The 57671-nt window shown below is 45.3% G+C and carries 54 protein-coding genes and 1 tRNA gene (1 of these 55 running past the window's edge); 30 read left to right on the top strand and 25 right to left on the bottom strand.

The features are described from left to right. Positions 1-755, bottom strand: partial view of a glutamate-5-semialdehyde dehydrogenase gene (locus QT992_RS00770; RefSeq protein ID WP_333314919.1) — the 5' portion only. 529 nt of this gene lie to the left of the window's left edge; 755 of the gene's 1284 nt are visible here — the first part of the coding sequence; it begins with the start codon at positions 753-755; the stop codon falls past the left edge of the window. Positions 756-974: 219 nt separating this feature from the next. On the opposite strand from QT992_RS00770, the gene QT992_RS00765 reads away from it, so the two are divergent. The 7 genes from QT992_RS00765 (at position 975) to QT992_RS00735 (ending at position 9881) form a co-directional block, all read left to right on the top strand. After that, complete coding sequence (locus QT992_RS00765) at positions 975-2699, top strand: zinc metalloprotease HtpX (protein WP_333337176.1); 1725 nt, start codon at positions 975-977, stop codon at positions 2697-2699. A 265-nt stretch (positions 2700-2964) separates the two neighbouring features. Beyond that, positions 2965-3945 carry an SMP-30/gluconolactonase/LRE family protein gene (locus QT992_RS00760; RefSeq protein WP_333376325.1) on the top strand — a complete coding sequence of 327 codons (981 nt, stop codon included), beginning with the start codon at positions 2965-2967 and terminating at the stop codon, positions 3943-3945. Between the two features lie 159 nt (positions 3946-4104). Continuing rightward, on the top strand, positions 4105-5832 hold the full coding sequence (locus QT992_RS00755) for a hypothetical protein (RefSeq protein ID WP_333337172.1): 1728 nt from the start codon (positions 4105-4107) through the stop codon (positions 5830-5832). Between the two features lie 298 nt (positions 5833-6130). Next, positions 6131-6727, top strand: coding sequence for a Uma2 family endonuclease (locus tag QT992_RS00750; protein WP_333337170.1), 597 nt, complete (start codon positions 6131-6133; stop codon positions 6725-6727). A 452-nt stretch (positions 6728-7179) separates the two neighbouring features. Next, positions 7180-8643, top strand: a complete 1464-nt coding sequence (locus tag QT992_RS00745) for a DUF1565 domain-containing protein (protein ID WP_333314933.1) — start codon at positions 7180-7182, stop codon at positions 8641-8643. A gap of 209 nt (positions 8644-8852) precedes the next feature. Then, positions 8853-9188, top strand: a complete 336-nt coding sequence (gene psb28 / locus QT992_RS00740) for a photosystem II reaction center protein Psb28 (protein ID WP_333314934.1) — start codon at positions 8853-8855, stop codon at positions 9186-9188. Between the two features lie 186 nt (positions 9189-9374). Then, positions 9375-9881: a MogA/MoaB family molybdenum cofactor biosynthesis protein gene (locus QT992_RS00735; protein WP_333314936.1), complete on the top strand. Its 507-nt coding sequence runs from the start codon at positions 9375-9377 to the stop codon at positions 9879-9881. A gap of 123 nt (positions 9882-10004) precedes the next feature. Here QT992_RS00735 and QT992_RS00730 read toward each other — a convergent pair whose 3' ends face one another. From QT992_RS00730 to QT992_RS00720, 3 genes are all read right to left on the bottom strand, one after another. Continuing rightward, positions 10005-10787, bottom strand: coding sequence for a hypothetical protein (locus QT992_RS00730; RefSeq protein ID WP_333337168.1), 783 nt, complete (start codon positions 10785-10787; stop codon positions 10005-10007). 475 nt (positions 10788-11262) lie between these two features. Continuing rightward, entirely contained in the window at positions 11263-11502 is a 240-nt protein-coding gene (locus QT992_RS00725) for a hypothetical protein (RefSeq protein WP_333314939.1), read from the bottom strand. Further along, positions 11486-11710: a DUF433 domain-containing protein gene (locus QT992_RS00720; protein WP_190662860.1), complete on the bottom strand. Its 225-nt coding sequence runs from the start codon at positions 11708-11710 to the stop codon at positions 11486-11488. Before QT992_RS00720 ends, QT992_RS00725 begins: the two co-directional genes overlap by 17 nt. Before the next feature lie 279 nt (positions 11711-11989). Between QT992_RS00720 and QT992_RS00715 the strand changes: the two genes are divergently transcribed. Beyond that, complete coding sequence (locus QT992_RS00715; RefSeq protein ID WP_333314940.1) at positions 11990-13342, top strand: cytochrome P450; 1353 nt, start codon at positions 11990-11992, stop codon at positions 13340-13342. A 37-nt stretch (positions 13343-13379) separates the two neighbouring features. Here QT992_RS00715 and QT992_RS00710 read toward each other — a convergent pair whose 3' ends face one another. After that, positions 13380-13703, bottom strand: coding sequence for a hypothetical protein (locus QT992_RS00710; protein WP_333314941.1), 324 nt, complete (start codon positions 13701-13703; stop codon positions 13380-13382). 339 nt (positions 13704-14042) lie between these two features. Between QT992_RS00710 and QT992_RS00705 the strand changes: the two genes are divergently transcribed. Further along, on the top strand, positions 14043-14321 hold the full coding sequence (locus QT992_RS00705; RefSeq protein ID WP_333337165.1) for a type II toxin-antitoxin system RelE/ParE family toxin: 279 nt from the start codon (positions 14043-14045) through the stop codon (positions 14319-14321). Between the two features lie 49 nt (positions 14322-14370). Beyond that, positions 14371-14682 (top strand): HigA family addiction module antitoxin, encoded by a 312-nt coding sequence (locus QT992_RS00700; protein ID WP_333314944.1) that lies wholly within the window; start codon positions 14371-14373, stop codon positions 14680-14682. Between the two features lie 254 nt (positions 14683-14936). Here the strand turns inward: QT992_RS00700 and QT992_RS00695 are convergent, their stop codons facing one another. After that, positions 14937-15878, bottom strand: a complete 942-nt coding sequence (locus QT992_RS00695) for a class I SAM-dependent methyltransferase (protein WP_333337163.1) — start codon at positions 15876-15878, stop codon at positions 14937-14939. 332 nt (positions 15879-16210) lie between these two features. On the opposite strand from QT992_RS00695, the gene QT992_RS00690 reads away from it, so the two are divergent. Together QT992_RS00690 and QT992_RS00685 are read left to right on the top strand one after the other, a co-directional pair. Beyond that, complete coding sequence (locus tag QT992_RS00690; RefSeq protein WP_333337161.1) at positions 16211-17113, top strand: hypothetical protein; 903 nt, start codon at positions 16211-16213, stop codon at positions 17111-17113. 426 nt (positions 17114-17539) lie between these two features. After that, on the top strand, positions 17540-18484 hold the full coding sequence (locus QT992_RS00685) for a glutathione S-transferase C-terminal domain-containing protein (RefSeq protein ID WP_333337196.1): 945 nt from the start codon (positions 17540-17542) through the stop codon (positions 18482-18484). Between the two features lie 22 nt (positions 18485-18506). Here the strand turns inward: QT992_RS00685 and QT992_RS00680 are convergent, their stop codons facing one another. Continuing rightward, positions 18507-19157, bottom strand: coding sequence for a Uma2 family endonuclease (locus QT992_RS00680; protein ID WP_333337159.1), 651 nt, complete (start codon positions 19155-19157; stop codon positions 18507-18509). 434 nt (positions 19158-19591) lie between these two features. On the opposite strand from QT992_RS00680, the gene QT992_RS00675 reads away from it, so the two are divergent. Further along, entirely contained in the window at positions 19592-19906 is a 315-nt protein-coding gene (locus QT992_RS00675) for a hypothetical protein (protein WP_333337157.1), read from the top strand. 191 nt (positions 19907-20097) lie between these two features. Here the strand turns inward: QT992_RS00675 and QT992_RS00670 are convergent, their stop codons facing one another. Together QT992_RS00670 and thyD are read right to left on the bottom strand one after the other, a co-directional pair. Further along, a complete protein-coding gene (locus QT992_RS00670; RefSeq protein ID WP_333337155.1) occupies positions 20098-21153 on the bottom strand; it encodes a nucleotidyl transferase AbiEii/AbiGii toxin family protein in 1056 nt (351 codons plus the stop codon). A 348-nt stretch (positions 21154-21501) separates the two neighbouring features. Further along, positions 21502-22428 carry a thylakoid membrane protein ThyD gene (gene thyD, locus QT992_RS00665; RefSeq protein ID WP_333342548.1) on the bottom strand — a complete coding sequence of 309 codons (927 nt, stop codon included), beginning with the start codon at positions 22426-22428 and terminating at the stop codon, positions 21502-21504. 148 nt (positions 22429-22576) lie between these two features. Between thyD and QT992_RS00660 the strand changes: the two genes are divergently transcribed. Continuing rightward, on the top strand, positions 22577-24208 hold the full coding sequence (locus tag QT992_RS00660; protein WP_333342550.1) for a DUF3352 domain-containing protein: 1632 nt from the start codon (positions 22577-22579) through the stop codon (positions 24206-24208). A 164-nt stretch (positions 24209-24372) separates the two neighbouring features. Here QT992_RS00660 and QT992_RS00655 read toward each other — a convergent pair whose 3' ends face one another. From QT992_RS00655 to QT992_RS00645, 3 genes are all read right to left on the bottom strand, one after another. Continuing rightward, positions 24373-24570 (bottom strand): hypothetical protein, encoded by a 198-nt coding sequence (locus QT992_RS00655; RefSeq protein WP_332984883.1) that lies wholly within the window; start codon positions 24568-24570, stop codon positions 24373-24375. Positions 24571-24762: 192 nt separating this feature from the next. Beyond that, positions 24763-25179 (bottom strand): tetratricopeptide repeat protein, encoded by a 417-nt coding sequence (locus tag QT992_RS00650; RefSeq protein WP_333314961.1) that lies wholly within the window; start codon positions 25177-25179, stop codon positions 24763-24765. A gap of 125 nt (positions 25180-25304) precedes the next feature. Next, positions 25305-25658 carry a HesB/IscA family protein gene (locus QT992_RS00645; RefSeq protein ID WP_006632680.1) on the bottom strand — a complete coding sequence of 118 codons (354 nt, stop codon included), beginning with the start codon at positions 25656-25658 and terminating at the stop codon, positions 25305-25307. A gap of 588 nt (positions 25659-26246) precedes the next feature. Between QT992_RS00645 and QT992_RS00640 the strand changes: the two genes are divergently transcribed. The 11 genes from QT992_RS00640 to QT992_RS00590 all read left to right on the top strand — a co-directional run bounded on the left by QT992_RS00640 (position 26247) and on the right by QT992_RS00590 (position 39254). Continuing rightward, the gene (locus QT992_RS00640; protein WP_333342553.1) at positions 26247-27896 is read left to right on the top strand and encodes a DUF6930 domain-containing protein; all 1650 of its coding nucleotides are present in this window, start codon (positions 26247-26249) and stop codon (positions 27894-27896) included. A gap of 109 nt (positions 27897-28005) precedes the next feature. Continuing rightward, a complete protein-coding gene (locus tag QT992_RS00635; protein ID WP_333342556.1) occupies positions 28006-28266 on the top strand; it encodes a hypothetical protein in 261 nt (86 codons plus the stop codon). Continuing rightward, positions 28256-28627 (top strand): type II toxin-antitoxin system PemK/MazF family toxin, encoded by a 372-nt coding sequence (locus QT992_RS00630; RefSeq protein ID WP_333342559.1) that lies wholly within the window; start codon positions 28256-28258, stop codon positions 28625-28627. The genes QT992_RS00635 and QT992_RS00630 overlap by 11 nt, the downstream gene beginning before the upstream one ends. A gap of 60 nt (positions 28628-28687) precedes the next feature. After that, on the top strand, positions 28688-30124 hold the full coding sequence (gene zds / locus QT992_RS00625) for a 9,9'-di-cis-zeta-carotene desaturase (RefSeq protein WP_333342561.1): 1437 nt from the start codon (positions 28688-28690) through the stop codon (positions 30122-30124). 212 nt (positions 30125-30336) lie between these two features. Beyond that, a complete protein-coding gene (locus tag QT992_RS00620; RefSeq protein ID WP_015175311.1) occupies positions 30337-30783 on the top strand; it encodes an SRPBCC family protein in 447 nt (148 codons plus the stop codon). A 106-nt stretch (positions 30784-30889) separates the two neighbouring features. After that, entirely contained in the window at positions 30890-32929 is a 2040-nt protein-coding gene (locus tag QT992_RS00615; protein WP_333376323.1) for a serine/threonine-protein kinase, read from the top strand. Between the two features lie 87 nt (positions 32930-33016). Next, positions 33017-33090: transfer RNA gene (locus QT992_RS00610), tRNA-Val, on the top strand. A gap of 350 nt (positions 33091-33440) precedes the next feature. Then, a complete protein-coding gene (locus tag QT992_RS00605; protein ID WP_333376321.1) occupies positions 33441-34673 on the top strand; it encodes a DNA cytosine methyltransferase in 1233 nt (410 codons plus the stop codon). A gap of 19 nt (positions 34674-34692) precedes the next feature. After that, the gene (locus QT992_RS00600) at positions 34693-37038 is read left to right on the top strand and encodes an ATP-binding protein (protein ID WP_333376319.1); all 2346 of its coding nucleotides are present in this window, start codon (positions 34693-34695) and stop codon (positions 37036-37038) included. Next, positions 37031-38707, top strand: coding sequence for a DEAD/DEAH box helicase (locus QT992_RS00595; RefSeq protein ID WP_333376317.1), 1677 nt, complete (start codon positions 37031-37033; stop codon positions 38705-38707). Before QT992_RS00600 ends, QT992_RS00595 begins: the two co-directional genes overlap by 8 nt. 16 nt (positions 38708-38723) lie before the next feature. Further along, positions 38724-39254, top strand: coding sequence for a hypothetical protein (locus QT992_RS00590; protein WP_333376315.1), 531 nt, complete (start codon positions 38724-38726; stop codon positions 39252-39254). A 285-nt stretch (positions 39255-39539) separates the two neighbouring features. Here the strand turns inward: QT992_RS00590 and QT992_RS00585 are convergent, their stop codons facing one another. The 4 genes from QT992_RS00585 to QT992_RS00570 all read right to left on the bottom strand — a co-directional run bounded on the left by QT992_RS00585 (position 39540) and on the right by QT992_RS00570 (position 41827). Continuing rightward, positions 39540-39995, bottom strand: coding sequence for a DUF7689 domain-containing protein (locus tag QT992_RS00585; protein ID WP_190732398.1), 456 nt, complete (start codon positions 39993-39995; stop codon positions 39540-39542). Continuing rightward, positions 39985-40221 (bottom strand): hypothetical protein, encoded by a 237-nt coding sequence (locus tag QT992_RS00580; RefSeq protein ID WP_333376311.1) that lies wholly within the window; start codon positions 40219-40221, stop codon positions 39985-39987. The genes QT992_RS00585 and QT992_RS00580 overlap by 11 nt, the downstream gene beginning before the upstream one ends. 438 nt (positions 40222-40659) lie before the next feature. After that, positions 40660-40821, bottom strand: a complete 162-nt coding sequence (locus QT992_RS00575; protein ID WP_333055576.1) for a hypothetical protein — start codon at positions 40819-40821, stop codon at positions 40660-40662. 7 nt (positions 40822-40828) lie between these two features. Continuing rightward, positions 40829-41827, bottom strand: coding sequence for a hypothetical protein (locus tag QT992_RS00570; RefSeq protein ID WP_333376309.1), 999 nt, complete (start codon positions 41825-41827; stop codon positions 40829-40831). A gap of 360 nt (positions 41828-42187) precedes the next feature. Between QT992_RS00570 and QT992_RS00565 the strand changes: the two genes are divergently transcribed. Beyond that, positions 42188-42469, top strand: coding sequence for a helix-turn-helix transcriptional regulator (locus QT992_RS00565; RefSeq protein ID WP_333245535.1), 282 nt, complete (start codon positions 42188-42190; stop codon positions 42467-42469). A 234-nt stretch (positions 42470-42703) separates the two neighbouring features. After that, on the top strand, positions 42704-42973 hold the full coding sequence (locus QT992_RS00560) for a helix-turn-helix transcriptional regulator (protein WP_015176288.1): 270 nt from the start codon (positions 42704-42706) through the stop codon (positions 42971-42973). A gap of 123 nt (positions 42974-43096) precedes the next feature. Here QT992_RS00560 and QT992_RS00555 read toward each other — a convergent pair whose 3' ends face one another. The 3 genes from QT992_RS00555 to QT992_RS00545 all read right to left on the bottom strand — a co-directional run bounded on the left by QT992_RS00555 (position 43097) and on the right by QT992_RS00545 (position 44370). Then, positions 43097-43336 carry a hypothetical protein gene (locus QT992_RS00555; RefSeq protein ID WP_333201435.1) on the bottom strand — a complete coding sequence of 80 codons (240 nt, stop codon included), beginning with the start codon at positions 43334-43336 and terminating at the stop codon, positions 43097-43099. A gap of 71 nt (positions 43337-43407) precedes the next feature. Beyond that, a complete protein-coding gene (arfB, locus tag QT992_RS00550) occupies positions 43408-43821 on the bottom strand; it encodes an alternative ribosome rescue aminoacyl-tRNA hydrolase ArfB (RefSeq protein WP_333315056.1) in 414 nt (137 codons plus the stop codon). 72 nt (positions 43822-43893) lie between these two features. Continuing rightward, positions 43894-44370 (bottom strand): restriction endonuclease, encoded by a 477-nt coding sequence (locus QT992_RS00545; RefSeq protein WP_333315057.1) that lies wholly within the window; start codon positions 44368-44370, stop codon positions 43894-43896. Between the two features lie 406 nt (positions 44371-44776). Between QT992_RS00545 and QT992_RS00540 the strand changes: the two genes are divergently transcribed. Then, positions 44777-45031, top strand: coding sequence for a hypothetical protein (locus QT992_RS00540; protein ID WP_333315058.1), 255 nt, complete (start codon positions 44777-44779; stop codon positions 45029-45031). A gap of 34 nt (positions 45032-45065) precedes the next feature. Here QT992_RS00540 and gnd read toward each other — a convergent pair whose 3' ends face one another. Further along, positions 45066-46520 carry a decarboxylating NADP(+)-dependent phosphogluconate dehydrogenase gene (gene gnd / locus QT992_RS00535; RefSeq protein ID WP_333376306.1) on the bottom strand — a complete coding sequence of 485 codons (1455 nt, stop codon included), beginning with the start codon at positions 46518-46520 and terminating at the stop codon, positions 45066-45068. 293 nt (positions 46521-46813) lie between these two features. Here gnd and QT992_RS00530 point away from each other — a divergent pair, with 293 nt between their 5' ends. Then, positions 46814-47236, top strand: a complete 423-nt coding sequence (locus QT992_RS00530) for a hypothetical protein (RefSeq protein ID WP_333376304.1) — start codon at positions 46814-46816, stop codon at positions 47234-47236. A gap of 213 nt (positions 47237-47449) precedes the next feature. Here the strand turns inward: QT992_RS00530 and QT992_RS00525 are convergent, their stop codons facing one another. The 5 genes from QT992_RS00525 to QT992_RS00505 form a co-directional block, all read right to left on the bottom strand. Continuing rightward, the gene (locus QT992_RS00525) at positions 47450-48046 is read right to left on the bottom strand and encodes a Uma2 family endonuclease (RefSeq protein WP_333340373.1); all 597 of its coding nucleotides are present in this window, start codon (positions 48044-48046) and stop codon (positions 47450-47452) included. Between the two features lie 606 nt (positions 48047-48652). Then, a complete protein-coding gene (locus QT992_RS00520; RefSeq protein WP_333340376.1) occupies positions 48653-50518 on the bottom strand; it encodes an ABC transporter ATP-binding protein in 1866 nt (621 codons plus the stop codon). A 55-nt stretch (positions 50519-50573) separates the two neighbouring features. Beyond that, positions 50574-53399: a BPTD_3080 family restriction endonuclease gene (locus tag QT992_RS00515; RefSeq protein ID WP_333340378.1), complete on the bottom strand. Its 2826-nt coding sequence runs from the start codon at positions 53397-53399 to the stop codon at positions 50574-50576. 318 nt (positions 53400-53717) lie between these two features. Beyond that, on the bottom strand, positions 53718-54323 hold the full coding sequence (locus QT992_RS00510) for a Uma2 family endonuclease (RefSeq protein ID WP_333340380.1): 606 nt from the start codon (positions 54321-54323) through the stop codon (positions 53718-53720). Between the two features lie 95 nt (positions 54324-54418). After that, positions 54419-57040: a site-specific DNA-methyltransferase gene (locus tag QT992_RS00505; RefSeq protein ID WP_333340382.1), complete on the bottom strand. Its 2622-nt coding sequence runs from the start codon at positions 57038-57040 to the stop codon at positions 54419-54421. A gap of 273 nt (positions 57041-57313) precedes the next feature. Between QT992_RS00505 and QT992_RS00500 the strand changes: the two genes are divergently transcribed. Further along, entirely contained in the window at positions 57314-57517 is a 204-nt protein-coding gene (locus QT992_RS00500) for a hypothetical protein (protein WP_333315070.1), read from the top strand. Positions 57518-57671: the final 154 nt, after the last annotated feature.

Below are 57671 nucleotides of genomic sequence, written 5' to 3'. Positions count from 1 at the left end.
CAGGCGGCTGGATACTGGGTTTTTGCATCTACAGAAATCTCTACTGCTTTCTGAATATCCGCCGCTTTGTCTGCGTACAAATGACAAATTCCGTCGGCGTGTCCCAACACGGGAATTCGGGTATTTTCCTGCACGAACCGCACGAAGGAATTAGAACCTCTGGGAATAATTAAATCTACATATTCATCCATTTTTAGCAGTTCGATTGTTTCTTCCCGCGTGGTTAGCAACTGCACGACTTCTGGATTAACAGGAGTTTCTGCTAATGCTTGATGTATCACTTTTGTCAATATTTCGCAGGAACGGACTGCCTCTTTGCCACCTTTGAGAATGACGCCATTTCCCGATTTGATTGCCAAGGATACTATCTGAATTAACGCCTCTGGGCGCGCTTCAAAAATAATGCCTAAAACGCCCAAAGGACAGGTGATGCGCTTCAGAATTAATCCTGTATCCAATTCGCGGTGAATTTGCACGACACCTACGGGATCTGGGAGTTTGGCAACGTCGCGCACGCCCGCGATCGCACTTTTCAACTTGCTTTCATCTAACTTTAGGCGATCGTACAGCGGTTTCGCAATTCCATCCGCCTCAGCCGCCTTGCAGTCAGCCGCATTCGCCGCCACAATATCCGGCGCAGCAGCTTCTAAAGCTTTCGCAATAGCCTCAATAGCTTGATTTTTGGCCTCAGCGGACAAAACTGCCAATTTTCTAGCAGATACGCGCGTTTTTTGGGCAATTTCAATAATAGACATGGCAGTAACTTTTAAATAGTTTTGGGTTTAGGGTTTTGAGTTTTGAATTGAATCCGCACAAATAATTTTCGGGGCGGTTTTCAGTCTTAACAATTCTAGAGGAAATTCTATATTTTTGTTGAGACCCCTGACAGCAATCCCCATTAACAGGTTAAAACAGTGAAGTATAGATAAAATCCCACGGTCATTTCCATTTGTCAATAACCTTTGGAGAGTATTATGTCATCTCAGGCCCCTTTACGCAAGGCAGGGCGATCGCCCAAAGCAGGCATTAAACTGATACAGAAAACTGGCCCAAATCTTGTTTTAGCTTCCGGCGTCACCATTACCATGCTGTTTGGTATGGTGTTAGCGCTATCCTTAGCCTCTGTTTTGATTCTCAACAGTCCCGATCCAGTCGCTGGATTGGCGATCGCACTTCCCATAACTCTGATTTTTAACATTGCTGCTTTTTTCCTATCGCCTTACTTGATGGACTTAACCCAAAATTGGCTATACCATACTCGCTGGGTTTCCCTAGCAGAAATTGAAAGCCTAAGTCCAGAAACAGCTAAAGTTATTAAGAAGGTTTGCAAGCAGAAAAAACTCTCTTGTCCGCGTTTAGGAATTATCGACGACCAAAACCCTACTGCTTTTACTTACGGTTCATTTCCCAACAGCGCTCGCTTAGTCGTCAGTCAAGGTCTTTTCACCTATTTAGACGACGATGAAATTGCCACTGTTTACGCCCACGAACTCGGTCACATCGTCCACTGGGACTTTGCAGTAATGACTTTAGCTTCGACTTTGGTGCAGATTACTTATTTAATTTACACTACAACTCAAAGAATGGGTCGAAGTGGTGGCAGCAAAGCTAAAGATGCGGCGGGTACTGTAGCTGCTGTTGCTTATTTATTTTACATTTTTGGCACTTATTTATTGCTGTATTTGTCGCGGACGCGAGAATATTTTGCCGACCATTTTGCTGCCGAAACTACTGGCAACCCCAATGCTTTGTCTCGCGCTTTGGTAAAAATTGCTTACGGTATTTTGGAAGAAGGACAAAGGGCAACAGAACCCAGCAGCTTATTAGAAGGAACTCGCGCTTTAGGCATTTACGATGCCAAAGCCGCCACATCTACTGGCACTGCTTACAGGATTTCTTCGGAACCAGAAAAGATTGGGCGAGTGTTTTTGTGGGATATGTTTAATCCGTGGGGTTGGTGGATGGAGTTGAACTCTACTCACCCGCTGACTGGTAAACGAGTTCGCGCTTTGAGCACTTATGCCGAACAATTAGGCTTGGATATCGAGTTTGACATGGGCCGGATTGTCGGCGAAGGCAACGATTTGAGCAAGCGGAGATTGTACGGCAATTTTGTGTTCGATTTGCTGCTGTACAGTGCAGAAACTCTGGGCTTAGCGGTGGGTTTTGCGATCGGCATTGCGCTGTCTGCTGTAAACCCGATGATGATGGTTGCTTGTCCTTTAATCGGTTTGGGTACGGGAATTTTGCTCAAGACTTTGGTGATGTTCCCCAATTACGAACAAGCCGAACATTTGGATGTTTTAACCTTAATGTCTGATCCTTATGCAAGTCCTTTGCGGGGTCAACCGGCCCAACTGCAAGGCGAATTAATTGGTCGCGGCGATGCGGGTTATACCTTCGGTTCCGATTTGAAATTGCAAGATAGAACGGGAATGATTTATCTGCGATATGCTTCTCGTTTTGGGCCAATTGGTAATTTTCTGTTTGGCATGAAACGGGTTGAAAGTTTGATTGGGATGGATGTTAGGACTTTGGGTTGGTTCCGCCGGGGTGTTGCACCTTGGATGGATTTGATTCAGCTTGAAAGCGATAGCGGTACGGTGGTTAACAGTTATCACCGCTTCTGGTCTGTTGTGATGGGTATAGGGGCGATCGCGATCGGTATTGCGGCGCTATTTGTTTCATTCCCAGCTTAACAGTTGACAGGTGAAACCTTTTAAGTTAAATATAATTAAGCTCGATTATTCGAGCTTCTTTTTTTTGTTAGATACGGTACTATCGAATTTAATACCGCTCTGAATTATCTTTTTTTTATCAAAATAGTGAGTTGACGAACCGCTTTCGACGTGTTAGTGAAGCGGCGCGATAGCGCTCTTGTAGACAAGAAAGAAAAAAGGAAGAAGTAAAGAACGAGATAGGTAATCTTATGGTGGGACGGAAGTAATTCAGTTATGAGCAAACATGACAATCAAAATTGCTACAATTAGTTTGTTGTTGATAGTATTAAGTTTAGCAGTCAGCAACCCTAGCCAAAAAGTCAGGGGTAACTTAACAAAGTTGACCGCCCAAACGGAAAACAGGGACAAAAAAAATACCATGCAAAGTATTCTCGATGACAGCGCCCCATTAGAAAAACTAGCTGGCAATTTCCAATTTATAGAAGGCCCGATTTGGCATCCAGACGGATTTTTGCTGTTCAGCGATATTCCCGCCAATATTATCTATAAATTTGGCTCAAATCAGGAAGTGGAGGTATTTCGCCGCCCTTCGGGAAAAGCCAACGGGAATACTTTAGACAAAGAAAACCGCTTACTTACTGCCGAACACGAAAATCGCCGCGTATCCCGCACAGAAAAGGACGGCCAAGTTATCACATTGGCGGATAGATACGAGGGCAAGCGGCTCAACAGTCCGAACGATTTGGTGGTTAAATCCGACGGCAGCATTTATTTTACCGATCCCTCCTACGGTGTTAGTAAAGAGCAGGAAGAATTGGGCTTTTACGGTGTTTACCGACTGGCACCAGACGGGAAATTAACTCTGCTGGTTAAGGATTTGGTGCTGCCGAACGGCATCGCTTTTTCACCCGACGAGCAAAAACTTTATGTCAACAATTCGGAAGCGGGATACATTGCAGTTTTCGATGTAAAACCGGACGGAACTGTTACAAATGAGCAGCTTTTTGCGGAGTTAAAAGATACCAGTCAAGGCGGAGTTCCCGACGGTTTAAAAGTTGATGTAGAGGGGAATGTTTACAGCACCGGGCCGGGGGGAGTGTGGATTTTATCGCCGGATGGTAAGCTTTTGGGCAAGATTTCTGTGCCTGAGACGGCGACTAATTTGGCTTGGGGAGAAAGCGATCGCAAAACGCTTTATATTACGGGAAGTACAAGTCTGTATCGGATTCGCCTTAAAATTGCCGGTGTGCGGGCTGGAAAATAATCTAAAATAGGGCGAAGTTGAAAATAAAGCGGTTTGTCGTGAGGACTTTATTCCTTACGGCAAACACTTTTTATGAGGGGTAATTGACCGGGCATAATATAATCCTACTTGTCAAAATCAGTCATTCCCAATTCTCAAATCTAAAATCTAAAATCTCAAATGGTATTAATAGCTCGGTTGCACAAATTTCTGACTGCTACAGTCGATCGCACATCGCGATCGCACACAATATTTTGGTTGACTCTAAGCTTGACATTTGCCGCAGTTTATGCTATTTTAGGACTCAAGCAAGCCTTTAGCGCCGAGTATATGGTGCAAGACGATGCGAGGCAGCACGTTTTCTGGATGGTGCGGTTTGTCGATCCTGAATTATTCCCCAACGATTTCATTGCTAATTACTTTCAATCAGTCGCCCCCGCAGGATACAGCACGCTCTACAAATTAGCCGCAACAATTGGCATTCACCCGCTATTTTTTCACAAAATATTGCCGCTATTTCTCGGCTTAATCTCCACTTATTACTGTTTTGGCCTTTGCCTAGAAATGCTGCCAGTGCCGATGACTGGATTTATTGCATCTTTGCTGTTAAATCAGCATATGTGGATGACCGATGATTTGGCTTCCGCAACGGCAAGAGCTTTTATATATCCGATATTCCTGGCTCTTTTATATTATTTATCGCGCAGTTCGTTGCTGCCTTGTTTAGGGGCGATCGCCCTGATTGGACTATTCTATCCTCCTTACGCCTTGGTTGCTGCCGGAATTTTAGTTTTGCGCCTGCTATGCTGGAAAAACGGCGGTTTGCGCTTGTCGGGCGATCGAACAAATTACCTATTTTGCACTACAGGTTTGGGAGTAATCTTTTTAGTAATGCTGCCCTATGCCTTAGATAACTCTGAATTTGGCCCAACTTATACCGCAGCAGAAGCGAAGCAAATGGCCGAATTTGCCCCCAACGGCAGAAATGCTTTTTTTCGTCCAAATCCCAAAGATTATTGGTTGACAGGGCGGGGTAGCGGGATGTTTCCCAAGTCGCTGTTTACGCCTGTAACTCACTGTGTCGGATTGTTATTTCCGCTACTGCTGTTTTTGCGATCGGCTTTTCCCTTAGCAAATCAGATTCAAAGCAAAATTTGGCTTTTGCTTCAGCTATTTTTAGCATCCTCGGCGATGTTTTTGGCGGCTCACGCTACCCTTTTTAAACTGTATCAACCTGGTCGTTATACAGCCTACAGCTTGCGATTCATTGTTGTTTTAATAACTGCGATATCCCTCACTTTAATTATCGATGGAGTCGGTCATTGGGCATCAAAAAACGCAACAACATTTGATGTAAAAAATCTAGTTGCACTAATTACGACAGCGACAATCGCTATCGCCGTAGTTCTTTATCCCTGCTCAGTCAAAAAATTTCCCACAGTCGGGTATGTAGAAGGTAAAATGCCGGCTTTGTACAAATTTTTTGAGCAACAACCTAAAGATATCCTGATTGCTTCAATCGCGGCCGAGACTGACCATTTGCCAACATTTAGTCAGCGTTCCGTTCTGGTGGCAAAGGAATATGCAGTGCCTTATCAGAAAGGCTACTACAGCAAATATCAGCAGCGACTTAACGATTTAATTCGCGCTCAATACACTCCCGATCGAGCTGTCTTGCAAAATTTTATTAATCAATATGGAGTGGATTTTTGGATGCTCGATCGCCATGCTTTGACTCTTCAGTATATAAAGGATGATGGCTGGCTAAATCAATTTGATTCTACACCGGAGGCGAGCCTTTCTCTAGAACAAGGGAAAATTCCCGCCTTAGCTTCAGCAATGACGAGTTGTGCTGTTTTTCAGAATCCAATTGTAGTGGTTTTGGATGCGTCTTGTATTGTGAAATAGGCGGGGAGTTAAGGGGAGGCAGATCCTTGGGATATGTGTTCTTAGGAAGAGTCTGGGAACTAGAAAGAACTGTTCGGATTCTGAAGCTACAATTGCTGCATGGATCTTCTGTAGGAGCGATCGCACAATGCGTTATAACTCACATCTTGCACCATTCTCGCTTAACAGGCTTTCCGGCCTGTTCCACAAAGAGTGAATTTTCTTGTGGAACAGGCAGAAAAGCCTGTTCCTAAACAAATAATTGAGAATGGTGCAACATCTCAGTTATAATGCCAATAAGAGATAATGGTGCGGGTCAATGACACAAGTTCTCGATCGCGAAATTCTCGATGGGCGAGTGGTGCTCAACGGCACTTGGGAGCAATTCAAGTTAATCCAGAAGGTTTCGGAAAATTCTCCTGGCATAAAGTTGTCTTTTTTTGCAGGGGCGATCGAGATTCTGATGCCGGGATTCCAACACGAAAATTTTTCGGAAATCATTGGTTACTTAGTGACCACTTTTCTGCTGCAACAAGGTATTAAGTTTTACCCTTCTGGTTCAATGACGCAGGAGAAGACAGGAGAAGCTTCAACTCAAGCAGACAAATCGTTTTGTTTGGGAGAACCTAAGTTGATTCCCGATTTGTCGATCGAGGTGGTTTATACTAGCGGTGGACTGAGCAAGTTGCCAAAATATCGAGCTTTGGGCGTGCCTGAAATCTGGTTTTGGGAAGATGGTACGCTGCGGCTGTATCATCTCCGGGAAGATGGCTACGAGCAAGTAATTCAGAGTCAACTGTCAGGATTGGAAACGCTGGATATCGATTTGCTAAGACGCTGCATTTTAATGGGTGAAACTGATTTGGCTGAAGCGGTTAAGGTTTTTGGGCAGGGAATCTCGATCGATCGTACATGATATCATGTCCGATCGATTGACCATAATATCCCGGCCGGAGCGGGTTTTTGAGATTGTCAATTATTGGCAGATATTGTTGGTGAACCCGCCCCTACCTGATTTTGGGCGAAGCGAAGCGGAGGGAATCTACCGGACATAATATGACAGCAAAACGTTCGATTTTCCGGTGGAGGCGATCGAAATTTTAGTGGTTTTGGCAACATCTGGAAAAAATATAATCCCCAGATCCAGGACTTCTTAAATAAGTCTGGTTCTGCTGTTGCTGGGAACGAGAAATACAGTCTTTTGTAGGGGCAATCCCCCTGCGGTTGCAACTCCTAATTGGTAATGTTGCGGATAACGTGCAATTAAATAATCTCCGCAATCAAAGGTGAATATAGATCCGGGGTCAAGTTCGCAGACAATGAAAATTGCACAAAAGCTCGATCGCCAATTATCTCTTTAACAAAAACATGACAACACTTTACGTCAACCCGCAAACAGGCAGCGATTCGGCAGCCGGCAGCCAAGGGGCCCCATTCAAAACTATAGCCCGCGCGATCGTCGCCCGCGCTGCATCGGGAACTACGATTCAGTTATCACCGGGAACTTACAGCGCTGCTAGCGGCGAAAAATTCCCCTTGGAAATTCCATCGGGAGTAAAAGTTATTGGCAATGAAACTAACAAAGGTAGAGGCATTCTGATTCAAGGAAGTGGCAAATTTGTCAGTCCCACCGCTGCAAGCCAAAATATCACGATACTACTAGCAACTAATTCCCAATTGCGCGGAGTAACTGTCACTAATCTTGATAGTCGTGGCACGGGAGTCTGGATTGAGTCAACTTCTCCGACTGTGGCTAACTGCACTTTCACGCTTTGCAAGCGCGAAGGCGTTTTTGCCACGGGCACTGCTAATCCTGCGATTCTCGACAACATATTTCGGGAAAACTCAGCCGCTGGCGTAATTACGGCGGGGAGTGCTAAGGGAGAAATACGGCGCAATATTTTTCAAAAGACGGGTTTCGGCATCTCTCTGCAAGCTCAGTCGGCTCCTTTGATTGCTGACAACCAAATTTTGGAAAATCGCTCCGGTATAGTTTTATCAGGGGAATCTAAGCCGATTTTACGCAAGAATCGCATTGAAAAAAATACGGAAGACGGTTTGACTGCGGTGGGGAAGTCGCTGCCAGATATTGGTACTGCTCAAGATTTGGGCGGCAATATTTTTCAGAATAACGGTGAATTAGACTTGCAAAACGCGACTGAGGTTAAGATTTCGGCGGTGGGAAATCAGCTCAATTCTTCGCGGGTGAAAGGTTTATTTGATTTGGGCAATGTGACGCCAACTCCGACTCCTGGGGGGGTAAAGTTCAGCGACATCAGCACGCACTGGGCTAAGGATTTTATCGATCGCTTGGCAAAGATGAATATTGTTAGCGGGTTTCCCAACGGCACTTTTCAACCTTACGAGATTGTAACTAGAGCTCAGTATGCGGCTATGTTGGCGAAGGCGTTTGAATTGGTGCCCCGCCGTGAGGCGACGGTTTTTAAGGATGTGGCGGCGGATTTTTGGGCCAAAGGAGCGATCGCCCAAGCTAATCGAGCGGGCTTTTTGGTGGGATATCCAGACAGCACGTTTCGCCCGGAGCAGAATTTGACTAGAGTTCAGGCGATCGTATCTTTGGTAAACGGCTTGCAGTTGGGCGGCGGCAACCCCAATTCTTTGAGCGTTTATGTCGATCGATCTCAGATTCCCAGTTTTGCCACCGACGAGATAGCAACCGCCACAGAGCGCAAAATCGTGGTCAACTATCCCGCGCGCGAAAAGCTTTCCCCCGCCCACGACATCACCCGCGGCGAGATATCCGCCCTCATCTACCAAACTCTGGTAGCCACAAAGCGAGCCGAGCCAATTAACTCTCCCTACATCGTCTAAGGCAATTGGGAGACAAGGGAGAGGAGAACTTGGGGTACAAAAAACCAACCTATCTCCCCTCGCCCTTGTCTCCGATTCCCTCACTCTGGCTCACACTCACCCACTCTCGCCCAATCCCACTCTCCCAAGTCTTGATTTGCGAGTACCCGAATCGTTTTATGATTGAACATTAAGAAATTAAGCAATCCTTAAGGTTCCACTGTCAGATTATGGCTAAAATTCAATTTTCTCGGGGTATAGACGAAGATGCTGTGCCCGAAGTGCGCCTAACCCGTTCTAAAAGCGGAGAGCAAGGCACTGCCAGGTTTACCTTTGAAAATCCCAAAGCTCTCAGCAGCACCAGTACCGAAGACATTACTGGAATGTACATGATCGACGACGAAGGCGAACTCCTCACTCGCGAAGTTAATGCTAAGTTCATCAACGGTCAGCCTGCGGGTTTGGAAGCTCTTTATATAATGAAAAGTTCCGCAGAATGGGATCGATTTATGCGTTTCATGGAACGCTACTCGGAAGCAAACGGCTTAGGATTTAGCAAGGCATAATTGATGGGGAATAGGGCATGGGGCCTGGGGCATGGGATATGGGGTATTGGTTATTGGTTATTAGTTATTTGATAATGAATAACTAATAACCAATAAATCACAACTAACTAATGACTTCTTCCCTGTTCCCTTTTCCTGATTTCCTCTTCCTTCTTGCTTCTTACTTTTTCCTTCAACATCTGTTATATGACGCAAATTCCTCACCCCGACTTATCTAAAATAACCGTAAATTGCGCTATCATTACTGTTAGCGACACGCGCTCGGCTGAAACAGACAATAGCGGCTTGTTAACGAAGAAGCTGCTAAAAGATGCGGGTCACTCTGTGGTAGCTTACACTGTTATTAAAGATGATGCGGCAAAAATTGTATTGCAAATGCAGGCTTTTTCCCAGCGTGAAGATGTGGATGCAATCATTTTTAACGGCGGCACGGGCATCGCTCCCCGAGATACGACTTACGATGTGATGGAGAGTTTGCTAGACAGGATTTTACCGGGATTTGGGGAGATATTTCGGTTTTTGAGCTATCAAGAAATTGGTTCGAGGGCGATCGCCTCTCGCGCAGTTGCAGGCGTGTATCAAGGCAAGTTAGTCTTTTCTCTTCCGGGCTCTAGCAATGGCGTGAAACTAGCTGTGGAAAAGCTAATTTTACCCGAATTAGTTCACTTGGTGACGCAGTTGCGCGGAGGGTGAGGGGTTAAGGTGCCGATTTATACAGATCCAATCGGTTCCTTGCTATTTAGATCGCGACAAATCCAATCTAGCCAGCGTGTCCCTAACCTGTTACATATCTGGCTAAGTGAGGATTATTAAGGATTAACTTTCTAGCCTTTGGCTCCTTCGCCTCCATTCTATCTCATTCATGAATGAGTTAATCGCACCTATTACTTCCTGACCTCCATCGTTCTGGAATGTTTGTTGGTAATAACCAAGTATTTTCGCACCTATTACTCCCGGATCTCCATCGCTCTGCAATATTTGTTGGTAATAACCAAGTATAAATGGACGGCGGTTGGTAAACAACAGACGGATCTTCCGGTAGTTATTACGTCGATAGCGGGAGTCACCACCATAAATTCCAAATTTGTCAGAAAGTATTCCTAAATGCCCGTAAACGGGACTATCGGCTCCTCTAAGTTGATTTAAAAGGGATAATTGCGAACGAAATCTTCCTAAGTAGATAATGCTCACTGTATTAGCTTTGACATCTAGTTCTAAGTAGGTAGACCCCTGGGAGAAAACCATGCTAATTCCTAATATAAACAACAATAATCCCAAAGGTAGAAGGAAGAACATAAAAAAATTAGTGGCACTCTCATAGGATGCGTAGATATCGAGCTTCCATATTTTCTCGCCATTATTCAATTTAGCTAAACCCTGGTTAATGGATTGGATATTTTGAATGTTATTGGATGTCCGTTCCAGTACCATCCAAGGTTTTGAACTCGTGAGGACAATGGTTTCGCCGTTCGGTGTCTGAGAGGCTATCGCCTTTTTAGTATTGGGAATTTTAATAGTCTTTCCAGAGATAAATCCAGGAATTACATACTCGCAATTTACAGCTTGCTGCTGTTGCTGACAGGTAAGAGTTCGAGGCAATCGAGCTTCCCAAATTATCGTGACAAATAATAAATTTAGGCAACTAACAAAGCCACAGTACATCAACATAAACAGCCAAAAGAATAATCCTGGATCTCGATGAATAACCAAGATATCAGGGTTACGTTTGTGAATCGTAAACTTTCCTAAAATATTCATGATTTGAAGAAAATTCCGAAATGGATATCCAAACTTCTTGATATTGCCGTGCTAATTTATTGCTAAACATCTCATCAACCGTCTCAAGGTATTGTAGCCTGGGTTGGTCGGCATATGATATACCGTAACGGTCTTGGTTTTGCCGATCGACTAATTCTGCATCAGGGTCTTTGTAGATTGTACCGCAGTTGCGGTCTCATACACTTTTAAGCATCATCGACATTGTTTGGAGACAACAGACGAAAAAACCGCTGCACAAAGACTGCAATTGACCTGGAAAAATGCTGAAATCATTCGTGATGAGCAAGCCACCCAATCATTGCGTGACCTGATTTTCAATAACGACTGCAACTGCAGCTTGCTGCAAGTTTTGCTGATAGCGCAAATTTTGATTTGTGGTGAGCAGAATCGTGAATATCTCTTGACTCATAAGCAGCAGCAATTCACCGTTCTCTTTTCCTGACCATCCCATCTCATCAACAACTGTGCGTATCTCGGAATCAGCAAGTTCACGCTTTAAAGGTCGTGGGGCAAATTCATCAAGCAGGATTCGCATAGGCTGTCAGCATTTCCTTGGCTAATTCAAGAGCTGCAATTGTCTGTTCCCTACTGACACTAGGGAAATGGTCTAGAAATACCTCTAATGAATCACCAGCCTCAAGATAATCAAGTAGGGTTCTCATTGGCACGCGAGTCCCAACAAAAACAGGGGTTCCCCCCAGAATATCGGGGTCGCTATGAACAACACGGGATGTTAATGTCATAACAAATTCAGCCAACTGGCTAACAGCTTTGACAACAATTGTATCCCAAAGTCATTTGATTTTCGCGAGCATAATGCCAAACAAACGATCGCTAGCATCCATTTTATCTAAAACTACAACTTTTAGCAGTTTAGGCTGGGAAGCTAGCCATACAATCTGCGATCGATCTCGATAGCATTACTATTTCTGCTACTTGCCTTCGCAATCGATCGCAGATAAATTTCAGGGTGCAAGGCCGATCGATATACACTAGAAATATTGTGTATCGCCAGTTTTTCAATGACGCTGCCTACCGGATCTCGTTCTCCTGCTTTGTTCCAAACGCTTTCGCTGGTAGCTGACCCGATCGCATTTTTCGATCGCAACTCTGCCAAATACGGCGATACATTTACCGCCCGCGTGTTGGGGCCCTCTTCGCCCCCCGTGGTGTTTCTGGGCAGTCCAGAAGCCATTCAGGCGGTGTTTACGACGTTAGCCGATGCCTTTGAGTTTGGCAAAGTGACCAACGTATTTCGCCCGCTGGTGGGAAATGAATCCCTAATTATGAATGAAGGGCCGCGGCATCTGCGACAGCGACAGCTATTAATGCCCGCGCTGCATCGGGAACAGTTGCACAGTCAAGGGCATTTGATTGTTGATTTGACGAAAAAGCAGACGATCGACTGGAAAGCCCCAGATGCGATCGCAGTCCGCCAAGAAATGTCAGAAATTTCGCTGCAAGTAATCTTGCAAGTCGTGTTTGGATTAGTGCCGGGAGAGCGCTACGAACGGCTGAAACAATTGCTCAGCAAGCTTTTAGAGGCGATTACCTCTGAACTGTACTCGATACAATTTTTCTTTGAACCGTTGCAGCAAAATTTGGGCTCTTGGAGTCCGTGGGGGCAGTTTTTGCAGCAGATGGCGCAGATTGACTCGCTGATTTATGCGGAAATTGCCGAGAGGCGATCGCAATCTCTCGATTCGTCTCGCACGGATATTCTGTCGGTGTTGATGATGGCCCGCGACGACACCGGCGAATCCCTCGGCGATCGAGAATTGCGCGATCAGTTGATGACGCTGTTGTTGTTGGGACATGAAACGACTGGATCGGCGTTGACTTGGGCGTTTTACTGGCTGCATCAGTTTCCCGAATGCCTTGCTAGGTTGCGGAAGGAATTGGATGAATTAGGCGAAAATCCCGATCCGATCGCACTTTCGCAGTCGCCCTACTTAACTGCAGTCTGCAAGGAAGCGCTGCGGGTTTATCCAATTGCCTTAATTTCGCAGCCGCGCAAGGTGAAACGGACGATCGAACTCGAAGGCTATACATATCAACCGGGAACGATTTTAATCCCCTGTGTCTATTTGGCCCACCGTCGGCCTGAAACCTACGAAAATCCGGCCGGGTTCAATCCCGATCGCTTTTTAGATCGCAAGTTTTCCGCCTCTGAATTTTTACCGTTTGGAGGCGGGAGTCGAAGCTGCATCGGGATGGCGTTATCGATGTTTGAAATGAAGCTGGTTTTAGCAACGGTGCTGTCTTCCCGTGAGTTTGTATCGAATCTCGATCGGCCAATTCGTCCGGCGCGCCGGGGAATCACCTTTGTGCCGCCCGATCGGTTTCGATTAACGGTTGTGGGCGATCGGCGTTAGATTCATTGCAGTAAAACGCCGTGTCAAGCAAGATATGTTATTCGATGAAAATCCCAGCAACTTTGTCTCCATTCATCGTCATGTGTGCCACAAATTCATCTCCACCATCTTCAAAACTCAGCTTCCACAAATAAATCGGAGAATTACCTTGTTTTATCTCACCAAAATAAGTAATTGAGTATCCCTTTTGCAGGCGTGAAGCGAGCTGCTCGCTAACATCGTCAAACATTTGTTGTGTAATGCTCGCTTTGTAGCCTGCATCACCGACTGTAGTAAAAAGCTCGTAATTCTTCGATGCAGTGGCATCCAGGATAACCTGCAAACAATCGATGACGTTTTGAGAGGGGGCTGTCGGGTTCATGAAGATGTCCTTCTTTTAGGATTTTATTAAAATGTTCTAGCTCAGACTGCTGTCTAACTGTGTTAATTGTACCCCTAGTGCGATCGAATCCAGTTTTGGAGCGTCATTGACCGCCAACACCATCCGCTTAGCTCAGCCGCTACGATCGCTTTTTCGTTCTCCCAGATCCAGCCCTGTTAGTAGATTGGAGCGATTTTTGCTTTTGCAATCATTTTAGGCTTGACATCTGTAACCTCATAGGTTACATTAGTAAAGTAATCTCAAAAATTACAAAAAGTTTTAATTAATATATAAGTGCTATGAACTGGATATTCAGCCTTGATTGAAGGATTATTTCACATGATACAAACTTTTAAAAATAAAGCATTAAAAAAATTATTGATGGAAGGTAATGCAAAAGGAATTCCTAAAGAACTTGAAAAAAGGACAAGAAAAAGACTTGAAGCAATAGATACAGCAATAATTATAGATGATATTAGAATACCAGGCTATGATTTACACGAGCTTAAAGGTGATAGAGAGGGAACTTGGTCAATAAAGGTATCAGGTAACTGGCGTATAACTTTTACATTTCAGGATAACAACGCATACGATATAGATCTCGAAGATTATCACTAGCCCATAAAACAAAATCTAAAAATTTAACTTAAACCGTAAGGAAAGTTGCATGAAAGACCTACAAAACATTATTCAAGGGAGGAAAGTCAGACCAGTACATCCGGGCGAGGTCCTTGCGGATGTGCTTGAAGATATTGAAATGACTCAAACCAGGTTTGCTGAGATACTAGGTGTATCCCGCCGCAGTGTCAACGAAATTGTTTTAGGTCAAAGACCAATTACAGTAGATATGGCAATTCGGATTGGGAAAGCGTTAGGGAATGGCCCTCAACTTTGGCTGAATCTTCAGCAAAAAGTTGATATTTGGGATGCAGTGCAAAAACACAGTGAAGAGTACGACAAAGTATCTACGGTGGCATAGTATCCAGCGGTGCGTCAGCTCGGAAAACCTCTTCAAATCGAAATAATCAATGTCTGACGCACTCTACAACTTGATTTAACTGGCATCGAAATAATAACTTCCCGAGTGTCGCCCGATCGTCCTAGCTCGCGATAAAGGTTCGCCAACAGAGACGATCGCACCCTGGGTATAATTCCAAGCTAACCCGATTTGATATCATTTAGAACCAACCACATTTGATATCATTAACCCCTAACAGTTTCCGAACACCAACCTTAACTAATTATTGCCTCAGCAACAATAGTCCGGTGTCGCACTGTATTGCAAGTGATTGTCGGCTGTGCAAAACCCGAATCAACTAAAGCTTGCTCAATATCCAACCCAAAATACTGATCCAAATAAGGCTCCGTACTCTTGAGCAAAGTCAAAATATAAGGAGGCATTTTGGCATACACTTCCGACTGAGGATTCATATCCATAATTGTCAAATGTCCGCCAACACGCAGCAAACGTCTCGCTTCCCGGAAAATTTCTTGAGTAGCTTTCTGCGGCAATTCGTGACAAACTAAACAAATAGAAACTAAATCAAAAGCAGCCGCCGGCAAACCAGTAGATTCAGCAGCAGCGTGAACCCAAGTCGGAGATTTTTGATTTAAAGATTCAGATTCTCGCTGTTGGGAACGGTATTTAGCAACTGCTAAAAAATAAGGCGACAACTCCACCCCAGTCATCTTCGCTTCCGGGTAAACCTCCCCAAGGGCAAAGGTACTCATTCCCACACTGCATCCCAAATCCACAATATCTCGCGGTGAAGAAGCAATCTGAGATTTGATGACTTCGTGATAGCTGGCGCGGAGTTTTGCATCGCCTTCTGCACCTGCTTCCGGCCAAATTGTGGCGTGAACTGTACGGGCGGCAACTTCAACTTCTGTAGCAGCTTCCCAACTCATATTACCTTTTTCATAAGCGTGGAATGAAGTTAGATAATATTTCGGGTAAACAAGATCGGAATTTTGGACGCTGAGCAATTCTGCATCCCAATTCCTGGACAAAAGTGCTTGCGATTCTTGTCGCCAATGCACTCCGATTTTTTCTCCTCTTTTTATCATCATTTCCCGCGCTTGGTGCTTGGCTAGATTAGCCAAAGGCTTGATGGAAAGGACGGCATTTACTAAACGCGAGGCTAATCCCGGACTTTTGTTAACTGCAACCGTCATGTTTTATGTTTTTCTATTTTGCGCCAATTATTATAACACAGTGCGACGATTTCGAGGTGTCACTATAATGAAACTTAACTTTGTGCTGGCGTGTGAAATGCAAATGTTTTGTGGTAAAGACTTTTTTTTTAATGAACCGCAGAGGGCGCAGAGAACGCAGAGTTAGAGAAGAGAGAAAAGCTCAGAGGATTGCAAAACTGGATCTTGTCGTGTAATATTTATTTGTGCTTACCTACTTAGTTCTGGGAAATTTATCTGGAATCTGGAATCGGATTTCCCGAAGTTGGAGTAATTGGAAGAACACTTTAAATCGGGCTATTCAGGAGTTTGTGATGAGCAAATCTATTGTGGAATTGGTTGACAATTTGCCGTCTGGTGGCGTCACTGTGATGATGCTCAAATCCCTCGATTTTGTGGTTCCGGGGGAGTGGCATAATTTAACGGGTTTTGATAATACTATTCAAGCGGTGACAGGGGAAACAAAGCGCAAATTAGTTGAGAAAATTCGCGATCGCGCGATCGAGCTTTACGCTAACCCCAACGAGCCATATCAAGGCGTAGTCAGGCTTTACCAGTTAGCAGACAGCGCCGACAGTGCATTAGGTGCAACGGCTATGGCGAATAAAATCGGCGAAAACATCGGCTTTCTTTCCTTTCTCAACCGCCTCACTCCCAAAGCTGACACAACTCAAACGATCGACTTGTGCGTCAAAGTGGCGATCGAGCTAATAGCCTACGGCAAACTTAACAATATTTCCCTTAACAATGTGGGAAGCTTTGGTAATTATTTATCTCATTACAAAGACGAATCTCTGATGCGGATGGCTGCTTTAGTGTGTGCTGACGGTTTAATTCCCCTCGGCCCGGACTTCATTAGAGTAGCACAAAATACCATAGGCGGATTGAATCCTTCAACCTTGCAGCAAAACTCAACCTTCCAAAATATCAGCAACCTAATTCCCGGCGCAAATAATGCAGCCAAATTTGGATTCGTGACAACAACTTTCGCCTCAGCCCAAGGTTGGATGAACAACTTAGTACAGTCTCGCGGCTTAACTCCCGCCATAGTTTTAGGCAATCTCAAGCAATACATTGATATTACCGATGACAAATTGGATTATGTGGCGGCGTTTTTAGACATGACTACCAATTATTACGAACATACGGGAATTCAGACGGTTGCTCGCCGATTGATCGATCGAGCTTATGCTGAAATAGCCTCTGGCAGAGACTAGAAAACTCGTCGCTCATCATTCTCAAGAACAGGCAAGATGCCTGTTCCACAAAAATTAAATTTTATTGTGGGGAGTAGGGGTTGGGCTTCTAGCCCGCCCTGAAGGGCATTATTGCAAATGATCCAAGATATAAAGGGAACAAACCTCGTCGCTCATCATTTTAAAGAACAGGCATCTTGCCTGTTATACAAAAATTAAATTTATTGTGAGCCGTTGCTCCTAGCCCGCCCGGAAGGCGGGAGTGCATTATTAATTGCTGAAACCATTGCTTAGTTTGCCTTCTTCCTTCTTCCTTCTTCCTTCTTCCTTCGGCTGTGAGTTAAAATAAGCAGATTATGTTAGCAAACCTCTTTTAATCGCATTGTGAAAAACAAATCGCTTCCTTCATCGGTAACAGTCAAGCTAGGCAAATTTGTCTGGACATCAATGTGGCAATTAATGATGTCAAAACTAGCGCCGCCCGATCGCACGGGAGCATACATTCGCCCCAGCAGCAGTTTCCGCAACTTTGTCAGCACTGCACCAGACAACCCTCACGGGCCCGCCACGGCACGATATCGCCTCTTCGTGGGTAAAGGGTGCCCTTGGGCGCACCGCACTCTGGTGACGAGGGCGCTCAAAGGGCTTGAGGATGCGATATCGGTGTCTATTGTCTATCCCTCTGAAGGGGGAATGTGGGTGATGGAGTCGGAGACTTTTGGCTGCAACACGATGCCGGAACTTTACCAGTTGGCTTTACCGGGCTATCAGGGGCGGTGTACGGTGCCGGTGCTGTGGGATGACTCGAAAAAGACGATCGTCAATAACGAGAGTTCGGAAATTATTGTGATGCTAAACTCGGAGTTTAACGAGTTTGCTAGCAATCCTCAAATGGATCTTTATCCTCTGGATTTGCGATCGCAAATTGACGAGTGGAATGAGAAGATTTACCAATCGGTGAATAACGGCGTTTATCGCTGCGGTTTCGCGCAATCTCAAGCTGCTTATGACTCGGCTTGTAGTGAATTGTTTGCTGTTTTAGACGAGATCGATCGATCGCTCTTGAGGAGTCGTTACCTGTGTGGCGATCGGGTGACATTAGCAGACGTGCGGCTTTTTACTACTCTATTCCGTTTTGATGCCGTTTACTACAGCTTGTTCAAATGCAATGTGCGGCGCATTCAAGATTACGAGCATTTGGGAGCTTATCTGCGCGATTTGTACCAGTTACCGGGAGTTGCGGGCACTTGCGATTTGGAGGCTGTGAAGCGCGATTATTACGGCAATTTGTTCCCGCTGAATCCCGGCTGCATTATCCCGGCTGGGCCCGATCCGGCGAGTTTGCTCAAAGCTCACGATCGAGAAAAAGTCCCAAACAAACCCGGTGTTTGAACAGGTTGGCGCGGACTCGATCTTATTCTTGAATGTCACTTGTTGGCTGGTTTACTTCTTCGTCTTCAACTTCAAAATTAATTCGTGCGTAAATCTCTCTCAGCGGCATTTGAAATTCTACGGATTCTAGGGTTAATACAGATTCGTCTGAATCATATTCTGTTAATACCCATTTGCCATTAGAATTTTTAGCAAATTGTTCAATGTGATAGCTGTATTGGTCAATTAAAATGTATTCGCGAAATTCCGAGATTGATCGATAGGCGAGAAATTTACCACCGCGATCGTAGTCTTTGGTTGAATTGGATAAAACCTCGACGATTAGCAGAGGATTGGTGACAATTGTTTTGTTACTTCCTTGATAGACTGGTTCTCCTTGAATGACGATGATATCGGGATAGACGTAGCGGCGAGTTTGCGGTATCCACAGGCGCACATCATTGATAAATGTCTCGTAATCTTGACCATTCACCGTCAAGGGGAATTTTTTGTAAAAGTTCCCAGCGATTTTGTTGTGGTTTGCTGTTCCGCCTGTCATTGGTACTATCTCCCCATCATGGTATTCACTTTTGTCGATCGCACTTTCTTCTAATGCGAGATATTCCTCTGGCGTGTAGTAGCGTTTTTCGGTTTGTGGTTGCTTTTCGATTGCTGGTTTTTCTTGGGTTTGCATAGTCATTCCCTTCGGCTCTCAAGTGATTTTATGATAACATGAAATATTTGAGTAACAGAAACCAGGGGAGTCAGAAACCGGGTTTCTTAGCAAAATCTCGATGAGGATGCAAAAATCCCTCTTTACCTCGTTACCAGGCAGAGCCTGGTAACGCATATCCAGAGGCTCCGCCTCGCCCTAACCCACCCACCAACCCTCAATAGCCCCAATGGGAAGAAGTAGATACAAAGTAATATATTCCGACAACCAACCGCACTTTGTCACCTGTACAATTATCAACTGGATTCCTGTATTCTGTCAAGCAGAAATAGCACAAATAGTCTTAGATTCCTTAAGTTTTATGCAACGGGAGAAGCGTTTAGCCTTACACGGTTACGTGAAACGTGGAAAATCACTTGCACTTAATCGTAACTTCTTCTGAATTGTCAACGGAAATGAGAAATTTTAAATCATTTACAGCTCGCTCCATAATTGACTTGCTTGAAAAAAATCAAGTTACCAACATCCTCGATCAACTCGCATTCTATAAAAAGCTACACAAAAAAGACCAAAAATATCAGCTATGGCAAGAAGGGTTCCACCCGCAAGCTATTTTGGATGAGGCAATGCTGTTGCAAAAATTGGAGTATATCCACAATAATCCTGTTAGGCGTGGCTATGTTGACGATCCGGGTTGTTGGAGATATTCTAGTTATCGAAATTATATGGGTCAGGATGGATTGTTGCCAGTTGATTTGATTGATTTTTGAGTCGGATGATTTGCTTGGAGGAGCGAGGCAGAGCCTCTGGATATGCGTTACCAGGCAGAGCCTGGTAACGAGGGGAAGGAGGGGAACGAGGGGAAAAAGAAGGGAAAAGAGCGAGGTAGAGCCTCGGGAAATGCGTTACCAGGCAGAGCCTGTTAACGAGGAGAGCAATACCAAATCTAGCATCTAAGCATCTAATCTTCAAGCTTACTTGGGAACGAGGAAATAGTCTCGGTAAATGTCCTGACTGTTATTTCCCCGCCTAAATCCTGAGCTAGTAAATCGATACCGTCAATAACTTTATTGGGCTCTGCAATACTCAAAACCTCATAGCATTTTTCCCGATAATCGGGACGATCTTGGAAATACTGAATCGCTCGATCGAGCGGTTCCATAACTTGATAAGCTGCTTCCGCTTTGTCGATCGCCATTTGGGGAATCGGAGTCGCTAACCTTTGAATAGCCAAGTCGATTAAATCTCTAGAATTTACCCGATCGCTCGGCTGTCGATCGGCATTTGCCAACAACTTTTCTGCTATACTATCAATTTGATTCAAGCAAGGAACAGGCGACCAATTTGGATAATTTGGTTCGCCAAACTCAATTCGCCCTTCACAAACCATCTCGAATTTAATAGTAGTGCCGTCAACAATAACAGGAAATCTTATCCCATACTGGTTGGCTTGAATATCGTTCGGGAGAACAATGCGTGAAGCGAAGCTATCCCCAAGGGAATCGCGACTAGCAAAAATCGCATCATAGCCTCCTTCGGCAACTTTTCGGCGCAGGAGACGGTAGCCATCATCCATCGGACACATAAAGTCAATATCCTGGCTCAACCGATATTCTCCGTGTTCCATGCTTACCAGGGTTCCGCCGCCAAAATACGCCCGACATTCCTGTAGAAATTCGACATTCAAGTGGCTGAGTACAGTTAATATCTTTTGATGAATTTCGCGTTTAAACATTGCTTGAGAACTTACCCAATTTTCTTGATTGTTTGGCGGGCAACTGCTTCCCAGTTCCGCTATTAACCAAGACTGATAGTGCTGGCTGATTTCTTTAATAAAAGCCAGTTCCTCAAAGCTAGGTGTTCCCAAAACTCCCCAATAATGCCAGCCAGATTCGTAGCGGCATAGCATTTCCTTGAAACTCAATTTTTTGACATCAGTAACTTGCCAGCATATAGCTTGAAGGAATGGGAGTTCGGCGGGAATTGTCAACCCGGTTGCTATTTCTTGATGGTTCATCTGCTTTCGAGGAAAGCGAGGCAGAGCCTCTGGATATGCGTTACCAGGATCTGCCGATTGGTGACAAATTAAGCTCACACCGACCGTCTCTCTTGTTTGTATCGAAGTCTCGATCCCCCCTAACCCCCCTTAATAAGGGGGGGACAAGATTCTTCTCAAAGTCCCCCTTCTTAAGGGGGATTTAGGGGGATCGAGACTCGACTAAAAGGGACATTTATTATGGGTTTCAGTCTTAAGTTTTCACCAATCAGCAGAGCCTGGGAACGAGAATTTTTCTTCCAGTCCGCGCAGGCAGACTTTGTTTGGTTAGCCCCGAATTATATTCGGCGGGTTCTATTCCGTAGATTCCTAACTTCCCGATAAAATCTCTTCGAGTGCTAATTTCAGCGTCGGATATTGATATTGAAAACCACTAGCTAAAGTTTGTTTCGGCAACACTTTCTGCCCTTCCAAAACAAGTTTTGCCCCGTCTCCCAAAAGCATTTCTAAAGCAAAACCTGGCACCGGCAACCAAGAAGGTCGCTTTAAAACTTCCCCTAAAGTTTGGCACAATTCATTCATCCGCACCGGATTCGGTGCTGTCGCATTCAAAACGCCTTCAACTTGCGAATTTTGCAAAGCGTACAAAATTAAATCAACCACATCCTCGCGATGAATCCAAGAAAACCACTGTTTCCCAGTGCCCAGCGGCCCGCCTGCAAAGAGTTTAAAAGGTGGCAGCATTTTTGCCAACGCGCCTCCCATTCCCAAAACTATGCCCAGCCGCAAAATTGCTAGCCGCGTTCCCGCATTTTTTGCAGGTTGGGCGGCTGCTTCCCAGTCTTTGCACACTGCTGCTAAAAAATCGTTTCCAGCGAGGCTCGTTTCATCAAACTCAGCGGTTTCGCTGGTTCCGTAATAGCCGATCGCCGATGCGCTAACAAACACAGAAGGCCTAGGATTAGCATTGACGATCGCCTCCACCAATTTTGCCGTCGTCAGTCTGCGACTGTCCAGAATTGCTTGCTGGCGCGCCTCCGTCCACCTTTCCTCCGCAATCGGAACCCCAGCTAAATTGACAACAGCGTCGCAGCCCGCGATCGAATGCAGCCAATCACCAGACTCCGCTGGAGTGTAGGCGACAACTTCCAAATTCGGATAAGCTGAAGCCGGAAAAACTCGGCTAGCCTTCGCCGCATCCCTGCTCAAAACCACCACTTGATGTCCCGCAGCTTGCAGCTTCTCCACCAGCCGGCTACCTACAAATCCCGTTGCTCCCGCGATCGCTACTTTCATCTTTTACCCGCAATGCACATTTTTAGTAGTTTAGACGATCGTCCAAACTTGTGTTAAATCATACAAAAATAAACAGCAGCCTCGATCGCCTCCCCACAAGCTTTCTGTATTTTGATTAAACTGATATGGGACGCGAGGAACACAAACCATGCCTGCAAAAAAATCAAAGCTTCTAATTGCTGCCTCCATCGCCGCAGCAGGTAGCGCTGCGGTCTACTTTTACTTCCAGGGTTTGAGCCAACAAGTATCCAACCCTCAAGACAGCGCCAAAGTTGTGCCCGACGAAGCAATGATGGCCGCGTTTATCTCCCCCAATCCCCAAGCGTTGGCCCAGTTGCAGCGATTTGGCACGCCAGGGGCTCAAAAGTTGGTCGGTCAGGGTTTGAAGACCTTTCAAGAACAAAGCTTGGCAGGCACTCAAATCGACTTTGACAGGGACTTAAAGCCTTGGTTAGGGGGGGTGATGGTCGCTTTGCTGCCCCCTGATGCTGTGACGAATACAGAGCCTCCAAAACTGCTGGTTGTAGTCAGCGTGAAAAATAAAATTAGCGCTTGGAATTTTGCTAATAAATTAAAATCTCAGCCCGGTGCAACTACTCAAGAAACCGAGTATAAAGGAGTTAAAATTTTTGAGATTGCAGAGCCAACTGGCAAGCGCTACAGTGTGGCTTTGCTGAACGACCAATTAGTGATGGCTCCTTTGAGACAGCCTGTGGAATTGGCGATCGATACTTTTAAAGGAGAACCCTCTCTCGCTACGCAGCCGAGCACAACTAAGTTTTTTGCAGAGAGTGCTGGTGTCAAGAATCCGATCGCAACTGTTTATATTGCTGACTATGCTGCTGCAATTGAGCAATTGAAAGCTAATTTGCCCGGAGATATCCAGTTGCCTTGGACATTGTTTTCGCAGTTCCAACAAGTTAAGTCTTTGGTTGCGGGCATTGGGGCGGACAGTGCGGGATTGAGGGTAAAAACTATTGCTCAGTTAGACCCTAAATTCGTCCAGCAAAATCCACAAGTCGCATCGAAATTGTTACCCAGATTTCCCGGCGAAACTATTGCTTTAGTCGGCGGCAAGGGACTAGATCAAATTTGGTCGCAAGCGACAGCCCAGGCACAAGATAGCCCGGAAGTTGACAGGGGAGTTCAGCAGGTGAGGAGTAGTTTTAAGCGGTTGGATTTGGATGCGGATCGAGATGTTTTTGGTTGGATGAATGGGGAATTTGCGATCGGGGCGATCGGTTCGGATCAAGGGATTTTGTCTCAGTTGGGGATGGGGGCGGCGATGATTTTTGAAACGAGCGATCGCCCTGCTGCAGAAGCAACTCTGAAAAAACTCGATGCGATCGCCAAAAGCAATGCTACAGTCAGTGTCGCCCCTAGAACCGTTGAGGGCAAAGAAGTTACGGAGTGGCAAATACCCCAGCAAGGCACTTTATTCGGGCACGGTTGGCTGAATGAAAATTCTGTGTTTGTAGCTTTCGGCGGGCCTTTAGTTGATGTGATTACTTCGACGCCACCGCAACCGTTAAGCAGCAGTCCGAGTTTTCAGGCGATCGCCACTTCTTTACCGCGGGCCAACCAAGGTTACTTTTACATAGATATGGAAAAAACCATGTCTTGGGCTAACCAATATTTGCTCGCAGTACAGCCAAATTTAGTTTCGCCGCCCGCCGCTGAATTGCTCAATTCTCTCCGAGGAGTTAGCGTCGCCACAGCTTCTACACAACCGACAACTGCTCAGCTTGAGATGCTTTTTGCCTTGAAATCTAACAATTAGGGAATTGGGAATCGGGAATTGGTAATTCTTCCTTCTATCCTTCTATCCGTTAAATCCCGATTCAGTGCGCGCTGCCGGACTTTTGTATTAATAAAAAAGATGCTGCCCTCAATGGAGGGCAGCTACTCAAATAAAGCATCTTAAAGTCTCTCAAAACTTCAGAATTAACCTTCAGACATTCCTGATTTATTCGGCAATTGCAAATCATCCGGGTCTACGTAGTGACAAACTGCTTTGTCCATGCAAATTAAGGCCCAACCGGACTTATCAATGCTCATCAGCTTGTAAGACGCTGGCTGAATAAAGAAACCTTTGTGATTGCGGGTTGCTGGCTTGATGTTAACGTGGCTTTCAGTGCTCATAGTCTTACAACTCCTGGTACTAATTAACTAAGCTGGTATTCCGTCGGACTTTGTGAATCGTCTAAGTTTTCAAATACTAGCACTGACTTCCTGAGTTTTCCATAAAGTTATTTATTGATTTATTACGATGTCGTAATAAATCCAAAAGCCGATTTCCTCGATCCCCGCCCAAAAATCGACTTGTTTGCGCCGTTAGGGCTCCAGAAGCCACTGTTTAACGCGGGCGAGACTCTTCCAGTCGGGTTTTCTGGTTAATCCTTCTTCAAAATTTTTTTTAACTTCGTCGAGCAACTCTTCGGAAGCCATCACTAATTGCTGAGCCACTTCTACGTGGGGGCGCACTCCTTTTTCTTTGAGATCGAGGATCGCTACTGCTAGGTTGATGCGAGCTTGGGGGTCATGAGGGTTCAATTTTACGGCGGTTTTCGCTGCCTTTTGAGCCGGTGCGGGTTTATTTTCTAACAGGTAGAGCCACGCGAGGCTAGCCCAGGCATTGCCATTTTTGGGAGCTTTCTCGCACACTTCTTTAAACACGGGGATCAGATTAGCCGGGGCTTCGCCAGCTTGGTAGCGATCGAAACCGTCTTTAAACAATTCTTCAGGGGTCATTCGATTTTAGATTTTGGATTTTAGATTTTAGATTGGAAAGAGCATTGGGTGCGGGACGCAGTAAGGCAGTCCGAGGCATTCTCAGCAATTAGCAATTACCAATCCCCAATGCCCTATTTTCCAATTTATGTAGAAAATGAACTGCCACAGCCGCAAGTTTGAGTTGCGTTGGGGTTAGTAAACTGAAAACCGCCCCCGATCATAGCATCGCTGAAGTCGAGAACCAAACCGTAGAGATAAAGAATGCTCTTGCGATCGCAAACTACCTGAAAACCATCGTAGTCGAACACTTCATCGTCGGATTTCACAGTGCTGGGGTCTGCGAAATCCATGACGTAAGACATACCAGAGCAGCCGCCCTGGCGCACCCCTACCCGCAAGCAGAGGTCTTTACCTTGTTTCTCTCTCAGAGCTAAAACTTGACGGACAGCAGAGTCCGTCATTTGAATGCCGCGCTTTTCAGAAATGGCTTGAGTCATCAGAAATATGGGTTAGAAACCCCGTCCTTTTAGGACGGCTTTACATTGAGTTAAAACTTTTGTGGGGTGGAGGGGTATGGTTGCCCCTCCGGCGAGGTATGGTTGCCTCAATCTCCTTTCGGAGTAAAGTTAGCTTCGCCAATGTTTTAAGAGCTTGTTAGGCTGAAAGCACTGTAAAGCGTGACCTTAGAACTGTTTAACTCTCAACGACAGAGCAAGGAACTAGCTACGCATCCCAGGGTGTCGTGACTCGAAAAACGTAGTCAGTTAAGACTTAGGCTGGTCAGAACGGCTTGTTAGATTTCTCCTTCAAGCCTCATGCCTTTAGGCTGAGGTTCCTGACAATTTGCCGAACTCCTGAGATTGTCTAATGCTAAGAGTGTAATCTTATCCCTCCATTGTACAGGCATTCGCCAGAAGGCATAAGGTTAGATGCTGAAGGCCGAATTTTTAGCTTCTAATTTTTAATTCCCGTGGGGCCTCGTTCCCCAGCTCGATGTCCTCTCCCCCTATAGGGTTTATGATTGATAAGCAGCGGTTGACCGGCTACCGGCACCGCAACAATGCTTCACCCAACGGGCTTACTCTATGGCAGCGCTGAATCGCACTACTCTTCGTCGGCTACAAAACTTACCTCAAATTCCCAGCGTGTGGGAGGGCGATCGCCGACCCTTATCTAATGCTGACTCACACATGATGCTAGATGACGATGACGTTCTAGAAGCTGGTGGCGAGTGCATTCTCTGGGTCGATGGCTCCGAAGGAGTCGTGAGGGCTATGGACATGGTAGGCCCAGATGCCGGCCCAGAGGCGCTCGTCCGGGCCCTGTTACGGGCAATGGAACATCCCCAAAGTCCGGCTCCCGCAGGTCGGCCCCAAAAAATAGTAGTCAAAAACCGAGAAATTCAATTTTATCTGCGGGGCGTACTTCAAGATTTAGGCATTTCCATTGACTACGTGCCGGAATTGCCCCTAATTGACGAAATATTTCGCGGCATGGAAGAGGTCGCCATCAACAGACCTCCTGAGTTGCCCCCTCAGTATGCTGAAGTTTTAATGGAAAAAGCTGCTCACATTTGGCAAGATGCTCCGTGGCGGACTTTGAGCGAACACCAAATTATATCTATTGAAATCAATCAGTGGGATGTCGCCAGCCTCTACGTGTCCGTATTGGGGCAAGGCAGAATGGATTACGGAGTTTTACTGTACCGTTCTCTAGAATCCTTGAAACGGTTTCGTGAACGAGTCGTCAACGATGAATCTTTTGAAGATTTAGAACAGGCTTTTTTAGGGCAAGACTGTTTGTTTGTTACCTTTGAAAGTTCAGCAGATATTGATGAGGACGACGAGGACGAAATTGATTTAGCCGATTTGCCTCCATCGGAAATTGAACCAAATTTCGGCAACCTACATCCTTTAGAAGGATTGCGATCGATTCTTTACGAAGAAGAAGCCCTCACGATGTTAGTTGCTCTCGAAGCATTTCACCGCTTTTTCCGCAACGGCCGCCGGAAATTGGGCTCAGACACTTTTCCCACTCTTAGCAGCCGCTACCGCATCCCAGTGCCGCAGCCTGACGGAGAAATTCAACAGGTATCCGTTAAAGTTTCCACGATGCCCGATGTATCGGACGAATTATTACAGATGCTCGGTGATGACGATGATGACGATGATGACGATGATGATGAATTTGACAAACCACTGCTGCGGGACGATTTGGTGCCGCAAAATTCATTTTTGAGTCTCGGCGCCGTACCTTGGGAAACGGTAGATTTCCTGCGCCAAAGTGTCCAGTTTCACCAAGGTGCAGAAGTTGATATTAATACCGCCGGAGATGGTTTGCCGGTGGTGATGATCCAAACTTCTCATCCGAAGGCAAAAACTATGATTCAGGATTTGAAAGAAGCTGGAGGCGTGAAGGGGATTGGTTTTAATCCGGGCGAAAATCCTTTTCAGGATGAGCAATTCGACTTGGGTATTTTGCAAACTAAAAATGGGGAGCTGTATTTGTTTGGGGAGTTTAATGAAGACGATCCGGTGCATCAGGAAGCTCGCAAGAAGTGGGACCGCCGCTGTAAATTAACCAACGGTTGGTGCGGTTTGATTATTGCTAAAGGGTTGATGGGTGCTTCTCGCGGTCAGCCTCAGTTTAAGGATATGATCGCTTTGCTTGAGGTGCGCTGGGTGTCTGCTAAAGAGTTGGGAATTGGGCCGCTTCAGTTGATGCCGATGTTTTAAAGTTAGTTGACTGTTGGCTGTTGACTGTTGACTGTTGTGAGAAGGAAGAGGTAAAAGTAATATGTAAGGTGCGCCCCAGCGCACCATAGTTTTTAAATTATTAAGGAAAATGATTAGGTCAAATTCTACTCAAAAGCGAGAAGTGTTAGTCGCCCTTGATGCTGAATTCGCGGAGAAAATAGACCAGCTTACTGATGATTGGACGGAGGCGATCGAACAAGCTCTCCGTCTCTGGTACGCTAAGCAAATAGAAGATAAGTTGCGGAAGTTTTATCAAAACCGCAGCCCCGAAGATATTGAGGAGGAAAAAGAGTGGTTTAATTTTGTAGAGGAACAGATACAAGAAACATGGAACAGCGATGGACTCTAACTCAACAGGAAAAACTTATCCCCGCCAAGGTGAGATTTACCTTTCAAGGGCTTTGCGTCAGTTAGGAGATACCAAAAAAAGACCTGTAGTTGTGGTTTCTCCCGATATCCGCAACGAGTTTACTGATTCTGTAATTGTTGTTCCTTTCACAAGTAACCGGCAAGGAGTAGAAAATCCTACTGGTGTCTTGATTCCTGCGGGTGAGGGAGGATTGCAAGCTGATGCTCTAGCTGTATGTGAAAACGTTTCTGCTTTGCGGCAGACATTCCTAGAACAAGGCCCTTACGGTCAACTTAGTGCCGATGTCCTAGCAAGAATTCAGAGGGCTGTACAACTGTCGATCGGCATTTATGAACTTTGAATGTTTCGGAAATTCTAAATTTTGTTACAATTTGTAAAAATACTGTAAAGGATAGGTAAAATGCGGGTTGCGATCGCAGGTGCGGGACTGGCTGGAATGACCACAGCAGTCGATTTAGTGGAGGCCGGCCACGAAGTAGAAATTTTTGAATCCCGCCCCTTTGTCGGCGGCAAAGTCGGCAGTTGGGTAGATCCAGACGGCAATCACGTCGAAATGGGTTTGCACGTCTTCTTCGGCTGCTATTATAACTTATTTGCCTTGATGAAAAAAGTGGGAGCTTTTGACGATTTGCTCCTCAAAGAACACGTCCACACTTTTATCAATCGAGGCGGCGAAACTGGTTCTTTGGATTTCCGCTTTCCCGTGGGTGCTCCTTTGCACGGATTGAAGGCATTTTTTACTACATCCCAGCTATCCGTACAAGACAAAATTCAAAATGCGATCGCCCTGGGAACTAGCCCGATCGTCCGGGGTTTGATAGACTTTGAAGGAGCGATGAAAACTATCCGCGATTTGGATAAAGTTAGCTTCGCTGACTGGTTCCGCAGTCAAGGGGGCAACCAAAACTCGCTCAAAAGAATGTGGAATCCGATCGCCTACGCACTGGGTTTTATCGACACTGAAAATATTTCAGCCCGGTGTATGTTGACAATATTTCAATTCTTTGCATCAAAAACCGAGGCCTCTGTCATGCGGATGCTAGCCGGTTCTCCCAACGAATATTTGCACAAACCAATTGTGGAATATTTGGAAAAGAAAGGAGCAAAAATTTACACGCGGCGCAGAGTCCGAGAAATTCAGTTTGAAGAAGGCGAAGAAACCCGCGTAACAGGCTTGGTAGTAGCCAACGGCGAAACAGAAGAAAATATTACCGCAGACGCTTACGTTTTCGCCTGCGACGTACCAGGAATTCAGAAAATCTTGCCCCCAGCTTGGCGCAAATGGTCAGAATTTGACAACATTTATAAATTAGATGCTGTGCCGGTTGCTACAGTGCAATTGCGGTTCGACGGTTGGGTAACGGAATTGGAAGACGAAGCCAAGCGCAAACAGTTGAGCCACGCTGTCGGCATCGATAATTTGCTATATTCAGCAGATGCAGATTTTTCCTGTTTTGCTGATTTGGCGCTAACAAGTCCCAAGGATTATTATAAGGAAGGACAAGGTTCTCTGTTGCAGTTGGTGCTGACACCGGGAGATCCGTTTATTAAACAAAGCAATGAGGCGATCGCCCAACACGTACTTAAGCAAGTTCAGGATTTATTTCCCTCAGCGCGGGAATTAAACATGACTTGGTACAGTGTAGTGAAGCTAGCTCAATCTTTGTATCGCGAAGCACCGGGAATGGATGTTTTCCGCCCTGCTCAAAAAACTCCGATCGCCAATTTCTTTCTAGCAGGAAGTTACACTCAGCAAGACTACATTGATAGTATGGAAGGAGCGACACTTTCAGGCCATCAAGCGGCTAAGGCAATTCTCGAAGCTTACAGTCATTAGTCCATTGTTTCTCAGGATTCGATCCCCCCTAACCCCCCTTAAGAAGGGGGGGACAAGAGTGTTCTCAAAGTCTCCCTTAATAAGTGGGGGGGCAACAGTGTTCTCAAAGTCAACCCCTACTCCCCTTCTTAAGGGGGATTTAGGGGGATCTAGATTCGACAATAAACGAGAAATCCACAATCTAAAATCTAAAATCTAAAATCTAAAATCCCATGACTGATTGGTTAGAACACAGTGTCCAAGTAGAAGTGGCAATTCCCATCGAATTAGCGTGGCAACTCTGGTCAGATTTAGAGCAAATGCCGCGCTGGATGAAGTGGATAGAATCTGTTCATGTTCTTGAAGAAGATCCAGAGTTATCTCGCTGGAAACTCGCAACAGGCGGGTTAGAATTTAGCTGGCTTTCTCGGATTCTCAAATTAGTGCCGAATCAGATAATTCAGTGGGAATCGGTAGACGGTTTGCCAAATCGAGGGGCCGTAAGATTTTACGATCGCAAAGACAGCAGTATCGTCAAGCTGACAGTGGCTTACGGAATTCCCGGCTGGCTGGGAAAATTGATGGATAACCTATTTCTGGGCCGCGTGGTTGAATCGACAATTCAGGCTGACTTGGAAAGGTTTAAAGAGTATGCTCTGAAAGTAAAAGCCACATCTTAAATTCTGAGGACTAAAGTCCTTTGGTTTTTAATTGTAACGCGAGAGTCGATCGCGCTTGGGCGTCAGTATCATAGAGATGTGCTGCTGATTCCTTCTAGGTTTAGTTATGAGTTATTGCCTAAACCCCGCCTGTCAAAACCCGCAAAATGCCGATCGTACCCAATTCTGCCTGAATTGCGGCTCCAAACTGTTGCTCAGAGAGCGTTACCGCGCCATCAAACCCCTTGGGCGCGGCGGTTTCGGCCGCACTTTTTTAGCAATAGACCAAGACAAACCCTCAAAACCGCGCTGTGCAATTAAACAGTTTTTCCCCCTATCCCAAGGTACCAGCAGCAGCGAGAAAGCAGCAGAATTATTCAACCGAGAAGCGGTGCGCCTGGACGAGTTGGGGAAACACCCGCAAATTCCCGAACTGTTGGCGCACTTTCAGCAGGAACGCTATCAGTATTTGGTACAGGAATTTATAGAAGGTCAGAATTTACAGGAAGAGTTGGCGCGGACTGGGCCTTTCAGCGAAAGTAAGATTCTCAGTCTGCTGAAGGATTTATTGCCAGTATTGCAGTTCGTGCACGATCGCAGTGTAATTCACCGAGATATTAAACCCCCCAATATTATCCGCCGCCGCCTTTCTCAAACTCCCACCATTTATACTTACCCCACATTAACCGGGGAATTAGTTTTAGTGGATTTTGGCGCTGCAAAACTTGTGGAGGGTTTGAGAGAAACCGGTACAGTCATCGGTTCTCCCGAATTTGTGGCGCCGGAACAAATTAGAGGTCAAGCGGTTTATGCCAGCGATTTGTACAGTTTGGGAGTAACTTGCATTTATTTACTGACTCAAATATCTCCTTTTGATTTGTTTGATATCAATCAAGATGCTTGGGTTTGGCGAGACTTTTTGAAGGTTCCAATTGATCCGAAATTAAGTCGCATCCTCGACAAAATGATCGAATCGAGTCTCAGTCGGCGCTACAAATCTGTAGCTGAGGTATTGCAAGATTTGCAGCCTCCGCAGTCGGCGGGGGCGGACACGGGGGCGGGCACGGGGGCGGGCACGGGGGCGGGCACGGGGGCACCGCCCCTACCAGCGCCTACAATTCCCGTGCCGCAGAGGACGGCTGTGGTGCAGAATGCCGTGCCGCCAACGGTTGCAGGCACCATTTTACCTGTGCCACCGATGCAGCGGGTTGTACCGGCACGCGCGCCTAGTTGGAGGTGTGTTCATACTCTGGTAGGGCATTCTAATGCTGTTACGTCGGTAGCTTTCAGTCCTGATGGCACGACTTTAGCTAGCGGCAGTGAGGACAAGACGATTGAGATGTGGAAGTTGGAGACTGGTAGGCGGTGGTACACTCTTACGGGTCATTCTGACTGGGTGACTTGTGTGGCGTTTAGTCCTGATGGCGCGACTTTGGCTAGTGGCGGCCGGGACAAAATGATTCATATTTGGAATTTGAATAAGGGTAAGTGGTGGTACGCTTTGCCTGGTCATTCTGACAGGGTTGCTGCTGTGGCGTTTAGTCGGGATGGTCAGGTTTTGGCTAGCGGCAGTCGGGACAAAACTGTGCAGTTGTGGAATTTGAATAAGGGAAGGCGGATGTCGGCTTTGACTGGTCACGCTGGCGGGGTGGAGGCGGTGGCTTTTAGTCCTGGCGGGGAGTTTTTGGCTAGCGGCAGTCGGGACAAGACTGTGCAGTTGTGGGATTGGCAAAATGGTCGATCGATTTGTACTTTAGCAGAACACGGGGATTGGGTGCGGGCGATCGTTTTTGCTCCGATTTCTTCTATCTCCCCCCCTTCTCAAGGGGGGGCTGGGGGGGGATCTGTTTTGGCCACGGGGAGTCGGGATGGTACGGCGAAGCTGTGGCGGGTGGATGCACAGGGGCGTGGAACGCTGTTGCGGAGTATGAGGGACAATTCTGGGGATGTTTTGTGTGTGGCGTTGAGTCCCGATGGTCGGGTTTTGGCGACGGGGAGTCGGGATGGCACGATTTATTTGTGGGATGCGGGTACGGGGGGTTTGCTGGAAATTCTGACCGGCCACGGGGGGGAGGTTTTGTCGGTGGCGTTTAGTGCTGATGGGGGGAGTTTGGCTAGCGGTGCGGGCGATCGAACTGTGAAGATTTGGCGGGGGATTGGGCATTAGGGGCTATGTCAAGAGTGCCTGCTTAAAAAATTTCATAATTTATGCTTGACAGGCGATCGAATGTTCTGCTATATTAGGAATTCGTGAGGACGCATAGCTCAGTTGGTTAGAGCACTACGTTGACATCGTAGGGGTCACTGGTTCGAGTCCAGTTGTGTCCATCTTATTAAACTCGCTCTGTGTAGCGGGTTTTGTTGTTTTGGGTTGTATCGCATCCGTAAAGTATGGCGAGACTGTGATTCCGGTTTGGTGCGATCGGATTCATCAGCGATTACAGGCACGATTGGCGGGGTAAGGAAAGTAGTGTATCCTTAAATGTGGATGCTCTGAGGGAAGCTAAACACACCACAGGCGGATTGGGAAGCCTAAGATTAGGATGATGAATAAACCACATTTAGAAGCCGTAGGAAAGGTACTAATACAGTAATACAAATACATAAAACTTGCCTGGATGAATGCTACCTAACTTATGAAAACGCTTGCCTCACCTAATTTAATGATTTAATAGCACATGATTAGTCCAAAGGACTCAAATGTCAAATCTGCAAGGAAGTACCACAGAGACAAAGCTCTAACCTCTCTGGAACTATTTGCAGGAGCCGGAGGGCTAGCTCTAGGCGTCCATGCCGCTGGCTTTCAGCTTGTGGGTCTTGTTGAACAGGATAAATTTGCTGTAGAGACTCTCCGCCATAATAGTCAAGAAATATTGGGTTTGAATCCTGACCTTGTTCTACATTGCGATGCCCGAAAAGTAGATTACAAGCAATTTGTAAGTGTGGATTTGCTCTCTGCGGGCCCGCCTTGCCAACCCTTTTCTACGGCTGGCCGTAGTGTTGGAAAAGACGACCCCAGAAATATGTTTCCAGTGTTTGTTGAGGCTGTAGCATTGCTTATGCCAAAAGCGATTTTGGTGGAAAATGTTAAAGGCTTACTTAGAGAAAAATTTCAAGATTATTTTAACTACATCTTGAAGTGTATTGAATTTCCTTTAGAAAAAATTAGAGAAGGAGAGGACTGGCTTAATCATTATCAAAGGTTACAAAAAATAAAAAAAAATGAAATCCTCACTTGTGAACAGTATGATGTGGCTTTCCAAGTGGTAGATACTGCTGACTTTGGTATTCCTCAGCGGCGGGAACGAGTGGTTATCACTGCATTCCGTCGAGATTTGGGAATCGAAGCTTTCACCCTAAAAGAGACTCATAGTAAAGAAGCCCTCCTCATCGACCAGTGGATTACTGGCACATATTGGAAACGTCATCATGTATCTCCCCATGATTACCTAGGTCCGAAGGACAAGAAGATTCTCAATCAGTTAGAGAACAAATCCCCGATCATTAATATTAATGAGCGATTACCTTGGCGAACTGTACGAGATGTGGTGAGTAATCTGCCTGAACCAGTTCATCGGGGTTGTCAAGAAAACTTTTCTAATCACGTTCAGCATCCTGGCGCTCGCACTTACAGATGCCATATCGGGAGTTTCTATGATTATCCTGCCAAGGCTTTGAAAGCTGGTACAAATGGCACACCGGGAGGTGAGAATATAGTACGTATGCCACCTGATGACGCAGTACGTTACTTCACTACAAGAGAATCTGCTCGTTTACACACATTTCCCGACAAGTGGCGCTTCTACGGGACTTGGGGAGCTTGCATTAGACAACTCGGCAACGCCGTACCTGTCGATATGGCCAAGCTATTTGCAGAAGAAATATATCAGCGCCTAATAAACGTGGAATAATTAACTCAGGAGGAAAACCATGACCAACAAAACAGCGGTAGATATTACCCCTAGTCCACGGATTTTACAAGTTCTTGGTGAGATTGAGTTCAAGCCTTGGCAATGCGTAGCGGAACTTATTGATAATGCCATTGACGAATTTTTGAAAATGAAGCGTGCAGGTACACCCATTCAAAATCCCACAGTGACTGTAGCCTTCGGCAGGGATACCGTAGTGGTCAAAGATAATGGGCCAGGGATGTCGCTTGACGATCTTGAACTGGCAGTGAAAGCTGGGTGGACTAAAAATGAACGGTTCGGTAGTCTTGGACTGTATGGGGTTGGTTTTAATATTGCCACTGCTCGTCTAGGCTACATGACTAGAATTTGGACAACTCGTTCTGGAGATCCAACTTGGTATGGACTCGAAATCGATCTTCAAAAAATGGCGAAGGGACAAAATTACTCACTTGAGGTCAAGAGTAGAACAAAGTCCGATCATTGTTCAAGTGGAACCGAAATTGAAGTTTCTAAAATTAAACAAGATTGGAAAGATCTACTAGCTAAGGAGAACTGGGTTCGCCAAAATATAACGGATAAACTTTCAAGAATATACGGTGCAATGCTACGCGCGACAAACCCACAGCCGATTAGTTTTTTACTGCGTGTAAATAATAGAAATGTTTCGGCTTGGGAACACTGTGTTTGGCCAGCAGATATGGAGGTCTACAGGAAAAATGAAGGAAATGTAAGACCCATTCAGGAGTTTAATCTTCTTTTTGGTAAAAAGTACCTTTCTCGCTCTACAAATGAAATTTTTGATACGCCGCCGGAAGGCTTGCCAGAAGATGATATTATAGAAATTCAGGAAAGGGTTTACGGATGGATAGGTATTCAAAGGTATGCTGACGAGACTGATTTTGGCGTGGATATTCTTCGTAATGGTCGCAAGATTGAGGTCGCCTGTAAAGATATTTTTACTTGGGAAGATGTCAACGGTAGAGTTATTTCTGAATATCCAATCGACGATCCACGAAATCGCGGACGTATCGTTGGAGAAATTCATTTGGATCATGGTTATGTACACTACACGAAAGATCGTTTCGAGCGCGAACATTCAAGTTGGAAGCAATTACTGATTGCAGTACGTAATAATGAACCTCTGACAAACCGTCAACGAGAGGGATATACAGGAGTCAACGAGTCCTATCTGGGAATTTTACACCGAACATTCCGTCGTAATTCTCCCTTGTCCAATAAGAAGGAAAATCAGTCCGCTTGGAAAGATCTTCTTTTTATAAAGGATAACGACACAGCGAAAAAGTGGGCTGAGAAGTACAGGAAGGGAGAAGCTGAATACCGTGAAGATGACAAATGGCGACAAGAACTAGAAAAAGATAACCCTTCACAACCCTTAAGAGCTAGTCAGGGTAACGATAGCGGTCAGATTAACATCCTAGAGATCGACGGTCAAGACAACGACCCCATCCTAGGTGTCAGTGACAATCATGCTGACGATATTAACTCAGATATCGATAGTGGTGAGGATTCTAGCGCTGTGCAACCGCCGCAGGTGCGACGCACTCTGATGCCTGAATTGAGCCTTAACATAACCGGAATCGGTGCTTCCGGGAAATCATACGATGTTGAGGTCTATGCTGTAGAAGCGTCCCGTACAACCTCTAATCCGCCGTGGCAGAGTCGAGCAACAGCTAGAGGCGTGTACGAAATCGATATCAATCTTGAACATCCTGCATTTAACTCAACGTCGCTGCAAGTGCGTGATGCAGTATTAGCCGAAGTTGCTTACATCATCACGTCGGAAGAAGCAGCGAATTTAGGGGCGATCGGTAGAGTAAATTACGCAGATATACTTGTTGCTTTGCGTAATCGATACTCAGTGATGGATTCGCTCGAACCGAATCGGCTTCGTCTCGAAATTGATGAGCTACGCAAGCGATTAACTAAATGCCTGTCGAAAATATTTCCCGGTGGTGAACACCAACCACTGTTTGAGGCTCTACCGCAGGAGGATATTCAAAGAATCGAACTGGCTCAGGCTCGCAGAACTGGCACTGTATCCATCATTGACTACCTAGAAATGCGCCACTTAGCTGATCTGCTTCAGCGCCGTCCAGCTTTGCTCTTTGAGGCAGGTTGCTTTAATCAACCTTGGACTCCACCAACACTCGCTGAGAATCCAGCGTTGCTCGAAGAATACCGAAAGCCATTGCTTCGAGACTTATTAGTGCCTATGATCGAGATGGCAGAATTTACAAACCCACTCTCTTCAGTTCTCGATCCCACAATGACCTACCTCGCGCTAATTCGTGCGTGTGTTAATCGGTTACGAGAGTTTTTGGCAGACGAACTAAACCATGTTTGACATTTTTGATGACACGCTTCTTCGATACGGGCCTTGGCAAGAGTTTGAACGCAATATGGCACGACTTCTGTTACACGCGGGCTGGAAAGATCCAAGGATTATTGGGCGGGGTGGTGACGGAGGAGCAGATGTATTAGCAGTTCGTCCCAAGGCAGAAATTTGGCTTTTTCAGTGCAAGTTCTCCTCAAAGTCAGCACCGGGAAAGGAGGCAATTGATGAGGTGCGAAAAGCCGGTAAGCTATATGGTGCTGATGCTTTGTGTGTAGTTACGTCTCAACATCCAACGCGATTTTTTGAGAAAGAACTTGCCCGGTTGAAAGCTTTGGGACTCCCGATCAGTCATATAGGGCCAGACCAACTTAAAGCAACTGCTCAACGTGTACCTCTATATCCACCAGGGAGAGTGGAGCTTTATGAATACCAGAAGGATGCTGTAGAACAATTGAGAGCGGCGGTTCTGGAGGCTGGACGGGGGCAATTAGTTCTTGCAACTGGACTGGGGAAAACAGTTGTCGTAGCTGAATTAGTGGCGGATCTTTTAGCGGATGACCTCCTTGAAGAAGGTCGAGTTCTGGTTTTGGCACATACAGTCTCGCTAGTAGATCAGTTGTTAGTGAAATTCTGGCGTCATCTGCCAAAAACAGTTGCAACGCATCGTTTGGCCCAAGGAGAAAGACCTATTTCCTTTGAGGGGATTACATTTGCGACAGTGCAATCTTTTGCAAACCTAAACGATCCTCCCTATTTTGACCTCGTTATCGTCGATGAAGCGCACCATCTAGGAGCGCCAGAATATCTAAGAACTGTTGAGCGGTTAAACCCAACGAAACTTGTTGGTGTAACTGCAACGCCTTGGCGCTCTGATGGCGTCTCGCTCAACCACATACTCGGCTCTCCTGTATTCTCGATGGGAATCAAGGAGGGACTAGCAGACGGTTTTCTTTCGGACGTTGATTACCGAATTTACCTTGACAATATAGATTGGAACTTTGTGGCGCAGCGATCCCAGTATGGATACACCCTAGCACAACTCAACAAGCGGTTGCTAATTCCAACAAGAGACGAGGAGGCAATCCATGAAATCAGAAGAGTGTACGACTTAGAGAGGCGCTGCCAGGGGCTGGTATTCAGTCCCTCTCAAACGCACGCTCGGAGCTTTGCAAGCGACTTGCGACGCAACGGATTCACAGCAGCAGCATTGACAAGCGACGACCATCATACAGAACGATATAAGAGGATAGCAAATTTTTCTTCTGGCAAACTACAGTTCCTTTGTGTTGTCGATATTTTCAATGAGGGAATTGACGTTCCAAATGTCGATCTTCTTGTCTTCCTGCGGGTTACGCACAGTCGAAGAATCTTTGTGCAACAGCTTGGTCGGGGACTGCGATTAAGTCCGGCCAAACGCAACGTAATTGTACTCGACTTTGCCGCTGATATTCGCCGTATACACGCAGCTCTAGACCTCACATCTACTCCGGACAAATCGGCTATTGAACACCTTCTCCTGTCACACGCATATGTATCGTTCACCAACAAGTCGCTTGGTAACTTCTTCTATGAATGGATCGCCGATCTTAGTAACATACAAGACTGTGAGGAGGATGAGGTAGTTAAACTGCCAATCATAGACCCGCACCATTTTAATTTTCCCGATCCACTAGATTGAGCGAAGAGAGTTACAAGTGACCGAATCTGAAATTGCAGAAATTAAGAAAGACGTAATGCGGCGCGTACACAAAATTGCCGATGAGGCGGATTGGCGGCATCTCACAATTAATCAGCGTACATTATACTACAAAAACTGGACATCTAATCCTGAAATAGGGGGGCGCTTGTCCCAAATTATGGAACTAGAACGAGTCAGGGTGTACCTGAAAGATACAGTTATGAAGTCTTATTCTCGCACCCAACGTCTTGATATTCGCACGTTGATAGCCTCTATGTCACTGCCATGCGAATATGTTACCCAAAAATTTATCAAACCCCAAGGGTTGCTTTGCAATGGCACCGATCTCTACACGCTAACAGTAGCTAAGGAGTGGAAGACTGCTCTGCTAAGCGCTTTTGAGCGAGGTTACGAACTAAAAAACCTCAATCGAAATACAGTGTTTATCATTGAACATACAACAAGTCGTTTTGTCGATCAGTCGTACCGAGACATGATAGCTACCGCAGCCGAACGACTGACCATTGATATTCATTGGGTGACATAAACCAGATTACTTAATAGATATAAGTTTATTTTTCCCTCAGCTCTTTCCTCGAATTTTAATTTGTCTGCTCACTAACCTCAGACAAGTTTTTGGTATAGTGCCATCTCTCGAAACTCGATATAACATCGATAACATAATCCATCCACCCAGATGGCTGGAACCTTAAACCTTGCCCCACAGTTCGGACACTCCGACAGCAATCGCAACTGATACTGATCCCACCCCGTTGTCGTCTTAAACCGCCACTCAATATAGCAGTTATCAGTTACCGACAACACAGGGTAGCTACCGATGTAGTGGAGTTATAGGTCGTTTTAAAATTTGTTGAACAACCCCATAATAATTAGGATTTTCTAACCCTTCTAATTCATGTTTGATATCTTCCCAATCCCCTAATTTACTTTTCCACATACCATCCTCTTCTTGTCTCGCAACGTGCTGGGGTTCACCGTCATAGGTGTATATTGCTATCTTTTCAAACCCCGGTTCAAAGTCACGATTCTCGCAACAGTCATATCCAATAGTTTGATAAGCCTTGATAAAAGCGTCCAGTGTTAACTCTCTTGGCACACCCTCGGGCCAGTATCCATCAGGATCTACCGGGTCCCATCTACAGTCTTCTTCGCCAGCCGCGAAAGCAAAGCAATTGTAATCTACAGTTTCTTCACTTGTTACTTCATATTTAGTACGATCTAAATTAGGAAATCTCAAGATTTTACGGTAATCCAACCTACCACTCATAACCGTGTTCTTTTCCCCATTGTATCCACGCTTGAGCCATTTGCTTCATTCGACCACGCTGTTCAGGTTTTACGGGATTATCACCAGTAATTGCCCTCAACGCCCAAAACCAATGGTCAGGTTTTTGTTCGAGATCGCGCAAAATTAACGGGACAACAGGGGGCCCCATACCAATAATTCTCTGATAAGCCTGGTGAATTGACTTCTGTGTAACGAATGACAGCATCCTCGTTTCTGCACGCCATTCTTCTGCGAGGCTATTAAACTCGGCTTCCACTTCTACCTTACTTTTAATGGGGTATTTATAAGCAGTAATAACGAATTATCTCCCTAATTTTAAAAGGCTCTTGATTATTAATTTTGAGGACTGTAGGAAAACGTAATTGCCCCACCACCTCTATTAAAGGAGTTTGCTGATAAATGACTCGTTGGTAATCAGGTAGTTTCATTTTAGGACGTGGTTACTTCATAAGTGTATTTTATATCTTCCTCATAAAAATCTTTAAATCATTGATAATGCTGCACCTGCTTTTGCTAGTTTGTTCCTGAAAACATTGTAAAGCATTTTTGACAAATGAAATGATATCAAATCCGATCGCCCCCAGCCCACCAGTCCGCCAGTCCATTTCAGGACACGGCACCGCGCCGTGTCCTTACCCGTAACTTATCGGCGACAGCCTTCGGCGATCGCCCTTAACACCGCTAGCCGCACTTCTGGATGAAATTTCTCAAGCCCGTTAGCCCGAAAAATCCAGTGTCCGCCGCCCGCGTGCTCGATCGCAATTTTCTGACCGTCAGGCAAAACTATTTGCCACCAATTCAACACACTGGCTTTAATAAGGTGGCACTGAATTTCGTTCAGTTGAGCCTCCATTAATTTCAGTTGACGCATGATAGGATTTTGGGCAGATGACTTCATGATTTTTCTCATTAAATGAATTCGACTGTTTCTCGGCTTGGATTTCACTTTGCCGATTTTTGAACTTAACTTCACCTTCCGAAGTTTTCGCCTTAACTTCCCTTTCCGAAGTTTTCGCCTTCACTTCCGTTTTACCACCTTTAGGCTCAACTTTGACTCCAAAACCTTTAGACTTAACTTTTCTTGGGGCAGAAGTTGAAGTCGGTTCCGTGGTCGGCTTCTTAAACTCCGCGTCTAATTGGTCTAAAATCTCCTCTTGTTCGGGAGTATGTTCCGCTGGCTGGTCTGAATTTCTGGGATTGTATTCGTCAACCAACCTGGCCAAAAATTCCGAAATTGACAGTCCGGCTGCGGCTGCTTTTTTCGTTAAAAGGGCGTAGGTGTCGGTTTTAATCCGAATTTGTTTGAGCCGGAGGTTGGGATTGTTGTCAACGGTTTCAGCAATAGTTACTGCGGTAATCCTTTCTTTTGGTATGACATCGACAACTTCTTGCCACTTTTCCTGTAAACGACAGTCGCCGTATTGGTCGGTAATTGCGTGTTTGAACAAAGGGACAACTTGAGCAACGCAGCTAGGCAAAATCTCAAATCCGGCTTTAATTAAGCGCAGGCAAATGCTCGCCGATTTGATAATTTGTGTGCAGTAAAAATACTGCCTGCCTAATGCTTGTTCGCAGTAACTTTTAAAAGTTTTGAACTTGTCTTTGTACAATCGCAGCTTTCGGATGGCGTCCAGCATGATTCCTTGACGCACGTAGTCTAGGAATCCCCTTTTAATTTCGCCTGTGAGATAGTCTAAATCGTGAAAGGGAGATTGATTCTGGATTTCTTCTTCAAAGTCTAGCAGCGGGCCTGCAAAGTGAAAGTTGGAGGCGACATCGCCTAGGTAGAAGTTGTCAATGGATGTGGGCATGATCGGGAATGGTTCGAGAAATGGCACGATAGCACGGAAGTTGTGCGATCGCAAAGTTGAAGTTTTGGTCTAAATCTTTGATACAATTTTGAGTTGGGCACTCTTGTGAGGTTGATCGACCTTTTACATGGCACCACCTCCTCGGCGTTGAGAAAAAAGGGGCTTGAGGTATGCGCCCAACCCCCGAAAATACGCTTGGGTATGCAAGCACAATTGATAGACACGAAAAATAAGGCGGTTATTCAAACCTGCACGTTTTGAATGTTCGGCTCGCTCGGCCGCCTTCTGTCATGTCCGTCACTTACAACTTTAGTTGGATAATTCATTTATGTCAACTAAAGTTGTACAACTTTAGTTTAAATGAATCAAGATATAGACTATCTCAAACCAGAAACTATTCAAGAAGCTATCCAATTGGCTGAAGCTACTCAGGAACAACTAGCCCGAAACCTAGGAGTTTCTCTAAATACAGTGAACTCCTGGGTTAATTGTCGGAAAATGCCACGGGCGGATAATTTCTTCGCCCTATGCCGGGAGTTAAAGCTTTCGCCCAAAACCGTGGCTAGATTGCTAGGCATCGATATCTCCAACATCCCTGACGATATCCCTTTGATAAGATCGCCCTCATCGAACGACAACTAACCCGCAGGGGTTCGGAAAAGTCTAGGGAAAGGGGCTTGAGTCATGCACCCAAGCCCGGAAAATACTAAGGGTATGCAGGCATAATGGGTAGAAACTACAAATAAGGCAGCTCGCTAAACCAAAGCGTTTCCACCGTCCGGCTAAAGGAGCCGCCTTTGTGTTGTCTCTATCTTTAACAAGGATACTTGTAAACAACTCGGTTGTCAACAAGTCTGCTTGTAAATTTCCTATGATATGCCCCGAAAGAAACAAACTCAAGAGTCCAAAGATATACCAGCACTGCAAATCTTGCGGGAGGCTGTGGGTTTATCGCAAGCAGCTTTAGCAAAGCAAATTCCCGACAAAACGGGCGCAAAAACCCTAAGCCAACAAGCAATCAGTAACTGGGAACGAGGACTAGACCAACCAGAACTGACCATTGCTCAAATGAAAGCTCTTTGCAAAGCTTTGGGAAAAACGCTTAACGATTTACCGAATGACTTAGGCCCACCAAATCCCGACTGACAACTTTTGTTGCTTAGTTCTAATTAGACCAACCTAAAAAAGCAGATTAGATGCCCGACTTCTTGAAGAAGTCGGGCATCTAACAAGCAAGTTATAAAAAGGATATTAAAGTAGGATTTGGTATTACTTACGGAGAACAGAAGTGATAATCACCGTGATAGTGGCGCTTGCAATCAAAGTGAAAGCAAGTTGCACAACCCATTGGGTAGCTTTCTGGTAGTTATCAAATTTGTCATTGAATCTGTCGGTTTTGTCATTAGTTTTCTCAACATCAGTTGATAATTTCTCAACTTCTGCCGATAGCTTGTCAAGCTTTTCAATAACATCGGCTAGCGTCGGCTCGTTACTTGTAGTAGTTGTCATGGTTGTTTCCTAAAATTAACAATCATCACCTACAATTATATCCTAATTTTAATAGGAATTGAGATTATCAATCACTCCGTGACTTTCCCTCTCAGAGCTTTAATATGCCCTCGCTTGGTTTTGCTGTCGAGACGCTTGCGCTGGGAACTACGAGTTGCTTTGCTGGGTTTGCGCCTTTTCGGTATGACGATCGCACTTTTAATCAGTTCTTGCAGCCGTCTCAAAGCCTCTTCCCGGTTTTGTTCCTGGCTGCGGTGTTCCTGGGCTTTGATGACAATCACGCCTTCGGAGGTGATGCGCTGGTCGTTGATTTGCAACAAACGCTGCTTGTAGCGATCGGGCAATGAGGAAGCTGGGATATCAAAGCGCAAGTGAATCGCACTCGCCACCTTATTTACATTTTGTCCCCCCGCGCCTTGAGAGCGAATCGCACTAATCTCGATTTCGCCATCTGGAATGAACACAGTATTAGAAATTTGTAACATGATGAATAATTGAAATTAAAGATAGTGAGAAAGCAGTGCATCTTTTATATATAACTTACTTTGGTAGATAAGTTATTTACAATTCTTAGCTGTCAGGATGAATTCCATGAGTATTTTTCTATCCCATAATTCTATGTCGTTAGATTCAGCAAGGTTGTAAGCATTTTTTGTAAATCTGTTGTTGGTGATTACTATGGCTTTATTTCCTTTGTAATATCTAACCGCTCCTGCTACTTCTTGAACTGCTTTAATACCAACTGGTCTTTTGGTTCTTTTTGCTTGAACCACCGTTCTTGAGCCATCTTTGTACAAAATTAGATCGGCTCCATAATCTTGACTATGTTTAGTTAAATTAACAATATAACCACAGTTAATAAAATGGAAAGCTAGAAATTTTTCAAACTCTTTGCCAGTCATTTCATCTACTTCCAGAATACCACTGTCTGATAAACATTTTCTTGGCTCTTCTTCTTTCCAGGTATCTACCCATTCCCAAATCATATTTACCGCAGCGAAAACGATAGCGGCTACTAATATAAAATCTAACATAAGATTATATTTAGTTTAAAGAAGTATTTACGAGCGTACCCGATTTACTCAGTATAGTTATCTACCCATATCACAAGCACATTGTGATCTTAATTACTGATTATCTAGGGAAACTCTGAATTTATGAGAATTGATAATAGGTGCAGGGATACAATCAATGATAACTGAAATTTTTGTCATCAATGGGTGATACAATAGCCAATTGGCTCAACTACACATCGACCTATGCCATCATCAGGAGTCCAATACTTAATTATCAATGCCCTGGAAACTCTCGACTTGCTGATCTGGAGAATATATGATGAAGAAAAAGGCTTTTGGTACATCGAAACCCCTAGTCGAGCGTTACCAAGGGCTGCTATACTACAAAGTGGCGAGATTGTTCGTATAGACGAGCTTGAAGACTATGACGAAACCGCATGATATTAGAAGAGAGCAAGACCGCAGATTAGGAGAATTAATGGCGATCGCACGTCAGCGATTCCTCGATGCAGGCGGCGATCCTCGACACCCGCCATCAGGTATAAAAGGCGATGATTACATGACAGACGCAGAAAGACAAGAAGCACTGACGATCGCCCGATCGCTCTTTAACGACGAATATATTAAAAGCTATCTCGAAAAAAAACGTCAAAACAATTTGCAACCCCAGAATAATTAGTAAGGTGCGCCGAAACGCACCCTACAAAAATTAATTAGTCCGTAGTACCGGTTTGCAGCGACTCTTTAGCAGTCTGCGTCCACTCGGAGTGGAAGAATTCACCGCGCGGTTTGTCGGTGCGCTCGTAGGTGTGAGCCCCGAAATAATCACGCTGAGCTTGCGTGAGGTTTTGCGGCAATCTTTCGCGCCGGTAGCTGTCGAAATAGTCCAGCGAGGCGCTAAATGCCGGTACTGCAATCCCCAGTTGGCAAGCAGTAGCTAACACGTCTCGCCAAGCTGATTGGCGATCGAGAATGCTCTGTTTGAACTCCGGCGCTAACAGCAAATTCGGCAACGTAGGATCGTCCTTGAAAGCTGTTTTAATCTTGTCCAAAAATCCAGCCCGAATAATACAGCCACCCTTCCAAATTCGGGAAATTTCGCTCAAACTCAAGTCATATTTGTACGACTTCGAGGCGGCGCTCAAAAGTGCCATGCCTTGCGCGTAGGAGCAAATCTTCGAGCAGTAAAGCGCATCCCGGACTTTGTTCACAAACTCTTTAGTATCGCCTTCGTACTTGCCGCTAGGCCCGGTTAGTTCTTGGGAAGCTTTGATGCGCTCGTCTTTGTAAGAAGACATGATTCTCGCATTCACCGCAGCGATAATTGTGGGAATGCTCACGCCCAATTCCAAAGCACTCATTACCGTCCAGCGGCCGGTACCTTTTTGACCGGCTGCGTCCATAATTACCTCAACTAAGGGTTGCTTAGTTTCCGGGTCGTTGTACTTGAAAATGTTAGCCGTAATTTCAATCAAAAACGAGTTGAGTTCGTCTGTGGTATTCCATTCGGCAAAAACTTCCTGCAACTGCTGGCCGTCCAATCCACCAACGTTTTTGAGCAAATCGTAGGCTTCAGCAATGAGCTGCATATCCCCGTACTCAATGCCGTTGTGAACCATCTTCACGTAGTGGCCAGCGCCACCGGGGCCGATGAATGTGACGCAGGGGCCGTCATCTACTTGAGCCGCAATTTTGACCAGAATTGGCTCTAGTAGGCCGTAAGCAGTGCGGGTGCCACCGGGCATCAAGCTAGCACCATTCAGCGCGCCTTCTTCGCCGCCGCTGATGCCCATGCCGACAAATCCCAGTCCCATCGATTCTAAATCTTTGGTGCGGCGTTCGGTGTCGTCGTAGAGCGAGTTGCCGCCGTCAATAATCATGTCGCCCGGTGACAGCATGGGTTTGAGCTGGTCGATGACCGCATCTACGGGTTTCCCAGCTTGCACCATGACTAAGATTCGGCGCGGGGTTTCTAGGGCATCGACGAATTCTGTCAGAGTCTTGGCGGCTACAATGTTCTTGCCGGGGGCGCGTAGGGCCATGAAGTCGTCGGTTTTGGCTGCTGTGCGGTTGTACACAGCCACGGAGAAGCCTCTGCTTTCGACGTTGAGCGCTAGGTTTTCGCCCATCACTGCTAGACCGATTAAACCAAAATTTTGCTTTGTCATGCTAATAACCCGCTGGTTGTTCCCGCTTGAGGATTGATTTGCGAGAGAGGAAAGCGAGGCGGGGTGTACCGCTTTCCGGTGGACTAAAAGTATTGGACAATAGACCTAGGAGGTTTAGGTTTATTTTTATATTCTCAGAATTGCTGTTTGGTAAATCAGTAGGGTTTTTTTAAGATTTAAGGGATATTAATGACGCGGACAGGTGATGATAAGGCAGGTATTATGTCGATCGCGGTAACGGTAGATACAAACAAGCGGACATTTTGAGGAAAATTTAGGAGACTGTTGTAACTATGGAAGATTTGCAGTATCTCGCGGCCTGGGTGAAGGAGCAACACGCTCGCGAGTATATTTTGACTTGGCTACTGAGTCAACAGGGGCTGTGGTGGTCTGATGGGGATATTTATCAGGCCGTTTTGCAAAAGTCGGGAAAGCTTTTGAAAGCTTATGTCCAAAAAAGGCAAGCGGGAGAGTTATTTGAGGGAATTTCTGAGAAGTTGGTGGGAGATGATAATTGGGATGATTTGGTGCTGAGTTTAGGGCGAATTGTTGCTGTTTATCAAGAGGAATTGCTGAAGCTGCAAGAGCGCGATCGCCGGGGGGATGGGGTAAAAAAAAATTTGATTAGCCAACCGTTGACTGGAGAGGCTTTGTCGCTTTTGGAGGTGCAGCAAGCTTTGCCAGATCCTCATGCGGATACGCTGACGGGGAGATAATTTGCGATCGACTTTTTGGAGGCACAAGAATCTCAGAAACCGGGTTTCTTCCTATATCTCTCGTACTCAACCAAAAATTGTCGCAGAAATCCGGTTTCTCGCCACGCAGTGAATCCCAAAAACCGGGTTTCTTCCTATATCTCTCGTACTCAACCAAAAATTGTCGCAGAAACCCGGTTTCTCGCCAGCCAACTAAAGAAAATGGATAGAGAGTCAAGGATTGAGAATAGGTGTAATATCTAGAAGAAATCCGGGAAGTACATCTTCACCCGAAAGTGTAGGCGGTTGGTCAAAAGAGAAATTAATAACTTCTGCTACCTCTTCAGACAAGCGATAGATTTCTACTAAAGGCGTTTGGGGGTCAATTAGCCAACCTAAGCGACAGCCGTTAGTTTGATAATACCGCATTTTAGCCCGCAATGTTTCTAGGGAATCAGTTTGGGAACGCAATTCTATTACAAAGTCCGGGCACAGGGGAGGAAATTTGCGCTTATCTTCTGCGGATAATGCTTCCCAACGTTCTCGGAGTACCCAAGAAACATCGGGAGAACGCTTCGCACCGTTAGGTAATTGAAAGACGGTGGAAGAGTCAAAGACTTTTCCTAATTGAGTCCGTTCATTCCACAAGCCGACTCGTAGGTTGAGATCGGAATTTCTGATGCCGCTTTCGCCGCCTGTTGGAGGCATAATAATTAGTTCTCCTTCGGGGGTTTGTTCTAATCGCCACTCTTCATTAGCGATGGACAATTGATAAAATTGTTCGTCGGTTAAAGCGACGGCTGCAGGTAGGTTGAGAGTTATAGTTTCCATCGTTGATATTATCGCCAACTAGGTTGGTTTTATTATAGCTCGCACTTTCTGACAATTTTCTCAAAAAGATCGCACGCTCAGAAACCGGGTTTCTTCCGATATTTCTCGTGCGAGGCGGAAAATTGTGGCAGAAACCCGGTTTCTCGCCACGCAGCTAATCCCAGGAACCGGGTTTCTTCCGATATTTCTCGTACTCAACTGAAAATTGTCGCAGAAACTCGGTTTCTCGCCACCTAACGAGAGAAATTAGAGCGCAAATCCGCGATAATCGATCGCAATCACCCGCGCCAAATTCCCCACGCTAACCCACAAGTCCGCCGGGGGTTGAAAACCCCCGTCTCATAGCAAAAGTCCTCTCAAAGAGGACTGAAAGACACATTTTTGAACAAGCATTGCAATATCTCCCCAGTCGGTTGAAACTGAGATGTTGCACCATTCTCAATAAGCTTTTTATGAACAGGCTTTTCGGCCTGTTCCACAACAAAATTCACTCTTTGTGGAACAGGCCGGAAAGCCTGTTAAGCGAGAATGGTGCAAGATGTGAGTTGAAACCGACTTTCGCTATGAGACAGGGGTTTTAACCCCTGGCGGACTGTTTGTTTAACTCTAAATATAGCTGCTAGCTTGACGGGTGAACATTGAGCAGTAAATTCCGTTTGATGCTATCAATTCGTCGTGAGTTCCTATTTCTGCTATTTTACCGTTTTCCATGACGGCGATACGATCGGCAATTTTTGCTAATCCCAATCTGTGACTGATGACTATTGTTGTTTTCCCGGCGGCTATTTGGCGGAAGATGCTGTAAATTTCGTGTTCTGTCTTGGGGTCGAGGGCGGCGGTTGGTTCGTCAAAAATTAGCACTTCGGCTGTAGAAAGCCGCATTAAGGCGCGGGCGATCGCAATTCTTTGCCACTGTCCCCCCGATAAGTCTATGCCGTCTTCTAATTGTTTCCCCAACGGAGTCTCTAAACCTGCGGCAAGACTATTTACTTTTGCGCTAATTCCTGCTTCGGAAATAGCTTCATTAATTGCGGTGTCATCTGACAGTGAAAGCAAGTCGCCGAAACCGACGTTTTCGCGGACTGTGGAGGGGAAACGGGCGTAATCTTGCATAACGACGGCGATGCGCGATCGCACGTATGCTAGAGGGTACGATCGCAAATCTTTGCCGTTCCAGTCGATCGTACCACTTGTCGGGTCGTACAGGCGGCCGAGGAGTTTGCCAAGAGTTGTTTTACCCGCGCCATTTTCACCAACAAGCACTAGCATTTCCCCCGGATTAATCGTTAAGTTGATATCTTCAACCGTGCTTTTATTGCTACCGGGATAGCAAAAAGATAAATGCTTAATCTCGATGCCAATTTTATCTTTTGTGGCACGGGCATCTTGCCCGTCTTCTGGTAAACTAGGCAGGCGAGATGCCACATCCACAAGCGGAGACTGCAACTCTGGTTTGAGTTCCAACAGTTGAAAAATCGGACTAACGCTGAGAGAGATATCGTACAAATTAGTAGAAGTGCCAATCAATAATTGCAAACTTTGCTCCACTTGGACAATCAAACCCGAATAAAGCGCCACATCCCCCAAAGTATAGCGCCCTCCCAAAGCTCCCATTACCACATAAACAAATGGCAAAGCTACTCCTACTCTACTAAACACTGACCAAAAAAGTACAACAATTGCTCCTTTTTTTCGGATTTGCTGCATCTCGCTAAAAAACTGCAAAAACTGGCCCTGCCAGCGTTTGAGCCAAAGTTCCTGCAAGCCAAACAAACGCAATTCTTTAGCGTATTCTTCCCCGGTCAATACTCTAGCGGATAAGTTCATCTCGCGGCTGATTTTAGCTTGCTTTCTTTGAACTCTCCAGATAATTCTGCTATATTTTCTTTGGATGTAAATTGAGGGAGATGATGAAATCAGCATCAGGACTGGCACCCACCAAGCTATCGTAGCAGCAAGGCTAATAGAGGGAATAAATATAAAAATTCCCGTGATCGCCACGCTGAGGGTAAATGCTAGTTGCTGTATTTTGGATACTCCGGTTTTTGCGAGTTCTACTATATTTAATAGTTCCGGGTTTTCAAACAGGGCAATATCGTCGAAATTAGCGACTTTTTCCAGGACTTTTCCTTCGACAAAGCCTTGAACGCGATCGCGCAGGGATGTTGCCGCAAAAGAACTCATTGTTTCGAGAGAGTCGCCGATTAACTTTAGACTTAAGACTCCGGCAATACTCCACAGCAATATTGGCCGGGAAAGCATCAAAGCAAAGGGCTGTGCTGTTTGGGTTTGCGACAGCAACCGAGATACTTCATCAATGATTAATTTATCTAAAAATAGCACGGCAGATGGGGCCGCACCGCTGATAATGTTGAGTATTATTAAATGGCGGAGTTCTATTGGTGCGGCTTTGATTATCAGGCCCAGGCTGCGCCACAAAGCTTGGAATGTGGTAATTTGGATGGGTTGCATAGTTTGTGGGTAGGTGTCGGGTCTACTCATCCCCGGACGCTATATTATAGTAACTTTATCTCAACTGAAATGCAGCTTTTTCCAAGATTAATCGAACATCAGCCGGATTTGTGGATACATCATACTGCCAATGACCAAAACCACCATGCTGGTTAACAGCTTTAATCCACTGATCGAGAAATACCCATTTAGCCTCATCTTGACGAGTTTGTTTTCCTTTAGTTTCTAGAATCAAAAAATTGCCATTTTTCAGACGAACTATAAAGTCGGGGCGATATTTCCGAACAACTCCGCCAAAAATATAGAGAATCTCAAATCCAAGGTGATCGTTTTTCACCCAAGCATCTACAATATGAGCGTTTCTTTCTCGATCGAGTTCGTAGGCTTCGCTGGCTTCCCATGTACTGTCAAAGACGCAGCAGTTGATGTGAGATTTACGAGTGTACTCACAAGGTTTACCTGTGTACCAGGAACGCATATCACCTGTAGATCGGATTGGATGAACTGGATCGAAAACTGGTTCAATTCTTTCTGTATTTTCTAAATAAATAGCGTTCCAGATGTGTTCAACGACTTTTCTCAGATTAAGAGTGATCGGGATACGTCGTCGGATTTCGTCTCGATTGAACAATGGCGGAGTAATTTGGATAAAATCTGAGTGGATGAATTGTTCGACTAATTGAATCAGTTTTGCCAGTAAGTATTCTCGATTACCTTTCCAGCCGGGTTTCATCTGATCGAAAATATCTCTAGCAACCTCAAAAGTGATTTTTTGCATCCGAAATTTGCGACCTAAATCTTCTAGATCGATCGCCTTTATTTTCGTGACATCGGGTTTGCCATCGACACTGGGAGCGAGGTCTGCTAGGGTAATATTGTCAGAGGCATTTAACTTCAAAGGTTTAACCTGACTCAAATCGAGTTTGAGTTCTGGTTTATAAATGTAATCAATGCGGACGATATTGGGAAAGCTTATTTCAAACTGCTGCTTTTCTGGATCGGGTTTAATTTCAGTTTTAGGAGTAGGGGGCGGAGGCGGAGTTCCTTCATCGGATTCGTGGGGAAGAAAGGTAAAAGGAACACCAAAAATATTAACATATTCGGCTTCAAGTAGGTTTGTTTCTCGGTTGATGTCGTAAGTAGTTCTCCGTAAACCTCTACCTACGACTTGTTCGCAGAGAAGTTGGCTGGTGAATGCGCGAATCCCCATAATATGCGTTACAGTTTTAGCGTCCCAGCCTTCAGACAGCATCCCAACTGAGATGACATTTTGAATCTGTTCCCCAGGCTTCCCAACTTGGCCAACCGTATCCACCATTTGCCGTAAAAGTTCTGCCTGTTCTTTCTTAGAAAGTTTGCGAATAGGCTCATCATCAGAGTTATCATCTTCGGCAGTCTCTGGGTTTGTGTCTTGTATCTCAGTGCTTTCCTCTTGGGATTCTGCCATTTTCAGAACGTTAGAATCTATGTGTAAGGTGTATTCTGGAATGCAAAGTTCTTCGACCTGAATTTTGTTATGGTCAAAGGCATATTTGATTCGGGCAGCAGTTTCGGTACGGTTGGCGATCGAAATCATTGCTGGTGGAACTTTATGCCCAGATTCTTTCCATGCTTTCGCAGTTTCCAGCCAATCTTTTCCGAGTAAGAGGTAGCCGTTGTTGAGCAAATCAGGAAGCGATTCATTGGGCTTGGCTTTACGATTTACATCATCGTAAACTTCTGGATCTCGATAAAGATGGTAAAGACGGGATTTGAAATCTTGCACGTTGAGTCTTGCATCGTCGCGAATCACAACGCGGGGAGTCTTGACTAAGCCAGATTCGATCGCATCATTTAAGCCAAAATCACTGACAATCCAGCCAAAGAGAGCTTCTTCGGAACTCTTTTTCCCAGACGGGGCAAAGGGTGTGGCGGAGAAGTCAAAGCAGGTGAGGATTTTTCTAGCTTGGTGGATACGATCGCACCCACCAACCCACTTAGTTGCCTCATCTAAGTCTTCTTTGCTGACACCTTTAACTTTGGATTCAGCAGGAATGCGCCATGCGTGGTGTGCTTCGTCGTTGATCACAACTATATTGCTGGAGTTGCCAAGTTCACCTAAAACCTCCCTTGCGTAGGCTTCATTACTTTTTGCACCACGTTTATCAACTCCTTTTTTCTTTTTAATTTGTTCCTCAGTTTCCCAATTGAGGGTGTGCCAGTTACGGATTAAAACTTTGCCTTGACGAAGTTGATCGAATAAGCCCAGAGGAACAATATTGAAAATTTCGTAGTAGCTATTTTCAGCAGAGGGAAGCAGAACTTGCAGGCGATTCTTAACTGTAAGTCCGGGGGCAATTACAAAAATAGCTTTGGAAAAGCGGGAGTCTTGGGGATAGGTAACTTTATTCAGAATTTGCCATGCAATTAACATTGCCATGACGATTGTTTTGCCGGAACCTGTTGCCATTTTGGAACACAGGCGTTTGAAGTTTCCCCCATCTGAAGGAATGTCGATACCAACTTTTTCAGACGGGGGGGATTCCGTTAGCCAGATTAGGGTTTCTATGGCTTCTAACTGACAGAAAAAGAAGGGAAAGTCCCGTTCTTCGGAGTTGTGCCAGTGTTCTAGCAGACGTTTGGTAACGCCTGTAACGCCGGGGTGTCCCTCATTGCCCCAAGCTTTGACGCGGGGACGGATTTGGTTAACTAGAGGAATTTCGACAAATTTGCCTGGATCGTCGAAGGTTTTGGAGCTTTCCGAAGCAATGATATAGCCTGCGGGTCTTCTTCCTTCTGCAAGGTTGAAAAGGCGAGAAGTGCGATCGTAGTGCCAATATTGTTTCGGTTCTTCGTAGGGAGAATTGATAATTAGTTGATTAATTGTAGTTTGTGATGGCATAAGTTTTGCTAGGTTAATTTTTTTTATTCACTTTGAGTTGATGGTATAGTAAAAAATCAAAGAAACCGGGTTTCTTGACGAAAACCCAATACGCTTGGGTTAAGCTCGATCCCCCCTAGCCCCCCTTAAAAAGGGGGGGACAAGAATTTATTCAAAGTCCCCCTTCTTAAGGGGGATTTAGGGGATCTCCGAGGAATAAATAGTTTTAACTGAACCTTATTGGACGAAAACCTACGCTTTCAGCGTCATACCCTGACAAGAAACCCGGTTTCTCACACCCCGTGTGCAAGTCCTAAATAAGATTTACCGCCTGAATACTTATCCACCATTGAAAATTTGCTTTGCCGTCAACTTTAACTCTGAAAACACCGCTGATTCTACTCTTTTATCTCCCCGAAACAGCTTAATTTGATACTCACCATCTACTAGCTGATAAACCGATAAAGTAGGCTGTTTCGGAGAACCAATATAACGGCTACCACCTAAACCCAAATAATCTACAATCCAATATTCAGGAATGCCTAATGCTTCATAATCGATCATTTTGTGTGCATAATCATCGCGCCAATTTGTGCTGACAACTTCAATGATTAGAGGAATGGACGAGCCTTGAGTAATTGTTGAGGATTTTTCCCACAAAGGTTCTAAGACTAAAGCATCACGTTTGACTACCAAAATATCAGGCAAATAACCCGTTTCTTGACTCGGAGGTTTAACCAGGGCATTCCGGGGAAATCGATAAGGAAGTTGCAACCTGCGAGTTTCTAAGGTTAGCTCTGTCTGCAAAAATTCAACAACCTCTTCATGTTTTCCTGTGGTCTGCATTTCAACAATAACTCCGTTATGTAGTTCGTAGCGTCCGTTTTCTGGTTTCGATTCCAGAAATTCATCAAAAGTCATTATCTTGGATATAGCTTGAAGCATGGCACAACCTCCAATCGTCTAATATCATTTTAACGTTAAAATAATCTGTGGGCGTTAGAAACCCGGTTTCTTTAAGAAACCGGGTTTCTTTGAATTCATGGCGTTAATCGAATAATTTTCAAACTTTCAATTCCCCTATCGTCCACAATCTTGACAGCAACGCGCTGATACTCGCCGATTTCAAAAGGTAACGAAACAGTCCCTTGATAGGACTCAATTAAATCCTCGTCAATTTCGGCTTTCAGATTGCGGGCTAGGCGTGACCAAGCATCTTTTTCTCCTGCCATTGGGAAGAAAACCTGACGCGGGAAAACGCTTCTGCCATCATAATCGGTATCTAACATCCATACGGCAATTTTTTCAACGCTGCCAGACTCGATATTTCCAGTCTTGGTGTTGTAGTAATCGAAGCCAAAAACTTCTACTTCCCACTTATCTTTATTTTCGCCTTGAGCAATGCGGCGGAGGGCGACATCTGGTTGACCCATCAGCCAGAAGCTATCGTTACTAGCGCGTTTTTTCTTAAGGTCTTCTGTCTGCATATCCATGTTCATTTGTGCTTTCAGAAGCGTGACACCAGGCCAGTTGGTTTCGTCGATGTCTTTGGCCGCTTCCGGGTCAAATTGGAAGGCGGCAAAGATGATTAACTTCGGTTTTGGTACTAAAGTTTGTGCTTCTTCAATAGCTTGAGTGACTTGGCGTTGTTCTAGGGGTGCGTGTTCTGGCCCGAAAGAAATCACAACTCGCATCGGTTTATCATAAGTGCCGCCAGATTCTTTGACGGTATTGGCTCCCAAATCGTTAGGTTTAGTTTCGGCATCGGCATGAAGCCAGCGAGTACCGGGTAAAGCTTCGACTCGCGAAAACAGGATGTATTGCCCGTTTTTACCGCGAATTCCTGTTTTTAGCATTTCATCACGCCATTCTGATTGCCGCAGAGTTTCGCCAGAACGGGCAATCGATTGGTCGGCAACGGGTGGATTGATAACATCATCAATTGGTTTGACTATGGGGGCGGGGACTGCTTCAACTGTAAATGGGCCAGTAACTCTGGCTCTGGATTTATCTATCAAGGGTTGGTCGTAGAGGGTTTCTTGGTCGGCATATTTATTAATAGCTTGTTCGATTTCTATGCGGTTCATGCCTTCCCGAATTTCTGGGTTATTGGCAATCGATTTGAGGGTGATGTGAGGGACGGTTTTGTATTTAAAACCACTACCTACACCTTCCAGGGAATTTGCTAGTTGATAATAGTCAAAGGTGGCGGTCATTAACCGTTGTTTGGCTAGGGTTATTGCTACTCGCGAGGTATCACAGGTAATCCATCTCCGCCCCCATTGTTCCGCAACATAGGCAGTTGTACCGGAACCACAGGTGATGTCGAGAACTAAGTCACCTGGATCGGTGGTCATTAAAAGGCAACGTTCAATAACCTTTGGATTCGTTTGAACAACAAATAACTTTCCTTCGGGTGTACCTGCTACCGAAGTATCTGTCCAAATATTTGTTAATCTGATGACGGGGAAATCATCTAGACATCTTATGTAAGCTAAACTACCTTCACGACTAAATAATCTTTTTGCTATTTTTAATTGTTCCATTCCATCAGGATATTTTGCTTTCCAATGACTTCCGGCGCGGGGATGATAAGTTTTATTTTCAAAGTTAAAAGGTTGTGGATCTGAAGCCGACCCTTGACTGGTAGTATTATCTAGCCTGAACACTTTAGAACCTTTGGGCAGAGATTCCATACCCTCTCGCTCTTTTTGAGTCATTAGGCGGCGAGTGCCATCTAATAGTTCTAAATATCGGTAATCGCCACCTTTTAAAGTTGTTGATGTTTTTTCAAAAAATAACTGATAATACTTAATTTCTTTACTTTTAGAGTACCAAATAATATAATCTCCTACACGACTTAAAGAGGATGTTTCAAAGCCTCCTGTTGTCGTATAAGATATTAAACTCATAAAGTTGTTTATGCCAAAAACCTCATCCATCAAACATCTAACAAAATGCAGATTATCACTGGAAATTTGGACAAAAATACTACCACTTTCCGACAATAACTCCCTCGCCAACAACAATCTATCTCTTAAATAACTCAAATAAGAATGAATGCCCAATTCCCAAGTATCCCGAAACGCTTTAATAGTTTCCGGTTCTTGAGTCAAATCCTCATCTTTCCCATCTTTCACATCCCGCTTATTTACAAACGGCTGAAAATTAGAACCATATTTAATCCCATAGGGCGGATCGAAATAAATCATCTGCACTTGTCCCGCCATTCCCTCTTTTTCTAATAGGGAATTCATCACTAATAGCGAGTCTCCCGCAACTAAGCGGTTACTCCAATTATGCTTGTGCTTGTAAAACTCGATCGCCTGTCGAATCGGAGGATTTTCTTCTGGTGTTTCAAATAGAGATAACTGTACACCCTGACTTTGATTTTGCTTCCGCACTGCTTCAATGATGCTGCGCGGATCGATGCGTTCGTGAACGTGCAGCGAGACTGTAGGGACTTCAAAGCTAGTATGTTCTGCTTTGCCAGCCCAAACTAACTGAGGGTCAAGGTGAGGATCGTAGGCATATTGTTTGCTATCCCCATCTGGATCGGTGTCTGGCGTAACCAGTCCGACGGGTGGGTTATTTACCCTTTGTTGGTTTTCGTGGTTGTATTGCCCGATCGCTCTTTGGTCAGGTTTTTTTTGCCTCGCCATACGATTTCCTCTACCCTCAAAACCTTTACTTTACAATTTATCCCACACCTTTGCCAAATTTGTTAGATGTTTTTTGGGATTGCTCTAGTCTGCTAATATCTTGGCTATTCTTGAAATAAATTTTATCTAGCCACAATGGAATCATATCGTTTCCGGTTGTATCGTCGGGTGTATGGGCGGGGCGGGTTTATAGAATTTGTCAATATTTATCAAATATCTCGGCGAACCCGCCCCTACAGAATCTGATTAGATACAATTCCGAATTAAACGGAAATGATATCACAGGCTGAGTTCGATCGAGGGATACGATCGCCCTTTCCATCTCAAACTCTGCCAGATCGAGCGATCGCCCTGAATCAATCCCACCATAGCATAAACCGCTTTATGCCAAAGTTATCCAAATGTCAAACGCCGCACCGTACCATTATCTGTAAATCGCTGTTAGAACAGGCAAGATGCCTGTTCCACAAAGAATGAATTTCTTGTGGGGTGGGCATCCTGCCCGCCCAGAAAAACCTTATTAAAAAGGGCGCAACATCTCAGAAATATCAAACTATCCAAATGTCAAACGCCGCACCGTACCATTATCTGTAAATCGCTGTTAGAACAGGCAAGATGCCTGTTCCACAAA

It is taken from the genome of Microcoleus sp. T3_D1 (genome assembly GCF_036700405.1).
Lineage (GTDB): Bacteria > Cyanobacteriota > Cyanobacteriia > Cyanobacteriales > Microcoleaceae > Microcoleus.
The sequence above is the reverse complement of the archived record's forward strand: the minus strand, read 5'-3'. Positions and strand labels throughout refer to the sequence as shown.

What these genes read in the sequence shown, in the direction of transcription:
- QT992_RS00520 (WP_333340376.1), bottom strand. Translation starts at nt 50,518, where the DNA reads ATGCAACCCATCCAAATTACCACATTCCAAGCTTTGTGGCGCAGCCTG.
- QT992_RS00660 (WP_333342550.1), top strand. Translation starts at nt 22,577, where the DNA reads ATGCCTGCAAAAAAATCAAAGCTTCTAATTGCTGCCTCCATCGCCGCA.
- QT992_RS00675 (WP_333337157.1), top strand. Translation starts at nt 19,592, where the DNA reads ATGAGAAATTTTAAATCATTTACAGCTCGCTCCATAATTGACTTGCTT.
- zds (WP_333342561.1), top strand. Translation starts at nt 28,688, where the DNA reads ATGCGGGTTGCGATCGCAGGTGCGGGACTGGCTGGAATGACCACAGCA.
- QT992_RS00505 (WP_333340382.1), bottom strand. Translation starts at nt 57,040, where the DNA reads ATGGCGAGGCAAAAAAAACCTGACCAAAGAGCGATCGGGCAATACAAC.
- QT992_RS00650 (WP_333314961.1), bottom strand. Translation starts at nt 25,179, where the DNA reads ATGACCCCTGAAGAATTGTTTAAAGACGGTTTCGATCGCTACCAAGCT.
- QT992_RS00530 (WP_333376304.1), top strand. Translation starts at nt 46,814, where the DNA reads ATGGAAGATTTGCAGTATCTCGCGGCCTGGGTGAAGGAGCAACACGCT.
- QT992_RS00600 (WP_333376319.1), top strand. Translation starts at nt 34,693, where the DNA reads ATGACCAACAAAACAGCGGTAGATATTACCCCTAGTCCACGGATTTTA.
- gnd (WP_333376306.1), bottom strand. Translation starts at nt 46,520, where the DNA reads ATGACAAAGCAAAATTTTGGTTTAATCGGTCTAGCAGTGATGGGCGAA.
- QT992_RS00560 (WP_015176288.1), top strand. Translation starts at nt 42,704, where the DNA reads ATGCCCCGAAAGAAACAAACTCAAGAGTCCAAAGATATACCAGCACTG.
- QT992_RS00585 (WP_190732398.1), bottom strand. Translation starts at nt 39,995, where the DNA reads ATGAGTGGTAGGTTGGATTACCGTAAAATCTTGAGATTTCCTAATTTA.
- QT992_RS00630 (WP_333342559.1), top strand. Translation starts at nt 28,256, where the DNA reads ATGGACTCTAACTCAACAGGAAAAACTTATCCCCGCCAAGGTGAGATT.
- QT992_RS00595 (WP_333376317.1), top strand. Translation starts at nt 37,031, where the DNA reads ATGTTTGACATTTTTGATGACACGCTTCTTCGATACGGGCCTTGGCAA.
- QT992_RS00510 (WP_333340380.1), bottom strand. Translation starts at nt 54,323, where the DNA reads ATGCTTCAAGCTATATCCAAGATAATGACTTTTGATGAATTTCTGGAA.
- QT992_RS00540 (WP_333315058.1), top strand. Translation starts at nt 44,777, where the DNA reads ATGACGAAACCGCATGATATTAGAAGAGAGCAAGACCGCAGATTAGGA.
- QT992_RS00755 (WP_333337172.1), top strand. Translation starts at nt 4,105, where the DNA reads ATGGTATTAATAGCTCGGTTGCACAAATTTCTGACTGCTACAGTCGAT.
- QT992_RS00745 (WP_333314933.1), top strand. Translation starts at nt 7,180, where the DNA reads ATGACAACACTTTACGTCAACCCGCAAACAGGCAGCGATTCGGCAGCC.
- QT992_RS00705 (WP_333337165.1), top strand. Translation starts at nt 14,043, where the DNA reads ATGATACAAACTTTTAAAAATAAAGCATTAAAAAAATTATTGATGGAA.
- QT992_RS00525 (WP_333340373.1), bottom strand. Translation starts at nt 48,046, where the DNA reads ATGGAAACTATAACTCTCAACCTACCTGCAGCCGTCGCTTTAACCGAC.
- QT992_RS00680 (WP_333337159.1), bottom strand. Translation starts at nt 19,157, where the DNA reads ATGCAAACCCAAGAAAAACCAGCAATCGAAAAGCAACCACAAACCGAA.
- QT992_RS00715 (WP_333314940.1), top strand. Translation starts at nt 11,990, where the DNA reads ATGACGCTGCCTACCGGATCTCGTTCTCCTGCTTTGTTCCAAACGCTT.
- QT992_RS00635 (WP_333342556.1), top strand. Translation starts at nt 28,006, where the DNA reads ATGATTAGGTCAAATTCTACTCAAAAGCGAGAAGTGTTAGTCGCCCTT.
- QT992_RS00695 (WP_333337163.1), bottom strand. Translation starts at nt 15,878, where the DNA reads ATGACGGTTGCAGTTAACAAAAGTCCGGGATTAGCCTCGCGTTTAGTA.
- QT992_RS00515 (WP_333340378.1), bottom strand. Translation starts at nt 53,399, where the DNA reads ATGCCATCACAAACTACAATTAATCAACTAATTATCAATTCTCCCTAC.
- QT992_RS00655 (WP_332984883.1), bottom strand. Translation starts at nt 24,570, where the DNA reads ATGAGCACTGAAAGCCACGTTAACATCAAGCCAGCAACCCGCAATCAC.
- QT992_RS00640 (WP_333342553.1), top strand. Translation starts at nt 26,247, where the DNA reads ATGGCAGCGCTGAATCGCACTACTCTTCGTCGGCTACAAAACTTACCT.
- QT992_RS00570 (WP_333376309.1), bottom strand. Translation starts at nt 41,827, where the DNA reads ATGCCCACATCCATTGACAACTTCTACCTAGGCGATGTCGCCTCCAAC.
- arfB (WP_333315056.1), bottom strand. Translation starts at nt 43,821, where the DNA reads ATGTTACAAATTTCTAATACTGTGTTCATTCCAGATGGCGAAATCGAG.
- QT992_RS00760 (WP_333376325.1), top strand. Translation starts at nt 2,965, where the DNA reads ATGACAATCAAAATTGCTACAATTAGTTTGTTGTTGATAGTATTAAGT.
- thyD (WP_333342548.1), bottom strand. Translation starts at nt 22,428, where the DNA reads ATGAAAGTAGCGATCGCGGGAGCAACGGGATTTGTAGGTAGCCGGCTG.
- QT992_RS00500 (WP_333315070.1), top strand. Translation starts at nt 57,314, where the DNA reads ATGATATCACAGGCTGAGTTCGATCGAGGGATACGATCGCCCTTTCCA.
- QT992_RS00615 (WP_333376323.1), top strand. Translation starts at nt 30,890, where the DNA reads ATGAGTTATTGCCTAAACCCCGCCTGTCAAAACCCGCAAAATGCCGAT.
- QT992_RS00700 (WP_333314944.1), top strand. Translation starts at nt 14,371, where the DNA reads ATGAAAGACCTACAAAACATTATTCAAGGGAGGAAAGTCAGACCAGTA.
- QT992_RS00750 (WP_333337170.1), top strand. Translation starts at nt 6,131, where the DNA reads ATGACACAAGTTCTCGATCGCGAAATTCTCGATGGGCGAGTGGTGCTC.
- QT992_RS00685 (WP_333337196.1), top strand. Translation starts at nt 17,540, where the DNA reads ATGTGGCAATTAATGATGTCAAAACTAGCGCCGCCCGATCGCACGGGA.
- QT992_RS00580 (WP_333376311.1), bottom strand. Translation starts at nt 40,221, where the DNA reads ATGCTGTCATTCGTTACACAGAAGTCAATTCACCAGGCTTATCAGAGA.
- QT992_RS00555 (WP_333201435.1), bottom strand. Translation starts at nt 43,336, where the DNA reads ATGACAACTACTACAAGTAACGAGCCGACGCTAGCCGATGTTATTGAA.
- QT992_RS00710 (WP_333314941.1), bottom strand. Translation starts at nt 13,703, where the DNA reads ATGAACCCGACAGCCCCCTCTCAAAACGTCATCGATTGTTTGCAGGTT.
- QT992_RS00605 (WP_333376321.1), top strand. Translation starts at nt 33,441, where the DNA reads ATGATTAGTCCAAAGGACTCAAATGTCAAATCTGCAAGGAAGTACCAC.
- psb28 (WP_333314934.1), top strand. Translation starts at nt 8,853, where the DNA reads ATGGCTAAAATTCAATTTTCTCGGGGTATAGACGAAGATGCTGTGCCC.
- QT992_RS00725 (WP_333314939.1), bottom strand. Translation starts at nt 11,502, where the DNA reads ATGCGAATCCTGCTTGATGAATTTGCCCCACGACCTTTAAAGCGTGAA.
- QT992_RS00670 (WP_333337155.1), bottom strand. Translation starts at nt 21,153, where the DNA reads ATGAACCATCAAGAAATAGCAACCGGGTTGACAATTCCCGCCGAACTC.
- QT992_RS00720 (WP_190662860.1), bottom strand. Translation starts at nt 11,710, where the DNA reads ATGACATTAACATCCCGTGTTGTTCATAGCGACCCCGATATTCTGGGG.
- QT992_RS00645 (WP_006632680.1), bottom strand. Translation starts at nt 25,658, where the DNA reads ATGACTCAAGCCATTTCTGAAAAGCGCGGCATTCAAATGACGGACTCT.
- QT992_RS00545 (WP_333315057.1), bottom strand. Translation starts at nt 44,370, where the DNA reads ATGTTAGATTTTATATTAGTAGCCGCTATCGTTTTCGCTGCGGTAAAT.
- QT992_RS00735 (WP_333314936.1), top strand. Translation starts at nt 9,375, where the DNA reads ATGACGCAAATTCCTCACCCCGACTTATCTAAAATAACCGTAAATTGC.
- QT992_RS00620 (WP_015175311.1), top strand. Translation starts at nt 30,337, where the DNA reads ATGACTGATTGGTTAGAACACAGTGTCCAAGTAGAAGTGGCAATTCCC.
- QT992_RS00690 (WP_333337161.1), top strand. Translation starts at nt 16,211, where the DNA reads ATGAGCAAATCTATTGTGGAATTGGTTGACAATTTGCCGTCTGGTGGC.
- QT992_RS00765 (WP_333337176.1), top strand. Translation starts at nt 975, where the DNA reads ATGTCATCTCAGGCCCCTTTACGCAAGGCAGGGCGATCGCCCAAAGCA.
- QT992_RS00565 (WP_333245535.1), top strand. Translation starts at nt 42,188, where the DNA reads ATGAATCAAGATATAGACTATCTCAAACCAGAAACTATTCAAGAAGCT.